Origin of the sequence: Flavobacterium erciyesense, assembly GCF_018069925.1 — a bacterium.
Lineage (GTDB): Bacteria > Bacteroidota > Bacteroidia > Flavobacteriales > Flavobacteriaceae > Flavobacterium > Flavobacterium erciyesense.
This window is the reverse complement of the sequence record NZ_JAGPXB010000002.1, coordinates 1-57,671: the sequence shown is the minus strand read 5'-3', so window position 1 is coordinate 57,671 and position 57,671 is coordinate 1. Positions and strand designations below refer to the sequence as shown.

The 57,671-nt window shown below is 34.0% G+C and carries 49 protein-coding genes and 1 tRNA gene (1 of these 50 running past the window's edge); 17 read left to right on the top strand and 33 right to left on the bottom strand.

Going from position 1 to position 57,671, the window contains the following annotated elements; genetic code table 11:
- From KBJ98_RS03280 to KBJ98_RS03260, 5 genes are all read right to left on the bottom strand, one after another.
- A protein-coding gene (locus tag KBJ98_RS03280; RefSeq protein ID WP_210788260.1) for an RHS repeat-associated core domain-containing protein crosses the window boundary here: on the bottom strand, positions 1-3,135 show its 5' portion. The gene continues 3,375 nt to the left of window position 1, outside the view; the window shows 3,135 of its 6,510 coding nt (coding positions 1-3,135); it begins with the start codon at positions 3,133-3,135; its stop codon lies beyond the left edge, outside the window.
- A gap of 65 nt (positions 3,136-3,200) precedes the next feature.
- Positions 3,201-3,626: a T9SS type A sorting domain-containing protein gene (locus KBJ98_RS03275; protein WP_210788259.1), complete on the bottom strand. Its 426-nt coding sequence runs from the start codon at positions 3,624-3,626 to the stop codon at positions 3,201-3,203.
- 88 nt (positions 3,627-3,714) lie between these two features.
- The gene (locus KBJ98_RS03270; RefSeq protein ID WP_210788258.1) at positions 3,715-4,368 is read right to left on the bottom strand and encodes a response regulator transcription factor; all 654 of its coding nucleotides are present in this window, start codon (positions 4,366-4,368) and stop codon (positions 3,715-3,717) included.
- 491 nt (positions 4,369-4,859) lie between these two features.
- Positions 4,860-6,077 (bottom strand): tyrosine-type recombinase/integrase, encoded by a 1,218-nt coding sequence (locus tag KBJ98_RS03265; protein ID WP_210788257.1) that lies wholly within the window; start codon positions 6,075-6,077, stop codon positions 4,860-4,862.
- A 65-nt stretch (positions 6,078-6,142) separates the two neighbouring features.
- Positions 6,143-6,216 (bottom strand) — tRNA-Met (locus KBJ98_RS03260).
- Between the two features lie 153 nt (positions 6,217-6,369).
- Between KBJ98_RS03260 and KBJ98_RS03255 the strand changes: the two genes are divergently transcribed.
- Both KBJ98_RS03255 and KBJ98_RS03250 read left to right on the top strand, forming a co-directional pair.
- A complete protein-coding gene (locus KBJ98_RS03255) occupies positions 6,370-6,762 on the top strand; it encodes an START-like domain-containing protein (protein ID WP_166138427.1) in 393 nt (130 codons plus the stop codon).
- Positions 6,763-6,816: 54 nt separating this feature from the next.
- On the top strand, positions 6,817-7,656 hold the full coding sequence (locus tag KBJ98_RS03250; protein WP_210788256.1) for an aminotransferase class IV: 840 nt from the start codon (positions 6,817-6,819) through the stop codon (positions 7,654-7,656).
- Here KBJ98_RS03250 and KBJ98_RS03245 read toward each other — a convergent pair.
- The 5 genes from KBJ98_RS03245 to KBJ98_RS03225 all read right to left on the bottom strand — a co-directional run bounded on the left by KBJ98_RS03245 (position 7,653) and on the right by KBJ98_RS03225 (position 12,236).
- Positions 7,653-8,213, bottom strand: coding sequence for a YqgE/AlgH family protein (locus tag KBJ98_RS03245; protein WP_210788255.1), 561 nt, complete (start codon positions 8,211-8,213; stop codon positions 7,653-7,655). The two genes, KBJ98_RS03250 and KBJ98_RS03245, sit on opposite strands and share 4 nt — an antisense overlap.
- Before the next feature lie 118 nt (positions 8,214-8,331).
- The gene (locus KBJ98_RS03240) at positions 8,332-8,604 is read right to left on the bottom strand and encodes an HU family DNA-binding protein (protein WP_166138418.1); all 273 of its coding nucleotides are present in this window, start codon (positions 8,602-8,604) and stop codon (positions 8,332-8,334) included.
- Between the two features lie 168 nt (positions 8,605-8,772).
- Positions 8,773-9,720: a methionyl-tRNA formyltransferase gene (gene fmt / locus KBJ98_RS03235; RefSeq protein ID WP_210788254.1), complete on the bottom strand. Its 948-nt coding sequence runs from the start codon at positions 9,718-9,720 to the stop codon at positions 8,773-8,775.
- Entirely contained in the window at positions 9,720-11,615 is a 1,896-nt protein-coding gene (locus KBJ98_RS03230) for a RecQ family ATP-dependent DNA helicase (protein ID WP_210788253.1), read from the bottom strand. Before KBJ98_RS03230 ends, fmt begins: the two co-directional genes overlap by 1 nt.
- Before the next feature lie 87 nt (positions 11,616-11,702).
- Positions 11,703-12,236, bottom strand: coding sequence for an AAA family ATPase (locus KBJ98_RS03225; RefSeq protein ID WP_210788252.1), 534 nt, complete (start codon positions 12,234-12,236; stop codon positions 11,703-11,705).
- Positions 12,237-12,385: 149 nt separating this feature from the next.
- Here KBJ98_RS03225 and KBJ98_RS03220 point away from each other — a divergent pair, with 149 nt between their 5' ends.
- The 4 genes from KBJ98_RS03220 to KBJ98_RS03205 all read left to right on the top strand — a co-directional run bounded on the left by KBJ98_RS03220 (position 12,386) and on the right by KBJ98_RS03205 (position 15,845).
- A complete protein-coding gene (locus KBJ98_RS03220; RefSeq protein ID WP_210788251.1) occupies positions 12,386-12,670 on the top strand; it encodes a DUF493 family protein in 285 nt (94 codons plus the stop codon).
- Between the two features lie 88 nt (positions 12,671-12,758).
- Positions 12,759-13,484, top strand: a complete 726-nt coding sequence (locus tag KBJ98_RS03215) for a DUF4290 domain-containing protein (RefSeq protein ID WP_210788250.1) — start codon at positions 12,759-12,761, stop codon at positions 13,482-13,484.
- 95 nt (positions 13,485-13,579) lie between these two features.
- Positions 13,580-14,890: a UDP-N-acetylglucosamine 1-carboxyvinyltransferase gene (murA, locus tag KBJ98_RS03210; RefSeq protein ID WP_166138400.1), complete on the top strand. Its 1,311-nt coding sequence runs from the start codon at positions 13,580-13,582 to the stop codon at positions 14,888-14,890.
- 88 nt (positions 14,891-14,978) lie between these two features.
- On the top strand, positions 14,979-15,845 hold the full coding sequence (locus KBJ98_RS03205) for a cation diffusion facilitator family transporter (protein ID WP_210788249.1): 867 nt from the start codon (positions 14,979-14,981) through the stop codon (positions 15,843-15,845).
- 63 nt (positions 15,846-15,908) lie between these two features.
- Here KBJ98_RS03205 and KBJ98_RS03200 read toward each other — a convergent pair whose 3' ends face one another.
- The 3 genes from KBJ98_RS03200 to KBJ98_RS03190 all read right to left on the bottom strand — a co-directional run bounded on the left by KBJ98_RS03200 (position 15,909) and on the right by KBJ98_RS03190 (position 19,541).
- Positions 15,909-18,395, bottom strand: coding sequence for a DUF5686 and carboxypeptidase regulatory-like domain-containing protein (locus KBJ98_RS03200; protein WP_210788248.1), 2,487 nt, complete (start codon positions 18,393-18,395; stop codon positions 15,909-15,911).
- An 89-nt stretch (positions 18,396-18,484) separates the two neighbouring features.
- On the bottom strand, positions 18,485-18,898 hold the full coding sequence (aroQ, locus tag KBJ98_RS03195) for a type II 3-dehydroquinate dehydratase (RefSeq protein WP_210788247.1): 414 nt from the start codon (positions 18,896-18,898) through the stop codon (positions 18,485-18,487).
- A 79-nt stretch (positions 18,899-18,977) separates the two neighbouring features.
- Positions 18,978-19,541 carry a porin family protein gene (locus KBJ98_RS03190; RefSeq protein WP_210788246.1) on the bottom strand — a complete coding sequence of 188 codons (564 nt, stop codon included), beginning with the start codon at positions 19,539-19,541 and terminating at the stop codon, positions 18,978-18,980.
- 256 nt (positions 19,542-19,797) lie between these two features.
- Here KBJ98_RS03190 and xerD point away from each other — a divergent pair, with 256 nt between their 5' ends.
- Both xerD and KBJ98_RS03180 read left to right on the top strand, forming a co-directional pair.
- Positions 19,798-20,697: a site-specific tyrosine recombinase XerD gene (gene xerD / locus KBJ98_RS03185; protein WP_210788245.1), complete on the top strand. Its 900-nt coding sequence runs from the start codon at positions 19,798-19,800 to the stop codon at positions 20,695-20,697.
- Positions 20,698-20,868: 171 nt separating this feature from the next.
- Entirely contained in the window at positions 20,869-22,383 is a 1,515-nt protein-coding gene (locus tag KBJ98_RS03180; protein ID WP_210788244.1) for a sensor histidine kinase, read from the top strand.
- Positions 22,384-22,498: 115 nt separating this feature from the next.
- Here the strand turns inward: KBJ98_RS03180 and rny are convergent, their stop codons facing one another.
- The 3 genes from rny to KBJ98_RS03165 all read right to left on the bottom strand — a co-directional run bounded on the left by rny (position 22,499) and on the right by KBJ98_RS03165 (position 24,865).
- Complete coding sequence (rny, locus tag KBJ98_RS03175; RefSeq protein ID WP_210788243.1) at positions 22,499-24,064, bottom strand: ribonuclease Y; 1,566 nt, start codon at positions 24,062-24,064, stop codon at positions 22,499-22,501.
- 209 nt (positions 24,065-24,273) lie between these two features.
- Positions 24,274-24,567: a cell division protein ZapA gene (locus tag KBJ98_RS03170; protein ID WP_210788242.1), complete on the bottom strand. Its 294-nt coding sequence runs from the start codon at positions 24,565-24,567 to the stop codon at positions 24,274-24,276.
- Positions 24,568-24,574: 7 nt separating this feature from the next.
- Positions 24,575-24,865, bottom strand: a complete 291-nt coding sequence (locus KBJ98_RS03165; protein ID WP_210788241.1) for a hypothetical protein — start codon at positions 24,863-24,865, stop codon at positions 24,575-24,577.
- Positions 24,866-25,039: 174 nt separating this feature from the next.
- On the opposite strand from KBJ98_RS03165, the gene KBJ98_RS03160 reads away from it, so the two are divergent.
- The 3 genes from KBJ98_RS03160 to KBJ98_RS03150 all read left to right on the top strand — a co-directional run bounded on the left by KBJ98_RS03160 (position 25,040) and on the right by KBJ98_RS03150 (position 30,046).
- Positions 25,040-26,737 (top strand): M23 family metallopeptidase, encoded by a 1,698-nt coding sequence (locus tag KBJ98_RS03160; RefSeq protein ID WP_210788240.1) that lies wholly within the window; start codon positions 25,040-25,042, stop codon positions 26,735-26,737.
- 11 nt (positions 26,738-26,748) lie between these two features.
- Positions 26,749-29,217 (top strand): TonB-dependent receptor, encoded by a 2,469-nt coding sequence (locus tag KBJ98_RS03155; RefSeq protein ID WP_210788239.1) that lies wholly within the window; start codon positions 26,749-26,751, stop codon positions 29,215-29,217.
- Between the two features lie 106 nt (positions 29,218-29,323).
- The gene (locus KBJ98_RS03150; protein ID WP_210788238.1) at positions 29,324-30,046 is read left to right on the top strand and encodes a hypothetical protein; all 723 of its coding nucleotides are present in this window, start codon (positions 29,324-29,326) and stop codon (positions 30,044-30,046) included.
- Between the two features lie 9 nt (positions 30,047-30,055).
- Here KBJ98_RS03150 and KBJ98_RS03145 read toward each other — a convergent pair whose 3' ends face one another.
- The 6 genes from KBJ98_RS03145 to KBJ98_RS03120 all read right to left on the bottom strand — a co-directional run bounded on the left by KBJ98_RS03145 (position 30,056) and on the right by KBJ98_RS03120 (position 36,895).
- On the bottom strand, positions 30,056-30,757 hold the full coding sequence (locus tag KBJ98_RS03145) for a hypothetical protein (RefSeq protein WP_210788237.1): 702 nt from the start codon (positions 30,755-30,757) through the stop codon (positions 30,056-30,058).
- Between the two features lie 194 nt (positions 30,758-30,951).
- Positions 30,952-31,599, bottom strand: a complete 648-nt coding sequence (locus tag KBJ98_RS03140; RefSeq protein ID WP_210788236.1) for a DUF2306 domain-containing protein — start codon at positions 31,597-31,599, stop codon at positions 30,952-30,954.
- A gap of 110 nt (positions 31,600-31,709) precedes the next feature.
- On the bottom strand, positions 31,710-33,539 hold the full coding sequence (locus KBJ98_RS03135; protein WP_210788235.1) for an ABC transporter ATP-binding protein: 1,830 nt from the start codon (positions 33,537-33,539) through the stop codon (positions 31,710-31,712).
- The gene (locus KBJ98_RS03130; protein ID WP_210788234.1) at positions 33,539-35,266 is read right to left on the bottom strand and encodes a phospho-sugar mutase; all 1,728 of its coding nucleotides are present in this window, start codon (positions 35,264-35,266) and stop codon (positions 33,539-33,541) included. Before KBJ98_RS03130 ends, KBJ98_RS03135 begins: the two co-directional genes overlap by 1 nt.
- Before the next feature lie 135 nt (positions 35,267-35,401).
- Positions 35,402-36,358 carry a glycosyltransferase family 2 protein gene (locus tag KBJ98_RS03125; protein ID WP_210788233.1) on the bottom strand — a complete coding sequence of 319 codons (957 nt, stop codon included), beginning with the start codon at positions 36,356-36,358 and terminating at the stop codon, positions 35,402-35,404.
- A gap of 6 nt (positions 36,359-36,364) precedes the next feature.
- The gene (locus KBJ98_RS03120; protein ID WP_210788232.1) at positions 36,365-36,895 is read right to left on the bottom strand and encodes a DUF4199 domain-containing protein; all 531 of its coding nucleotides are present in this window, start codon (positions 36,893-36,895) and stop codon (positions 36,365-36,367) included.
- 242 nt (positions 36,896-37,137) lie between these two features.
- On the opposite strand from KBJ98_RS03120, the gene KBJ98_RS03115 reads away from it, so the two are divergent.
- From KBJ98_RS03115 to KBJ98_RS03105, 3 genes are all read left to right on the top strand, one after another.
- Positions 37,138-37,389 (top strand): type B 50S ribosomal protein L31, encoded by a 252-nt coding sequence (locus tag KBJ98_RS03115; protein WP_166138340.1) that lies wholly within the window; start codon positions 37,138-37,140, stop codon positions 37,387-37,389.
- A 240-nt stretch (positions 37,390-37,629) separates the two neighbouring features.
- Positions 37,630-38,805 (top strand): GlmU family protein, encoded by a 1,176-nt coding sequence (locus KBJ98_RS03110; RefSeq protein WP_210788231.1) that lies wholly within the window; start codon positions 37,630-37,632, stop codon positions 38,803-38,805.
- Positions 38,806-39,012: 207 nt separating this feature from the next.
- Positions 39,013-40,647 carry an ABC-F family ATP-binding cassette domain-containing protein gene (locus tag KBJ98_RS03105; RefSeq protein WP_210788230.1) on the top strand — a complete coding sequence of 545 codons (1,635 nt, stop codon included), beginning with the start codon at positions 39,013-39,015 and terminating at the stop codon, positions 40,645-40,647.
- Between the two features lie 56 nt (positions 40,648-40,703).
- On the opposite strand, the gene KBJ98_RS03100 is transcribed toward KBJ98_RS03105, so the two are convergent.
- Positions 40,704-40,988 carry a GNAT family N-acetyltransferase gene (locus KBJ98_RS03100; RefSeq protein WP_210788229.1) on the bottom strand — a complete coding sequence of 95 codons (285 nt, stop codon included), beginning with the start codon at positions 40,986-40,988 and terminating at the stop codon, positions 40,704-40,706.
- 12 nt (positions 40,989-41,000) lie between these two features.
- On the bottom strand, positions 41,001-41,720 hold the full coding sequence (locus KBJ98_RS03095) for a pirin family protein (protein ID WP_210788228.1): 720 nt from the start codon (positions 41,718-41,720) through the stop codon (positions 41,001-41,003).
- A gap of 114 nt (positions 41,721-41,834) precedes the next feature.
- Between KBJ98_RS03095 and KBJ98_RS03090 the strand changes: the two genes are divergently transcribed.
- Positions 41,835-42,509: a lipase family protein gene (locus KBJ98_RS03090; protein ID WP_210788227.1), complete on the top strand. Its 675-nt coding sequence runs from the start codon at positions 41,835-41,837 to the stop codon at positions 42,507-42,509.
- 53 nt (positions 42,510-42,562) lie between these two features.
- Here KBJ98_RS03090 and KBJ98_RS03085 read toward each other — a convergent pair whose 3' ends face one another.
- Positions 42,563-43,078 carry a DUF2892 domain-containing protein gene (locus KBJ98_RS03085; protein WP_210788226.1) on the bottom strand — a complete coding sequence of 172 codons (516 nt, stop codon included), beginning with the start codon at positions 43,076-43,078 and terminating at the stop codon, positions 42,563-42,565.
- A 164-nt stretch (positions 43,079-43,242) separates the two neighbouring features.
- Here KBJ98_RS03085 and rpmH point away from each other — a divergent pair, with 164 nt between their 5' ends.
- Positions 43,243-43,404, top strand: a complete 162-nt coding sequence (gene rpmH, locus KBJ98_RS03080; protein ID WP_008464848.1) for a 50S ribosomal protein L34 — start codon at positions 43,243-43,245, stop codon at positions 43,402-43,404.
- A gap of 146 nt (positions 43,405-43,550) precedes the next feature.
- Positions 43,551-46,403 carry a carbamoyl-phosphate synthase large subunit gene (gene carB, locus KBJ98_RS03075; protein ID WP_210788225.1) on the top strand — a complete coding sequence of 951 codons (2,853 nt, stop codon included), beginning with the start codon at positions 43,551-43,553 and terminating at the stop codon, positions 46,401-46,403.
- Positions 46,404-46,462: 59 nt separating this feature from the next.
- Here carB and KBJ98_RS03070 read toward each other — a convergent pair whose 3' ends face one another.
- The 8 genes from KBJ98_RS03070 to KBJ98_RS03035 all read right to left on the bottom strand — a co-directional run bounded on the left by KBJ98_RS03070 (position 46,463) and on the right by KBJ98_RS03035 (position 57,135).
- Positions 46,463-48,850 carry an AIPR family protein gene (locus KBJ98_RS03070; RefSeq protein ID WP_210788224.1) on the bottom strand — a complete coding sequence of 796 codons (2,388 nt, stop codon included), beginning with the start codon at positions 48,848-48,850 and terminating at the stop codon, positions 46,463-46,465.
- Complete coding sequence (locus KBJ98_RS03065; RefSeq protein WP_210788223.1) at positions 48,850-49,821, bottom strand: PD-(D/E)XK motif protein; 972 nt, start codon at positions 49,819-49,821, stop codon at positions 48,850-48,852. Before KBJ98_RS03065 ends, KBJ98_RS03070 begins: the two co-directional genes overlap by 1 nt.
- Positions 49,822-49,823: 2 nt before the next feature.
- Complete coding sequence (locus KBJ98_RS03060; protein ID WP_210788222.1) at positions 49,824-52,661, bottom strand: Z1 domain-containing protein; 2,838 nt, start codon at positions 52,659-52,661, stop codon at positions 49,824-49,826.
- Positions 52,658-54,127 carry an ATP-binding protein gene (locus tag KBJ98_RS03055; RefSeq protein WP_210788221.1) on the bottom strand — a complete coding sequence of 490 codons (1,470 nt, stop codon included), beginning with the start codon at positions 54,125-54,127 and terminating at the stop codon, positions 52,658-52,660. The genes KBJ98_RS03060 and KBJ98_RS03055 overlap by 4 nt, the downstream gene beginning before the upstream one ends.
- A 100-nt stretch (positions 54,128-54,227) precedes the next feature.
- Positions 54,228-55,457 (bottom strand): DNA cytosine methyltransferase, encoded by a 1,230-nt coding sequence (locus KBJ98_RS03050; protein ID WP_210788220.1) that lies wholly within the window; start codon positions 55,455-55,457, stop codon positions 54,228-54,230.
- An 18-nt stretch (positions 55,458-55,475) separates the two neighbouring features.
- Positions 55,476-55,751 (bottom strand): helix-turn-helix transcriptional regulator, encoded by a 276-nt coding sequence (locus KBJ98_RS03045; protein ID WP_210788219.1) that lies wholly within the window; start codon positions 55,749-55,751, stop codon positions 55,476-55,478.
- Positions 55,741-55,980 carry a hypothetical protein gene (locus KBJ98_RS03040; RefSeq protein WP_210788218.1) on the bottom strand — a complete coding sequence of 80 codons (240 nt, stop codon included), beginning with the start codon at positions 55,978-55,980 and terminating at the stop codon, positions 55,741-55,743. Before KBJ98_RS03040 ends, KBJ98_RS03045 begins: the two co-directional genes overlap by 11 nt.
- 261 nt (positions 55,981-56,241) lie before the next feature.
- Positions 56,242-57,135 carry a dienelactone hydrolase family protein gene (locus KBJ98_RS03035; protein WP_210788217.1) on the bottom strand — a complete coding sequence of 298 codons (894 nt, stop codon included), beginning with the start codon at positions 57,133-57,135 and terminating at the stop codon, positions 56,242-56,244.
- Positions 57,136-57,671 lie beyond the last annotated feature (536 nt).

Here is a 57,671-nt window from a genome sequence, read left to right as displayed (position 1 = left end):
TGTATTATGACCTGTTTTTTCAGATTTGGACAAATTTGTTCCAGAGTAGGTATACGTTTCATTAAAAGTTCTCGTATCACCTGTTGAAATAGATGTTGAAGTAGCAACTGTTTTAGGACGTCCTATATAATAATTTAACCCTGTACCGAAAGGATTATTTTCATAGGTTGTGGTAGTTGTTGCTGTTCCCTGTATCGCAGAACCGATACTTTTTTTAGAAACTCGTTGTGTTTCTAATCCATAATATGAATTAGAAGACACTGAGCCATCATAAGTAAAAGTATCCTCGGTTGTTACACCAGTTAAATTGTCAACTGTAATTTGTTTGTTTAATAAGACATTATAAACTTTTGTGATAGGATGAGTATACGTATCAAAAATGTTCGTTTTCGAACTTAATAAATCTGTAGGAACTGCATCAAAAACAGTATTTGCATTTGTACTTGACCATGAAAGAGTAGTAGCTCCTTTTAGTGCTATATCATTGTGTTGGGTAGACCAAATTTTTATATCTGAATCCGTCCTGTACCAACTGCTTCTGGTAGAACGAATAAAACCTACGGTACCGTATTCATAATTAGACACATATCCTCTATATCTAAAATCTTGGTATTTGGACATTCCATTAATAGTAGCAGTTAGTTTAGAAACTAGAAAACTAGTGGGGTTGCGAATAATTTCAATGTTAGGATAACTTACTGTACCGGTTGAGGAATAAAAATCGGTTGATGAGTTGCCGTAACTTGAATTACTTGCCTCCATTGGTTTGTAATCAATAGTTTGTTTGATATTTCCACTAGATTCAGTTACAGATATAAGTCTATTTTCAGTTTCAACATTTTTGTTGAACTGGTAATACTCAATTTTGTTATAGTGTCCCCTTATCAATACTAGTTCCGTATTGGCTCCGTTATATTTATAGTTTGACGCCAGAGGAATTGGGATGTCAGGTGAATCTGAATTAAAATGCTGAGGACCAAATATTGGGCTTATATTTTCGTTATCTGAATTGTAACTTAGAGGAAATGTTGTTCCGCTCAACGTGCTCCCTATATTATTTGTAAATGCCGTAATCCACCACTGAGTATTGTGATCGTTTATCGTCCATTTTGGTTTGTAATATTTTCTCCAAACACGCACAATATCTGATTTACCATCTTTATTAACATCTATGGCATAGTAAGTACTGAAATGAGTTTGCGTATTATATGTTGAACCTGTATTAGGCCAATATTCAACAATATTGTGACTTTCTTTTGTAAAAAAATCACCACCAGATGTTTTTGGATTACTGTAGTAAATATGCCATAATGTATTTCCACTTCCTCCTTCAGTATCTGGAAGCATGATATCCGTTTTGCCATCTCCATTATAATCTCCAAAAAGGATTTGTTTTGTTTCTGAAAACTTGTCAATTGAACCAGATCCAAGGATTTCCAACTCAATCCAAGGTGCAGTATTGAGCTGTTTAAAACCTATAATTTTGTATGTTTTATTGTTGTTAATTATCAAAATATCCGATTTACCATCCGAATTAAAATCCATAACAAACCTTCTATAACCTTCTAATAAGTTCCCATTAGGGATGACTGCAAAATCTTTCTGTCCAAGCGTTGTGTTTGCGTTAGGGTCAATATTTACTAAATAAAACTCTTTTCCATCAGATGCAGTCTGATCAATACAATAATAACTAACCGTTCCATCTTGATAATAATCTTCAAAAAATCCACTGAAACTTTGTGTATTTGTAAATGTTTCAATCAAAAATTCACTAATACCATCACCATTAAAATCACCTTCGAGATACATGTTCTCTTGAATTTTATTTGGAATTGTATAACCGCCACAATTTGGATCATCTAAACTAGGGTTATACGTAATTAAATTATTAAAATTAATAACTTTAGTATTTATCAATGAAACTGAATTGGCAATTAAATTATATGTTTTAAATTCAATTGTATTATAGGTTTCTTGTACATAAATTAAAGACTGAAACTGATTTATCTTATTATTTGTTAAAGTTGTACCTGAAAAAAGCCTACCATTATTAGTTGGTAAATTGATTGGTACGTTTCCTGAATCTGCTTTAAAAAGGTTTGTATACACTTTATCTTTAGCAACAAAATCTAAACGACCATCTCCATCAAAATCTCCTGTTAAATCTGTTTTATCAAAAGCTAAATTATTAGTATATGCCTTTTCTTTACGTACAGGGGTTGTTGGGCTTTGCTCATATTGAAACTCAACAGGATTAGATTCTTCATTTAGTGCGTTAATTTCTTTAATATTGGTTACTCTTTCATAGCCCAGAGAAGGATCTACACTATGAGACAATTGGTATTTTCTAAAAAGAGTGTTGTTTGTTCGTACTTCAATATTATCTAATATCTTAGAAGCATAAGACGAGTTTCCACCGATAAAATCGCGCTCCACACGTTTTGAATTTTTAAAATTGAAAACAATTGAATTTTGAAATGCAATTCCTGCAGTGGGATTCCCGCTAAATGAAATACTGCTAATGTATAATTGGTTAGTGTTATTGTATGCAGTATTAGTATAATTGTAATCTATTCTATTCCCATTCACATCTTCGTAACGAACAATATGCCATGCAGTTGCTGATTTGGCGTTCTGGCTGCCATCTGGTGTGCTTCCATACCATGACCTAGATCCATCAGGAGCCGTTACAATAAAGTAAATTATACTACCCTGATTTACACATTCAATTTTTGTATTGCTTTTGTATTCTGTTTCATAGCTCGAACCATTTGCCCAGTAAGTACCTGTTTTAATTAGTAATCGTTGTCCATCAAGAGCAAGTTTGTCATCAGCGTCAAAATCAACACCATCCACAAATCCATCAATATCTCGTCTTGTAGCAATTCTAGCAATAGATGATATGGTATTAATGCTCCATCCTTGTCCAGCAATCCCGCCGCGTAGCCCACTTGAATATGTAAGGTTGATTACAGGCGCCACGTTCATGATACTTGGAGGTACAGCTATTGGCAAATTATAAGAAGCAGTTCCTGAGCTACTAATTTGCAATTCTCCTTTTGTATCTGTAAAGTTTTGCGCAATGATTATTTGAAAAAATGAAAATAAAAATAATGATAAGTATATTTTTTTCATATCTTAGTGTGTAATGGTTTTATGAAAGATTTTCTATTGGTGTAAGATTAAAGTAATGCTGATGTTTACTTTTTAACAATTTTAATTGTTTTAGACTCTCCATTGTTGTAGTTTAGAATCACAAAATAAATACCGCTGGGATAACTTGAAAAACCAATACTTATTTGATCAGATTTAGGAAAGTATGCTTGTAATGACTTACCACTAATTGTAAAAACCTCGATTTTCTGTACTGTTTTTTCTGGAGTTAATTTCCATGACAAGAATAGTTCCTCAATAACTGGATTAGGATAATATGAAATTTGATCTATTTCAAGTAAATCTTCTTTTTTTAATTCTTTGATGGATTTAGAAGATGTTCTAGCAGAACAATTGATGCAGATTTCACGTAATGTTTGATTACCTGCATTGTCATATCTAAATAGTATTTTGTCTTGTGCAGAAGAGAAAAGTGAGAATATAAAAAATAGTAGTGTGTAGTATTTTGTCATGTGTTTTATTTTTTTTCAAAATTAAAACTACTTCAAAATAAAAAAGGGTAGTAAAACTACCCTAAATGTTAAATCTATTTTTCTATATTTATAGGAATCCTTTTTTTCTTGCTTCTTTAATTATCGCTTCATCAGATCCATTATCAATATTTAAAACCGCTTTGATTTTGGCTTTTCTTTTATGAACTCCACTTAAAGATAGTGGTAGATAATTGGGTAAATTCTTAGTTGTTATTCCTTGAGATATTAATTCAATGATCTTCAAATTTACAGCATCCAAAAAATGATATTTTGCTTTATTTTCATCGATCGTTTTATGAACTCGTTGACTATAAAATACCTCGCCGCCAATTACTTTTTTTAAAATCATAGATAAATCGCTAAAATCAATATCTGATTTTTCAACAATACCTTCAGGATTGACGTTTTTCAAAAGACTTTCTAGCTCGAAACTTGATAGGATTGCTGAAATGAAAATAATTTTAGTCTCTGGAAATTTTGCACGTATTATATTAGCGATGTCCTCGCCATTCTTCAAATTATTTAACTGACAAGGAGGCATACTGTAATCTAATATGGCTAATTGGAGTTCTTTTAAATCAGAATCTATTATTTTTTTGTACGCCTCATTCAAAGAATAGGAAACGACTATTTCGCCTTCAAAGGATATAGATCTGAGTGCTCTGATATATGCTTCGGTAACATATTTATGGTCTTCAAGAAGAAAAATAGGTGAGTACATGTGACTGAAATAATTAGGTGACTTAATTAAAATCAAACATTATAGGTCGGTTAAGTATGAAAAACCAATGTCGCAAACTTAGAAAAATGAAATCAAATAGGTGAGAGATTTAACAAAAAGATGCTCTTTATTTTTTTATAGATATTATTAGTTAAAAGCCTTGATGTAAAATTTTTAAAATTTAAAGAAAAAATCGTTTGCTTACATATTTACTTCATCTAAAGGCCCGGAAATACGTATTCTAAAAATAAATTGTTTCTTATATAATATTAAGGGTATACCTATAATATCAAAGTAATTACTTTTTCAAAAGTTCTATTTTATGTCGTGGAATTTAAGTTCGCGAAAAATTATCCTCTTACAGTTTAAAATATTCGATACATATGTTATTAAAGCAATTAATAAATTGTTTTGTATGAACCAGAAAATGGTTTAACATTAAGCTTAATTTATTTTCATACAATTCTGATTCGATCTTATAAGCTTATAAATTATCTTATATACTTTGAGTAATCATCCGGGATATAAGCATTTATCTCCCTTAAGTATTTTCTAAGAGCCGTTTTACTGGTGTGACCAGTGATAGACATTATATTTGATTCGGCTTCATCTGGCGTCATTTCTTTTATGAAGGTATTGTAAAGTTTAGTTATGAAAGTATGTCTAAAACTATACAATCCGTAATTTTTATCAAAACCAAATTTCTTTTTGACTTCTAAAAAATAATCCGAAAAATCATTTCTTCTACTATTTTCTGAGGCCTTCCAGTATTGGCCAAAATCTTTTCTTCCAAATAAATACGCATCACTTTTATAAAGGGAGAGATCAGGAATTTCATCAATAAGTAGTTGTGGGATCCTCTTTACCTTGAATCCTGTTTTAGTTTTAATTTTTAAAATTTTATCATTTAAATCAATGTCACCAATTTTAATACGATTCACTTCTACTGGTCTTAAAAAGTTAAATGAAATGAATTTAACATACAGTGATAGTAACTTATTGTTTTCGTTTAAATATTTGAAAATTTCAGTTTCTTGCTCACTAGTAAAAGATTTATTTTTCTCGGGAGTACTTTTTAAAACTGGAATTTTATGAATAAAGTTGTCAGGAATAATCTCATTATCTGCTAAAATAGTAAACATAGAACTGATGTCAGTACGCGTGTTATTTCTGTTTTTAGCCGATGTAGCAATTAAAATTTCGTTTAAGTAGGAGGTGACCACTTTCTTGTTTACGGATGTAATTAGGCTGTTTTTAAACCCATTTTCATTTAGCCATTTTTCAAATCGCAGCATTCTGCCCTCTAATCCCTGATAAGACGTACCTGCTAAGGTGCTTTTTTTAATATTCAAAGCAAATTCAAAAGCTTCTCTTACAGAATGGCTTAAACTTTCTTCACTTTCAAATTCAAAGTTGTTATTTGGGTCATAGGGATTGAAGCCGTCCTTTAAAAGTATCGATAAGTTACGTTGGATACTTTTTAACCATTGAACTCTCCCTTTTTTATCAAGATGTTGCGGAGCATAAATGTTACTAGGAAATCTAATTAGGGATAGATCAGCAGTTTTTCTAAAAGAAAAATAAACATACCAACGTTTTGACAAATCACCGTCTGCATCGTAGATCTTAGGTTCGGAGTATTTCTTCTTTTCTTTCAAATCGTGTTCAAAATCGTGTTCAGATTGTAAATATCGTAATAAATTCGACATAAAAAAGCGGTATTAAATTGCTTTAATACCGCTTAAAATCTAGACTTTGTGATTTTTAAAACTTGTAGCGAGACCGAGATTTGAACTCGGGACCTCAGGGTTATGAATCCTGCGCTCTAACCAACTGAGCTATCTCGCCATGGTCAGGTGGTTAACTATTCCTGATTGCGGGTGCAAAGATAGTAACTATTTTAGACCTTGCAAGCATAAAGTGAAGAAAAAAAAATATTTTTAAAAATGCTTTTTTGTTGTAGTTATATTCTATATATTTCCAAAAAATTAAATGTAGCTCATGGATCAAAAAGTACGTTACGAAATCGAATTCCCTATCAATTCATCACCTCAATTGCTGTATCAGTACATTTCTACGCCATCTGGATTGTCAGAATGGTTTGCAGATAATGTTAATTCACGAGGCGAGTTTTTTACTTTTATTTGGAACGATTCGCAAGAAAAAGCACGTTTGGCATCTAAAAAAACAGGTGAGAAAGTTAAATTCAAGTGGGTTGATGATAGTAACAAGGATTCAGAGTATTTTTTTGAACTACATATTTTAGTTGATGAATTAACAAAAGATGTTTCGTTGATGGTAGTTGATTTTGCCGAAAAAGGAGAAATTGATGAGGCGAAACTACTGTGGGAAAATCAGATTTCTGATTTAAAACATCTTATTGGTTCTGTATAAAAAATCATATTTTAAAACTTATCTTTGCCCTAAATCTAATTTAGGGCTTTTTTTATGATTAATTTTAACGGAACACTACTACCACAAGACAATACAGAACTTACTCAAAATAGAGGCTTATTATACGGAGATGCTGTTTTTGAAACGCTTAAAATAAGTAACGGAAAAATCCTTTTTCTAGAAGATCATTATTTTAGGCTAATGGCTGCTATGCGTGTGATTCGTATGGATATTCCTATGAATTTTACAATGGAATTTCTAGAAGAGCAGGTTTTGTCAGTGGTTAAAGAGCAAAATATTCTTGCCTCTGCTCGAGCACGTATTACTGTGTATCGCAACGACGGAGGATTTTATTTGCCAACTACAAATACAATATCGTATTTAATTCATGCTGCGCCTCTTGAAAATGCTACCTATGTTTTTCAAAATTCTGTTTACGAGGTTGACTTGTTTAAAGATTTTTACATAGCCAAACAGTTGCTTTCGTCTATTAAAACAACAAACAGGTTAGTTAATATTACAGGAAGTATATTTGCGTCAGAAAATGGTTTGGATAATTGCTTGTTACTTAATGATACAAAAAATGTGGTCGAGGCTTTGCAAGGAAATTTATTTATGCTTGTAGGCAGCAAATTAACTACGCCGCCATTAACTGAAGGTTGCTTAAACGGAATCATGCGTAAGCAAATTTTTCAACTTGCCAAAAAGATTGATGGACTTGAAGTTGTTGAAGAGGTTATTTCACCATTTGACTTACAAAAGGCAGATGAGTTATTTTTAACAAATGTTATTCAAGGAATTCGTCCCATCACACAATACCGAAAAAAGAAATTTACAACACAAATATCAGAACAATTGAACGGTAAGTTAAACGAATTGATTGCTAATGTTTAATTAAGATATGGGTTTTCTGGAGCATTAGACCAAATAATATAATCGCCACCTAACTCAATGAGTTGTTCTTTCCAAAAGTGGGTGGCTGATTTTCCAATGATTTTGTTTTCGTAAGTATTCGCTGTAATGATCCAAGAGTTATTTTCCATTTCGCTCTCCAACTGTTTTTCATGCCAGCCAGTATAGCCAAGAAAAAAGCGAATGTTCTCGTTGCTTATAGCGCCTTGGTTGATAAGTTCTTTAGTAAATTCAAAATCGCCTCCCCAATAAATGCCGTTAGAAATTTCGATACTATTAGGGATTAGGTCTGGAATGTTATGAATAAAATACAAGTTATCCTGCTCCACAGGACCGCCATTATAGATTTTGAAGCGCGCGTGAATTTCTGGAATCAAGTCGTTAATCGTATACTTTAGTGGCTTATTAATTATAAAACCAATGGAGCCCTCCTCGTTATAATCAGCTAATAAAATCACCGATCTGTTGAACGATACATCTCCAATTATCGAAGGTTCTGCAATGAGCAGGGATCCTTTTTTTAATTTATCTGTAGTCATACGATTTGATTTTTTATTAAAATTAAGGTTTTTATTATAATAATGCCAAATTTTTTTGAATAAATATATAAAAAAACCCTCCAAAAGGAAGGTTTTAATTATATATTGCTAATTACGATTAGTTTACAGCGCCTTCTAATTCAGCTCCGGCTTTAAATTTTACCACATTTTTAGCAGCAATCTGGATTGTTTTTCCTGTTTGAGGATTTCTTCCATCTCTAGCAGCTCTTGAAGAAACAGACCAAGATCCGAATCCTACTAAAGATACTCTTCCACCTTTTTTCAAAGTTTCACCTACGTTTCCTAAAAACGACTCTAAAGCTAGTTTTGCAGCAGCTTTTGTAATTCCTGCATCCGCAGCGATAGCATCGATTAATTCTGATTTGTTCATAATAAATAGTTATTAATTGTTGGTTAAATAAATTGTTAATACACAAATTTAGGAGGATTTCCGTTCCTTGCAAGTCTTTTGTGTTAATTTAGATGGTTTTGTTAATAACTTGATTTTTTTGTTCATAAATAACTTGTGAAAACTCTAAAACCCTTGTTTTTACGGGGTTTATTGTACTTTTGCGCCATCCGAAAACGAAACACCATTTAAGAATTCTGCAGTGTTCATTCTTTTTTTACCAGGGAATTGTAAGTTTAATATTTGCACGAAGCCATCCTTAACCGCAATTTTCATTTCTTTTTTGGTACAGATAATTTGTCCAATCTCAAATTGATGCTGCTCAATCTGGGATGTTGCTTGATAAATTTTTACATTCCACTCGTTTTCTTGATCTACAAAATAACTCCAAGCTGCAGGGTAAGGAGATAGCCCGCGAATTAAATCGTGAATCTCCACGGCAGATTTTGACCAGTCTATTTTGCAGTTTTCTTTATTTAGTTTGTAGGCTGTTTTGATGTTGCTGTCTTCAACTTGAGTCGTAGTAGTGGCATCATTGTTTGCTATTTTCTCTAAGGTCTCTAAAACCGTCTCGCTTCCTAATTGCATCAATCGGTCATGAAGTGTCCCTGCATCTTCATTTGAATCTATGTTGGTTTCACGTTTCAGGATCATAGCGCCAGTGTCAATCTTATCATCAATAAAAAAAGTGGTAACACCGGTGGTTTTTTCACCGTTGATGATAGCCCAGTTAATAGGTGCTGCTCCGCGATAGTTAGGTAGGAGTGAAGCGTGTAAGTTAAAAGTGCCTAAACTTGGCATTTCCCAAACTACTTTTGGTAACATTCTAAAAGCGACCACAATTTGTAAATTGGCATTTAACTCTTTTAAAGACGTGATGAAATCAGCGTCTTTCAGGTTTGTTGGTTGTAATAAGTGAAGGTCATTGGCTAGTGCATACTCTTTTACTGCAGAATATTTTATTTTTTGACCACGTCCAGCAGGTTTGTCAGCAGCTGTTATGACGCCTACAATTTCAAACCCATTTTTTTTGATACTATCTAGAATTCCCACAGCAAAGTCGGGCGTTCCCATGAATACGATTCGTAATTTTTCCATTATTTGACTAAGGTATATTTGTTATTTGGTAAAATCTTAATTTGATAGCTCTCTAGTAATTCTTGTAAAATTGGTATAAGTTGTTCGGCTCTGTTTTGTGTCATAAATTGTAATTCACGCGAGCTTTTGTCGCCCTCTTCCAGTAATTGCAGTATTTTTGTATCAAGCGCATCACTTTTTCTTGTTGGCTTTTTTTGGGTAATGCAATACGAGCAAATACCACAATTTGTCTTGTTTTCTTCGCCAAAATAGGCTAAAATTGAATTGCTTTTACAACTAGTGGTACTGCTAACATACTTTACTACAGCTTTTAATTGCTCTTTTTTTAGTTCGTTTTGCTTTTCAAGATATTTGGCTACCTTACTAATTGTTCTATCGTCTTCTCTTATTTCATTAAAAATTAAAGTCGCGTCGTTGTTTTTGGCGTGGTACGAAATGATCTCTTTTTCTTTTAATTTTTGAAGAACAGTTTGTACTTGAGCTTCGGTATGTTTTGATTTTTTTGCGATGAGTGCCAAGTTAAACGCAGTTGGCATTTCATAAATACCTGGATAAGTTCTCAAAATGGCTAAGATAATTTCTTCGTCATTTGGGTTCAGGCTGGTGTATCGAATTACCTCTTTGGATGGAATCAAAAATTGTAAATTTATTTTTTCTGAAAATTCCTGAGACAGACTAATTACTCCTTGACGATCTAAAAACTGAAGTGCTTGATAGGTACGAACCGGAGGAAAGTTATAGCGCAAGCAAAAATGATTTAGGTTAAAAAGGAAAGTTTCGTGTATTCCTTCACCGTAAGCAATTTGAAAATAATTACACAATTTAACGTACATGGTTTTCAAAAAAGCCTTGTCAGGTAAGCCAGCTATAAATTGGCCTTGAGCCTGATCAATGTCAGATGGGCTTGTGAGTAAAACAGCAAACGCTTTGTCTCCATTTCTACCGGCTCTTCCTGCTTCTTGATAATAGTTTTCCATGTTTTCAGGAAGTTGAATATGAATAACCGTTTTTACGTTAGCCTTATCAATTCCCATCCCGAATGCGTTAGTAGCTACCATAACTTGCACTTTTTCGGTCATCCATGCCTGCATGTTTTTGTCTTTTTGTTTTGCGTGAAGTCCTCCGTGATAGTAGGTAGCTTTAAATCCTCGTGAATTGAGTTGGGCTGCAATATCCAGACACGATTTTCTGTTGCGAACATAAATTATTGCTGTTTGCGGATTTTTTGTCAAAATTTGCTCAACTCGAAAAAATTTATCAGCAACTTCAAACACCATGTAGGCAATATTAGCTCGCGCAAATGATTGCTCAAAAACAGTGGGTTGCTGTAGTCCTAATTGGTTGATTATATCTTCTTTTACCCTTGCGGTAGCCGTAGCAGTAAGTGCGATAAAAGGCGTATTGGGGAAATACGTTTTTAGAATATTTATTTTTAAATAGGCAGGTCTAAAGTCATGACCCCACTGTGATACGCAGTGTGCCTCGTCAATTGCAATTAAATTTATTGGCAGCCCTTTGATCCGATCTAAAATCCAATCAGATTGTAAACGCTCGGGCGAAAGGTATAAAAATTTGTAGTTGCCATATTGACAATTATCCAATAAATCGATAATTTCATCAGATCGAATAGCACCTGTCAAGGCAATAGCTTTAATATTGCGATCGGCTAAATTGGCAACTTGATCTTTCATCAAAGCCACTAATGGCGAAATGACTAAGCATATCCCTTCTTGTGCTAAAGCTGGAATTTGAAAGCAAACCGACTTGCCACCACCAGTTGGCAATAACGCAAAAGTATCTTTTCCGCTTAAGACAGATTGAATAATTTCGCTTTGTAGCGGCCTAAATGTATCGTGTTTCCAATATTTTTGAAGAATAGCAACTGCTTCTTGCATACAGGGCAAATTTCATTGGTACCAACTTATTGGTGTTTAATTGGAGTAAAAGATACGTAATTTTAAATGAGAAACAAAAAATCAGTATTATATGCGCTCTAAAATGTATTGAATCCTATTCTCAACGGTGTCTTTAGGCACTTCAATCAAATTGTAACCGTATTTTTGGTACGTGTCTACCAAATGGTTGTAAATAATTTGAGCTTGTTCAAAGTTTTCATAACGAGCCTCGTCGCTTGTATAAATTTCTTCCCAAGGTGGCAAAAGGAAAATTTTAGAATAAAGGTGCTCTTTGCAAGCTGCGTCAAAACTGTCAGGATAGGTGTCGCCTATGTAATGCATGTACGCTAATACATCTGGAATTCCGCGGTCTATAAATACAACTTTATGTGGCTCTTTTGAAGCATTTTCAAATTGTTTTTTACGTCCTTCCAATAGCATTTCGCTAAAAAGTAAAGGTTTTTCAAGAAAAAGTTGGTCTATTCCTTGTTTTTTGGCTTCAAGTGTTACCTCCCGAGAAATCTCAGGGTAACAACAATGTCCTTTTTCTACTAAACCGTCTATTAATGTAGACTTTCCTGTTCCTGGACCGCCAATGATAACTATGATTTCTTTTTGCACTTTTAAAAAATAAGGCGCAAATTTACTTAAACTTATTGGGATTTGAAAAATTCAAGTCATTTAAAATGCAAGCTTTCAAAAATTCACAGTTCAATATTCATATTTTACGTTTGAAACCGTATCTTTGCTTTTTATTTTTTATACCGAAAATGGACAAAAAGACGGAAGAATTTTATGATCGTTTAAAAGGCGAATTAGAGTCGAGTACTACTTGGCCTTCAGCTTATTTATTCAAATTTATTGTACCCACAACCCCTACTAATGTTGAGTTTGTGCACAAGTCCTTTGATGGTTTAGGAGCTGTCATTAAAACCACTGCATCCAAAACAGGTAAGTTTACAAGCGTTTCTATTGATGTGATGATGACGGATGCACAACAAGTTATAAATAAATACCAAGAAGTTTCTGTGATCGAAGGTATCGTATCGCTTTAAAAATAAACATTATAATTTTTTTGAAGGCTATTTCGAAAGATGTTATTTTCGAAAAAAGCTAACCAATAAAAAATTGATACATTCGAATATGAATCCAAAATATATCAAAGAAAACGCCAACGATGTGGTACATCATTTGGAGTACAATGCTGAACGAACTCACTTGATTATTCCAGAGTATGGCAGGCATTTACAAAAACTAATTGATCAAGCTACCGTAATCAAAGATGATGTAGAGCGTAATAAAGCGGCTAAATACATTATCCAGGTTATGGGAAGTTTAAATCCGCATTTAAGAGATGTGCCTGATTTTCAGCATAAACTTTGGGATCAGCTTTTCATTATGTCTGATTTTAGATTGGTGGCCGATTCTCCTTATCCAATTCCATCGCGTGAAGTTTTGCAATTGAAACCAGATGTGTTGCAATACCCACAAAACTTTCCAAAATATCGTTTTTATGGTAATAATATCAAGTACATGATTGATGTGGCCAACAAGTGGGAAGAGGGCGAAATGAAAAGTGCTTTGGTTAAAGTAATTGCCAATCATATGAAGAAATCATACTTAAGTTGGAATAAAGACACCGTTAAAGATGAGGTTATATTTGAGCATTTGTATGAGCTATCTGATGGTAAATTAAATTTGATACAAAGTTCAGAAGAGTTGCTTAATACTACTGATTTACTGAGAACCAACAAGCGGATGTCGAACAAAATTACGCCTCCAGGTCAGCCAAAAATTATGGGTAACAAAAACCAAAAGTCAGGAAAATTAAATCCTACACATAAAAATCAAAATAGAAAACCTCAATAATTTCAAGAGGTTTGAGCATGATTGTTTTTAAAAACAAGAAAGCTTTGCAAGAGAAACGAAATAAGAATTAATATTTAACTCATAACTGTAAAAAAATGGGAATTTTCAAAATAGAAGGAGGCATTAGTCTAAAAGGTGAAATCACGCCACAAGGAGCAAAAAACGAAGCGTTACAAATTTTGTGCGCCGTTCTTTTAACCCCTGAAAAAGTGACGATTAATAATATTCCAGATATTATTGATATCAACAAACTAATCACTCTACTAGGAAATTTAGGAGTTAAAATTCAAAAAATTGGTTCTGGATCGTATACATTTCAAGCTGATGAGGTAAATGTACAATACCTAGAAACTGAAGCTTTCAAAAAAGAAGGTGGTTCATTGCGTGGATCAATCATGATTGTAGGTCCACTTTTAGCTCGTTTTGGTAAAGGTTACATTCCAAAACCAGGTGGAGATAAAATTGGTCGTCGTAGATTAGATACCCATTTTGAAGGTTTTATCAATCTAGGTGCCAAATTCCGTTATAATAGAGAAGATCATTTTTACGGTGTAGAAGCAGCTGATGGACTTACAGGAACGAACATGTTGCTTGATGAAGCATCAGTAACAGGAACTGCTAACATTGTAATGGCAGCAGTTTTGGCAAAAGGAATTACAACTGTTTACAATGCTGCTTGCGAACCTTATTTGCAACAATTATGTAAAATGTTGAATTCTATGGGTGCCAAAATTACTGGTGTTGGTTCTAATTTACTTACTATTGAAGGGGTAGAAAGTTTAGGTGGTTGTGAGCACAGAATTTTACCTGACATGATCGAAATTGGTAGTTGGATTGGATTAGCAGCAATGACAAAATCAGAAATTACTATTAAAAATGTAAGCTGGGATAACCTCGGACTTATTCCAAACACCTTCCGTAAACTAGGAATTACATTAGAGCGTCAAGGAGATGATATTTATATTCCTGCTCACGTAAACGGATATGAAGTAAAAACAGATATTGATGGCTCTATCTTGACAATTGCCGATGCACCTTGGCCAGGATTTACTCCTGATTTATTGAGTATCGTTTTAGTAGTAGCTACTCAAGCAAAAGGCGATGTGTTAATTCACCAAAAAATGTTCGAAAGCCGTTTGTTTTTCGTAGATAAATTGATTGATATGGGTGCCAAAATTATGTTGTGTGATCCACACCGTGCTGTAGTAATGGGACATGATTTTCAGTCTCAATTGAAAGCAACAACCATGTCATCACCAGATATTCGTGCGGGAATTTCATTGTTGATCGCTGCGCTTTCAGCAAAAGGTACGAGTACGATTCAAAATATTGAGCAAATTGATCGCGGATACGAGCGTATTGACGAGCGTTTAAGAGCGATTGGTGCAAATATTGTACGCGCATAAATACTAGTTTTATCACAATTTTCGTTTAAGTAAATAGCAATTAATACAAGTGATCTGCATTTACTTAAACGATTTTTATTTTTAATATATGTCAAGGGAGCAAACGGCTATCAAAGCAACTTATTTCAGCATCATAGGCAACACCACCTTGGCATTAATCAAGGGTATTGCTGGTTTTTTTGGCAATTCGTATGCGCTTATTGCAGATGCTATTGAATCAACAACTGATATATTTGCTTCGTTTTTGGTTTTGTTCGGAATCAAATATGCCAATAAACCTGCAGATGACAATCATCCCTATGGTCACGGCCGAGCCGAACCCTTAATTACGTTTTTAGTAGTTGGTTTTTTAATTACATCTGCAACTATAATTGCATACGAAAGTATTGTTAATATCAGAATACCACATGATTTGCCTAAACCTTGGACGTTAATAGTATTAGGTGCTATTATTTTATGGAAAGAATATTCGTTTCGGGTTGTTATGAAACGCAGTATTCAAACCAACAGTTCATCCTTAAAAGCTGATGCTTGGCACCATAGATCTGATGCTATTACTAGTGTAGCTGCTTTTATTGGAATCTCGATTGCTTTGTTTTTAGGTAAAGGATACGAATCTGCTGATGATTGGGCGGCTCTTTTCGCCTCTTTTTTTATTTTGTACAATAGTTATTTGATTTTCAGACCTGCTTTAGGTGAAATAATGGATGAGCATTTGTATGATGATTTGATTGATCAAATACGGGAAGTAGCGCAGCAAGTTGATGGAATTATTGATACTGAAAAATGTTTTATTCGAAAAGCAGGCATGCAATACCATGTTGATTTGCACGCTATTGTCGATTCGACTATTTCTGTAAAAGAAGGTCACGATTTGGCACATCAATTAAAAGATACCTTGCGAGAGCGCATTCCAGAGCTAGGTCATGTTTTAATTCATGTTGAACCCAATTAAATAGATATAAAAAAACACCCAACTGGGTGTTTTTTTTTTGAAACTATTAAAGATATTTTAGATTTATTCCAGAACATTTAAAATTTTCAAACCAAAAACCACTCCGTCTTTGGAGACTCCATTTTGAAAAGATCGCACATAATCAACACGAAACAATTTTAATTTTCCAAAACCAAGGTTGTCTAAACCAACACTAAGTTCTGAATAGGATTTTGCCGAAGGCGTTGACAGTTGGTGCGCTCCCAAAATCAAAGTCGATTTTAATTTATTCAAAAGTGGAATTTTATTCATCAAGTATCCGTTGTCATTGTACTCTGTGTGCGCTTCAAAGTAGCGATCATTCGTACTTTGTGAATAGTACGGTAACAATTTAAAAGTGTTTAAATAACGAGCCGTTTGTCCAATATTGGTTTGATTACCATTAAAATGTTTGTAATCTGTAAATGCGATGTTTTTTGCATTGGTAAACAAACCTGCTTTCAGATTGATACCCAATAGGCCTTTGTTGCCTAACTTTAAATCATAAAAAGCGCTCGTATTCCAGTGTTCAAATTCATATTTTTTATCAGATGCTGCCCAAGCTTTTTCTAGACCAAAGTACAAAGTGGGGTAATCACTGTTGCGAATGTTGAATTTTCCGTCAGGACGCGTAGCATATTTATTTCCAAAATTGATACGTAAAAGTAAATTACTTTTCACTAAATGATGTGTTTCAAATGGTGCCGATAACTCATTTGTTGGATCTAGTGGATTATTCGAACTGTAGAAATCTTCTTTTTTAAAGTAAGAGAAATCAGTTGTGTTGAACAAAGGTTTGCGTTTTTCATAGCTGGTTCGCACGCCTAAATTGAGTCCGTTGGCAATATTCTGATTATAGCCCATTGCAACCGATTCTAGTTGGTATAGCTTCATAAAATTGTTTTTAAAGAACAATGAACTGATGCTATTCATGAATTTGCTTATGGGTTCACTAGCATTAAATTGTTTTACTTCGCTTCCACCAGTTGCATAAATTGTTGCATAGTTTTGGTTGTTAAAACGATGCGTAAATTGACCTGTTGCGCGTAATCTATCTTCGGCAAATCCGTAATTAAATTTGGTGCCAATTGAGGTATATTGGCCTTTGGTTTCTTGATTTTTACGTGAAGTAAATCTAAAACCAGTATCAAAATTATAACCTTGAACGGTATTAAAACTTAGTGAACCCAAATTCAATAAGCCATCATAACTAAAATTTTGTTTTTTAACGCTGTTAGTGTACGTATAGCCGGTCAGGATTTTAAGAAATCTGAATTTATTATTCTTGGCATCAATAGAGTCAAGATAGCGGGGCGAATTACGTGTTTTGTAAATACTATCTTTTCGGATATAATCTAAATTCTCTTCACTTGTAAGCGGAATCGGTCGATTACTATTCCAAAAAGTACTGTCTTTTTTATTAGCGTTTATTTCAATTCGTGTAATTTCATTTGTAAATGTTTTAGGTGCAAAGGCAGATATAAAATCGTAATTATTATAAACGTAGTTGTACTTTCCTTTAAATTTAACGCTAAAGGCACCAGCTACAAGTTCCAAACTTTGTGTATTTTTTGCCCAAATAGCAGCTGCTTTGTTAAAACTAAAGTTCTGTTTTAAAGTCATGATGTCTACAAATTCTTCTTTCATTCGATATCCTTTTATATCAAGGTCGACTGCATAAATGGCCCAAGAATCCTCAACAATGTAAATATGTCCTTCAAAAACAGGTTCGCTATCTCGCTTTGCTGAAACTAAAATTTTATTAATTTGATTGTTGTTTTCGTCAAAAAAAGTTCCTTCTAGTTTGTAGTTGTAATAGTTAAACGCACTACTAGCTATGGGTGAAATCATGGGGACACCAAAATCAATAGTGTTATCATAAAAATCGTAAAATGACGATCGAGCAGTATTGTAGCTGTAGCCGTTGTTACTACCGCTGACTTTAGATGCAGTTACTACTTCTTTTAATTTGTTGGGTTTCTCGAAGGAAATTTTAGAAAATGTTTCTGATAAGGAAATAATTCCTGTTCCGGTAGAGTCGAGTGCGCCATCTAAATCACCGATTTTTTGACCTAATATTTTCTTTGGAGCATTTTCTAATTTGAAAATACCGCGGGAGTAAAAATCGGCGGTAAATCGGTTGGTTTTTTCCGTATTTCGTTTTCGTGCGGCAATTGCTTTTTTAATAATAGCCAACGCGGGATTTACATTTCTACTAATAACTACTTCGTTCAACGAAAAAGTTTCCTCGATCATTTTAACTACAATAGAGTACGGTAGTTTGGCAGTTTCAATCGTAACTTTTTGTGTTTTAAAACCAAGAAACTGAAAAATGAGTACGGGTTTTTCGCTTTTTTTCAGAGTGAATTCAAAATTACCTTGGTCATTGCTGGTTGTTCCGTAAAAAGAATCCTCTTGTAAGATAGTAACGTAGGGTAGTGGTTTGCCTTGTTCATCAACAATAGTTCCTTTAATTTGTGCATGACTCCAAATAGAAAGGAGCAGCAAAAAGATAGCGTAGTGTTTTTTCATGAAAGTTTTTTCTTTCTCAAAAATAACAGAACTTTATCAAGAAGCTATTAATAATTTGTTAAACGTTTCGTTTTGAGTTTTTTGAAAAATTACAAAAAAGAAAGTAAGGCTAACTCATAACTTTTCAGTCCAAATCCTACGATAACTCCTTTGGCATTTCCTGACAAGTAGGATTGATGCCTGAAACTTTCGCGAGCATAGGTATTTGAAATGTGTACTTCAATAACTGGTGTGGTAATGGCTTTAATGGCATCACCCAGACCGATAGAAGTATGTGTATAAGCACCAGCATTCAAGATAATACCGTCAAATGAAAAACCAACATCCTGAATTTTACCAATCAATTCTCCTTCAATATTACTCTGGAAATATTCGAACTCGACTGTCATGTATTTCTTTTGTAACTTATCAAAATAGTCTTCAAAAGTTTCGCTACCATAAACTTCAGGCTCACGTTTTCCAAGTAAGTTAAGATTGGGTCCGTTGATAATACAAATTTTCATGTTTTTTTCAGTTTTGGTAAAAATAAAAAAACCGTTCCAATTGAAGGAACGGTTTAGAGATTTAATTTTTTTAAATGGTTTAAAATTTGAAACCAGCAGATACTTGCACTACTGAATTTTTAATTTCAGCATTTCTAGAAGCTTCTGTAAGTCCCGCTACATAGCGCCCTTGTAAAAATATACTTTTTGTAAGGTTTACTGTTAAACCAGCTGCTGCACCAAATTCGAATGTTTCAGATTTCTTAAAATCTACATTTTCTCTTTCGCTTAATAAAAATGATGCTTGCGGACCTAAGTCAAGACTTAATGCATTGCTTAATTTAAATTTTGCAAGCACGGGAATAGACAAGTAGCCCAATTCATTTTTAAACTCTTCAGTTGCATTTTTGTATGTAGCTCCTTGTGTTGAGTACAAAAGCTCTGGTTGTATTGCAAAACCTTCTGTAATGTTGATTTCAGCAATTAAACCCGCGTGGTAGCTTGTAATAGCTTCCTTATCAAAGTTATCGCTATTTACAGTAATGCCACTCCCAGATTGGTTGGCGTAGTTAATACCCGCTTTTAGACCAAATTTAATACTTTGTGCATTCATACTCATTGTGGTTCCGCATAGAACGATGGCAGCTAAAATCAGTTTTTTCATTTTTTTCTATTTAAAAGTTAGTATTTAATAAGTGACAATAAGTAAAACAGAATAGTAGTGTAAATATTGTCTTTGTTATTTTAATCAATTAGTTTCAAAAATTAGTCCAAAAATAGATTGTTTACTCATTTTTTGTGCTTTTTATTTGTTTTTTTGTTTAACTCATGGATTGTTACATTGGTAGAGTTACTGTTTTCTTGTGCCAATCTTTGTAGTTTTTCTTTTTTAATGCTAAAATAAACATTTACTTTGGCGTATGAATTGGAGCACGTTTATCAAAGAATACCAGTCGTATTTAAAGATTGAAAGAGGTTTGTCAGAAAATACAATTCTCAATTATACCTTTGATATTGAGCGATTGTGCCTATTTCTTGAAAAAAATAACCTTTCTGTGTCACCTGTTTCAATTACTGAGGAAACACTGCAGGCATTTATTTACGATGTCGCAAAAGAAGTAAATGCGCGATCACAAGCCCGTATAATTTCTGGTCTTAAAAGTTTTTTTAATTATTTAATTTTTGAGGAATACCGCAAAGACGATCCTTTACAATTAATTGACACTCCAAAAACGGGGCGTAAACTTCCAGATACTTTATCAGTAACTGAAATAGATGCTTTGATTGAAGCTATTGATTTAAGTACGAACGAAGGCGAGCGCAATCGGGCTATGCTAGAAACCCTTTATGGTTGCGGTTTACGTGTTTCTGAATTAGTAGCTCTAAAAATTTCGGACCTGTTTTTTGAAGATGGTTTTATAAAAATTACAGGGAAAGGCAACAAACAACGTTTTGTACCCATTAGCGAATTGACCCAAAAATATATCAATATTTATAAGGATCACGTTAGGCCAAACCTAAATATTCAAAAAGGTTTTGATGACACCTTGTTTTTAAATCGAAGAGGAAGGCAATTAACGCGTGCCATGATTTTCACGATTATTAAGAATTTGGCGTTATCCATCGGACTTCATAAAACAATTAGTCCACACACATTACGTCACTCTTTTGCTACGCATTTGTTAGAAAATGGAGCCGATTTGCGCGCGATTCAATTAATGCTCGGCCACGAATCTATTACTACTACTGAAATTTACGTGCATTTAGATCGCAGTTTTCTCACCGAAGTGTTGCATACTTTTCATCCAAGAAAAAAATAAATAAGATAAACGATCTTTTTTAATTACTTCTAAAGAAAGAAAAAGTTTATAGTTGCTATTGTTTTTGTTTTAATCTTCAAAAAAATAGACTTAATCCCATTTTCTTCATCTTTTATTTTATAAATTGTCGACTTATTAATGAAATAAAGTTCGAATAATTAATACGAGCATATGGTTTTTGATTTTTTCCAAAATGAATCTTATCAAGAGGTAAATGATTTTTACAATAAATTATTTAATGAAATTCCTGATTTAATTTTTGAATTTGTAATTGCTCCTGATAATACCTACCTCTTCCCTTTGGTAAGTAGGTCGGCTAATAATTTTTTCGAACTGTCGGCTACACATTTCTTAGATAGTGACAAAACATTAATTTATGAACGCATTGTTGAGGCAGATCGTGTTCCCTTTTTTGAATCTTTGCTACAAGCAAAACGAAATTTAACTAGTTGGGAATTTGAGTTTAGAGTTCAGTTGCCTCTGAAAGGGTTGCGATGGTTAAAAATTGCTGCAAAACCAGAGTTGTACCCTGATGGTAGTATTGCTTTTTATGGTCGTATTTCTGATTGTACAACACTAAAAGACAATGAGAATCGATTAAAAGTAAGTGAGGAACGTTTTAAATTTGCCCTTGAGGCATCTACTGCTGGCGTTTGGGATTGGAATGTTGCCACTGATGAAGTATTTTATTCTGCACAATCCATGAAGATCTTAAATGAAGATGTTGCAGATGTTTTTGATTCCCCAAAACGTTGGGACAAAATCGTGCATCCAGATGATTTAAATCGCTATTTTTCAGATATCCAAGATCATTTTGATGATCGTACGCCCTTTTACGAAAATCACCATCGCGTTCTTACTAGTCAAGGAAAATACAAATGGATTTTAGATCGTGGGAAAGTTATCGAACGCGATTTATATGGAAAACCTTTACGAGTAATTGGTACCCATACCGATATCTCTTCGCAAAAAGAAAAAGAATTAGAACTAGAGCAGGCTATTGACTTGGTACAAAAGCAAAATAGTAGACTTTTGAATTTTTCCCATATTGTTTCGCATAATTTGAACACACAGGCAGGCAATATTAAATCTATCTTAGATTTGATTGATGCCGATTCTGAAGAAAGCACTATTCACGAAATGCTTCCGTATTTACGAACAGTTTCAAACGATCTCAACGAAACGATCCGAAATTTAGTGCAATTGGTGTCCATACAAAATAATACCAATATCCCTGTTAGTGCTCTCAATTTAAAAAAATATTTAGAAAAAACCTTAGATCTTGTTCATTCGGCTCAAGCCCAAATTCCATTTCAAATTCACAATCTAGTACCTGAGAATGTGGAGGTAGATTTTAATCCTGCTTATTTAGAAAGTGTATTACTCAACTTTACTACAAACGCAATCAAATATGCTGATCCGAAACGACCTTTAGAAATTACTTATAAATTAGAAATTGAAAACAACCAAAAAGTATTGTCAATTTCAGACAATGGGCTAGGAATTAATCTAATGAAATATGGAGCATCATTGTTTGGATTGTATAAAACTTTTCATCAGCATGCAGATGCTCGTGGTTTAGGTTTGTATATAACCAAAAATCAAATTGAATCCATGAAAGGTACTGTTTCTGTAGTAAGTGAAGAAGGTGTTGGGTCTACGTTCAAAATTCATTTTTTTAGCTAAAGCTAATTTGGTAAAGCGATGCTATCATAGCTTCCTCTAATCAAATCCCAAATTGATACATATAAAAAAAGCTTCCGTTACTGGAAGCTTTTTTTATATCATTATATGACATTATCTATTTGGCAATATTTACGGCGCGAGTTTCGCGGATTACCGTAACTTTCACTTGTCCTGGATAAGTCATTTCTGTTTGAATTTTTTGAGAAATGTCGAATGATAAACTAGCCGCATTATCATCGGAAACTTTTTCGCTTTCTACAATAACACGTAATTCTCTACCTGCTTGAATAGCATATGCGTTTTTTACACCACTAAATCCGTAAGCTACTTCTTCAAGGTCTTTCAAACGCTGGATATAAGAATCTAAAACTTGTCTTCTTGCTCCTGGTCTTGCACCTGATATAGCATCACAAACCTGAATAATTGGAGACAATAAAGATTTCATTTCGATCTCATCGTGATGCGCTCCAATGGCGTTGCAAACTTCTTCTTTTTCACCGTATTTTTCAGCCCACTGCATTCCTAATAATGCGTGTGGCAAATCGCTTTCAGCATCTGGTACTTTTCCTATATCATGCAATAAACCTGCTCTTTTGGCCAGTTTTACGTTCAATCCTAATTCAGCAGCCATGATTCCACATAGTTTAGAAACTTCACGTGAGTGCTGTAATAGGTTTTGTCCGTATGAAGAACGGTACTTCATTCTACCTACCACTTTAATTAATTCTGGGTGTAAGCCGTGAATTCCTAAGTCAATTACAGTTCGCTTACCAACTTCAATGATTTCGTCATCAATTTGTTTGGTAGTTTTTGCTACTACTTCTTCAATACGAGCAGGGTGAATTCTACCATCTGTTACCAATTTGTGCAATGCCAAACGAGCAATTTCTCTTCGAACTGGATCAAAGCAAGAAAGAATAATAGCCTCTGGAGTATCATCTACAATGATTTCTACACCTGTTGCAGCCTCTAGCGCACGGATATTTCTACCTTCACGACCAATGATTCTACCTTTTACGTCATCTGATTCAATGTTGAAAACGGAAACGCAATTTTCAACTGCTTCTTCAGTTCCTACACGTTGAATAGTGTTGATGATGATCTTTTTTGCTTCTTGTTGTGCAGTAAGTTTTGCCTCTTCAATAGTGTCTTGAATGTGTGACATTGCTTTGCTTTTGGCTTCTGCTTTTAATCCTTCTACCAATTGATTTTTTGCTTCTTCGGCAGATAATCCAGAAATCAATTCCAATTGTTGCAACTGGCTTTTGTGTAATCGATCTACTTCAGCTTGCTTTTTGTCTAAATTTTCAATTTTAGACTTGAATTCAGCAGATTTCGCCTCGAATTCGTCATTTACTTTTTTAGCTTTTGATAGTTCGTTTGAAACTTGCGATTCTTTGTCACGAACTCTTTTTTCAATTTCGGCTACTTTTTTGTCGCGTGCCAAAATTACTTGCTCATGCTCTGCTTTAAGTTCAATGAATTTTTCTTTTGCTTGAAGAATTTTATCTTTCTTGATGTTTTCAGCCTCTAAGTTGGCATCCTTTAAAATCGATGCTGCTTCTTTTTTGGAGTTCTTAATGAGATTAGAAATATTGCTTTTCTCAATTAATTTTGCAATAGCAAATCCTGCTGCAATTCCCAGTATTCCTGAGGTGATAATCGTTATTATGTTGTCCATGTTTATTAAAATTTATGTATAAAAAAAGCCTACATTAGTGGGATTGTATAAACTCGAAAAGACAAGTTTTGAGCTAACTCACTGTTCAAGTTTCCTCGCCGGAGCGTGGCATGCTATAGTAGTGACGATTCGCTCATCCTAAATTGTTAGTGTTGAGTTTACCAAATAAGAACTAATGTAGGCAGTATCTTAGTTTTCGTAAAGAACGTTTATTTGTCGAGATATTGATCGAGTTTAGCATTGATTTTTTTTAATCTCTCAATCGTTGCTTCACCATCAATGGCATTATCAATTTGTTTTTGTTCAGTTTGTGAGGCAAATTGCAGGGCACACATGGCCAAAACATCTTGCTTATCTCTCACGGCATAATTTTCTTCAAATTGCTTAATCATAGCATCAATTTTTTTGGAGGCGCTTCTCAAGCCTTCTTCCTGCGCCATATCTACATTTAGTGGATATACACGGTCTGCAATTGATATTTTTATTTTAAGCTTTTCGTCCATATTTTCTTTAATCTGATAGTTGTGCTATACAGTAATCAATTTCTCGAATTAATGAATTTATTTTAAGCTTTGTATCTCTTTTATTTTCGTCACTGCCTAATAATGAATGCGCCATTTTGAGTGTTTCATATTGTTTTTTCAAGGTTTCAATTTCTTGCGCTTGATTTTCAATAAGAGTAGCAGCTTTTACTAAATCATTTTTTAATTCCTGATTATTTTGTTCTAAACTTTTCGTTTTAGCAAAAAGTTTTTCAACTTTATATTCAAGAATATCAATAATTTCTGCAATTACACTCATTATAGATTTAATTCATTACATAATCATACAAAGTTAGTATTCCTTTTTAATTTTCCAATATTTTATTTTTATTTTTCAGTAAAATTGAGTAACTGTCTTTTCATCAACAGTTTAGGATTTTATAGGTTATGAGTGTTTTAAAATGTTTTTTTTACCTTAGCAAAAATTGCCGTTATGAAATTTATTTTAGTTTTTTTCTTGTGTTCGTGCTCTCTTTTGGCACAAACTGATTATCCAAAAGATTATTTTAGATCACCACTTGACATTCCGTTACAGTTATCAGGTAATTTTGGTGAATTGAGGCCCAATCATTTTCATGCAGGTTTTGATATGAAAACCCAGCAGCGTGAGGGCTTGAAAGTATATGCTGTAGCAGATGGGTATGTATCACGGATTAAAATTTCAACTTTTGGAAACGGAAAAACCATTTATATCAACCATCCGAATGGATATACTTCTGTGTATGGACACTTGCAAAATGCAGTAGGTTCCATTCAGGATATTATCACCAAAGCGCAGTACAAGGAACAATCTTTTGAAATTGAACTTTTCTTTAAGCCTGATGAAGTACTTGTAAAAAAGGGTGATGTAATTGCTTTATCAGGAAACACAGGAGCATCCGAAGGGCCGCACTTACATTTCGAATTTCGAGATACCGCTAGCGAATTTGTAATTAATCCGCTTTTGTTCGGATTTGATTCTTTACTGAAAGATACTAAAAAACCAACAATCTCTAGTTTATATGTCTATCCTCTTGATGGGAGCACAACGGTTAATTATTCTAAACGCCAGTTGCTTTTAAATGTTTCGTTGCAAAAAGATGGTTCTTATCTTGCTGATAAAGTGATTGCAAATGGTGTAATTGGCTTTGGAATCACTGCGAATGATACCGACGACGTTTCATTTAATAATAATGGAGTATATAAAGTACAGTCGTTTTTGAACGGAAAGCCTAATTTTGGCTATGAATTTAACACCTATTCTTTCGAAGATATGCGTTACATCAATGCTTTGATCGATTATCCTAGGTACAAAACAACGCAGCAGCGAGTTCAAAAACTATTTATGAAAACGCCATACAATTTGCGTTTTATTCAAACAGATGAAACCAAGGGAGTCTTGAATGTTTCGCCCAACCTTTCTTTGTTGTATCGAATTGAGGTAGCTGATTTTTTTGGTAATAAAAAGATGATTAACGTTCCTATTCAATACGATTTAACATCTATTAGAATTGCTAAAGAGGAAGTTAGCGGTCCATATCGAGTTAAAGCCGCCAAGGATAGTAATTTTGAAATGGAAAATGCTTCGGTTTTTTTTCCAGCAGGTACATTTTACGATGATTTTAATTTGAATTTCAAGGTAAAAAACAACACGGTTACTGTTCATGATGATACTGTGCCGGCACATTCCAATTTTACAATAACTATCAAGGATTCTACTTTTACGGCAGCACAGCGCGAAAAAATGTTTATTGGTCGTGTCGATGGAAAAAAAATAAGTTATAATGCAACTTATCGTAAAGATGATATTTTTCAAACTAAGGTAAAAGTATTAGGAACTTACGCTTTAGTTTCAGATACCGTAGCGCCTCGAATTAGTATAGCAATCCCTATTGAAGGCAAATGGATCAGCCAACAAAAATCAGTACAGCTCACGATTGCTGATGATTTGTCGGGCATTAAATCGTACAACGGTTACCTTAACGGGAAATGGGTTTTGTTTGAATACGATAATAAAACGCGCAAAATAACCCATTTTTTCACCGAAGGATTGGTTGCTGATGGTACCAATGAATTAAAAGTGGTTGTGGTGGATAATATGGGGAATTCAACTACCTTTGAAACGCGTTTTTTTAGAAACTCTAAACCTTAAAAGCATATCATTTGAACTCAATCAAACAGCTAATTGTCCTGTTTTTGGTCTTGCTGACTACATCAATAGCGGCACAAACTGCCCGAATTAGAGGTGTTGTTTTAAATGCCAACCAAAAAGTGGTACCTAATGTAAATATCAGTTTTTTAGACAAAAGTACAGCTACAAATTCCAATGGTTTTTACGAACTGAAGGTTCCTGCCAATCAAAATGTGACTTTGGTTTTTACACACGTTTCTTTAAAAAAAATTACTGTTACTTTTTTTCTTGAAGCCAATGACCAGCGGGAGTTTAATCCAGTAATGAATGATCGTGAGGAGCAAATGACTGCCGTAGTAGTTAAGGCTAACAATAGAAAAGCAGTGCAGGGAATTACAAGTTTAGAGCCCGAAATGTTACGAAAAATTCCTGGAGCGAATGCAGGTGTTGAAAACATTTTAAAATCGTTGCCTGGAGTGAATTCTAACAACGAATTAAGTACGCAATATTCTGTTCGTGGTGGAAATTTCGATGAAAATTTAGTGTACGTAAACGAAATCGAAGTTTACCGACCATTCTTGATTCGCTCAGGACAGCAAGAAGGATTGAGTTTTATTAATTCAGATTTGGTACAAAATATTGATTTTTCGGCGGGTGGTTTTCAAGCTAAATTTGGAGACAAACTTTCTTCTGTTTTAGATATAACGTATCGCAAACCAGTGGCATTTGGTGCAAGTATGGAGGCGAGTTTCCTTGGCGGAAGCCTTTCATTTGATGCTGTTTCTAAAAATAAAAAATGGTCGGCAGTAACAGGTCTTCGATACCGAAACAACAGTCTTTTGGTCAATAGTCAAGAAACGCAAACCAATTTTACGCCTTCGTTTGCCGATATTCAAACTAATATCAATTACCAAGCTTCCGCAAAATGGCAATGGAGTTTTTTAGGAACTATTTCGCAAAATAAATACAATTACCAACCACTCACACGTCAGACCAATTTTGGAACAATTGACAATCCGATAGCGCTTACGGTGTTTTACGAAGGGCAAGAAAAAGACAAATACGATACCTATTTTGGTGCTATGAAATCAGTTTTTAATGTTTCGGACAATTTTACCTTAAAATTTATTGGATCGGTTTTTCATACGATAGAGCAGGAGTACTTTGATATTTTTGCACAATATCGCTTAGGCGAAGTAGATACGAATATAGGTTCTGAAACACTCGGTGAGGTTACTTTTTCGCGTGGTGTGGGTTCGCAGTTGAATCATGCTCGAAATGATTTAGATGCTTTAATCGTAAATACAGAAATTAAAGGTTTTTTAGATTGGAAAAAAAGCCAAATTGAATGGGGTGTAAAATATACACGCGAATCTATTCGAGATCGTATTGTTGAATGGGAAGTGATTGATTCAGCTGGTTTTTCTCTGAATCCACCAAGAATTGATTTGCCCAAAAATGATCAACCGTACACTTCGTATACTGGACCTTTGGTTCCTTTTCAAGAAGTTCGTGCTTTAAATTTTAACTCGATTAATCGTTTTTCTGGTTATGCACAATGGAGCTTAAAATCGAATATCGGAGCACATACGGTTTGGTACAATGCCGGAGTGCGTGCCCATCAATGGCAGGTGCAAGGTGCTGCAACGGAGGGGAAATCACAATTTACTGTGAGTCCGAGAGCGCAAATAGCACTCAAACCCAACTGGGATGCCGATGTAGTTTTTCGATTTTCGGGTGGTTTGTATCATCAGCCACCTTTTTACAGAGAATTAAGAGCTGCAAATGGAGCGGTACAGCCTAATGTGAAAGCACAGCAATCAGTTCATTTGGTATTAGCTAATGACTATAGTTTTAGCATGTGGAATAGACCTTTTAAAATGGTTTCTGAATTGTATTATAAATCGTTGACAGATGTGAATACGTATACGATAGATAATGTTCGAATTCGATATGCAGCTAACAACAATGCAGTGGCTTACGCTCAAGGTGTAGATGTGCGTTTGAATGGTGAGTTTGTACCGGGAACCGAATCGTGGATTAGTTTTGGATATCTAAAAACCGAAGAAAATAGCAATGACCGTGGATTTATTGCAAGGCCAACAGATCAACGCTTAAAGTTTGCGATGCTTTTTCAAGATTATATGCCCAATATTCCGAGTGTGAAATTGTATTTGAATTTGGTGTACAATACCGGATTACCTGGTGGTTCACCCTCGTATGCGGATCCTTATTTGTACCAAAATAGATTGAATGACTACCGCAGAGCAGATATTGGTTTTTCTAAAGTTTTTATAGATGAGACCAATGCTGGAAAGGTAAAAGGCTTATTTAAAGATTGTAAAGAATTAGCTCTAGGATTAGAAATTTTTAATCTTTTTAATAACCAAAACGCTATCACAAATACTTGGGTGAGAGACGTGTACTCTAAAAATCAATACGGGATTCCAAATTATATGACTACACGTGTTTTTAACATAAAGTTGACAGCGAAGTTATAAGAGACAATGGACATAATAATGAATTCTATTTAATCGTTAAATCCGCTATTGAATGCACTTGCTATTTTTAAAAATGATTACATTTGAGTTTTAATACCATCAGCACATGAAAAAAATACAGATCACCTGTTTAGGAATTGCATTGCTATTTTTAGCAAGTTGTAAAGAGGATGCAGCAACACCAAAAGTAACTTACGATGCAGCTAATAAAGCAAAGTCGGTTGTAAGGGCAGACTCAACCCAAATAGAAATAGCTGATTTACCTTGGCAAATGGAAGGGACTGATTATTTAATTCATCCTATTGCTGATTTGAGTATTCGTGATCGCGGCGTAAAATCACGTTATGGCTCATCAAGTGTGAATGATTTGAGTTTTACGATTTCAAATTATGGCGAATATGAAATTACAGGTTTTTTACAAAATATTAAATTCCAGAAAATCGATTCAGACTCCATAACCAAATTAACGGATAAACCAGTTTTGATACAAACAGCAACGTATTTAAAAACGGTTGCTGATAGAACCAAAAATCAAATCATGGTGTACACTATGGTTGATATGGATACCAATAAAGATGGTAAATTAGAAACTAGCGACATTAAATCCTTGCATTTAAGTACAATCAGCGGGGAGCGTTTTACTAAAATTTCGCCTGACTTTGAGGAATTAATAGATTGGAAACTTCTGGCTTCGCGCAATCGGTTGTATTTTAGAACGGTTGAGGATACCAATAAAAACGGTCAATTTGATAAAAATGATTTGGTTCATTATTATTATATCGATTTGACTGCCAAAGAGTGGAAGATTACTGCTTACGAGCCAGTTTAGTTTTTTAATTTAAATCAAAATGTCACTTTCTAAATCCGATTTTTCAATGGTAATAGCATAACCTAGTTGTTTTACTAATTGAATGACTAGGTTTTTGTACCAGTTTTCAGATTTTGGGTGAATGTATATTTTTTCAATCAGAGTAGTAACTTCAACATTTATTTTAAGTCCTTCGTTTAATTTGTTTTCACTTTCGCCAATATCAGTAATGATACGTACTTCGCGCTCGTACTGAAAACTTTTTCTTTTGAACAAAAACGGGAAAAACGAATCATCAAACGGAATGTGTTCTTTTTTGTAATCGATATAGTTTACTTCACCAATGAATTGCTTGTGGTCGTTTTCTAAATGCAGCGCCTTTTGCAAACGACCCAAAGTAGATTGAATGGCAAGTCCTTCGGTGTTTTGCGTGAATATTTGCCACATTGCAAACGATTCGTATTCATTAATATGCCAACTGCTTATGGCTACTTTTTCGCGATGCTTTTTGTAGTAATTTAAAAAATCAGGATTGTCTTGAGATAATTTTTTGATTTCCTCAAAAGTAGGTTCGCTAAAGGTGCCTTCGTATTGATCCTCAAACTTATCAGAGCGCGACATGAATAACTTTTGCGAAAGCAATAAATCCAGAAATTTAGATAAGTCGAGGTATTTCCAAACGACTGTGTTCGGATCTTGAGGAAGTTTAATAGAGGTGTTGTTAACGTACATAGCTACAATTTATAGGAAGTGCTTTTGTGTAAAGTTCACCAATTTTTTTTACTTATGATTTAAGAACTTGTTTTTTCAACGTTATTTTTTTGCTATTTGCTAAGATTAGTTGAATCTATCTATTATTGTGATGTGAACATAATTTGAAAATGAAATATTCAAGAAAAGTATTGCTGTTAAAATTCTTTCCAAAACTAGATATTTTTTGTGCTTGATTTTAATTTTTGAATCGATCTTGAAATAAAAAAACCGCCTATAATTCCGGGTAAACTCCAAGCTATAACATCTGGTAAAAAAGTATTGTTGACCACGATAAAAGCTGTAAAAGCTGCGATATAAGCGCCTGTCATGCGGCCAATATGATTTTTTAAACCGTATAAAGCATCAGTAACTTTGCCAGTATAGGCTTTGTATTCAGTATAACACAATCGTAAACTAGCAGTTCCAAATAATAGAAATACAATACCAAAAACTTGTTTAGCTAGTATATAACGAATTCCAATGTAATAGAAAATGACTGAGCAGATTAACATGGCAATTGTTAACAACGCATCACCAAGTTGCGGTTTCTGACCCAAATGGGCTTTTTTTAATTGTATCATTCTAAAGCCCGAAATGGTCAAGTAAATTGTAAAAACACCTACGATGAATAGAAATAAATTAGGATGTACGTACGATAAGTAAAAAGCACACAATCCGGTGCTGACCATAGCTATTGTAAAAATCAAGCCAATTTTTTTATGAAGTCGGTCGCCTTTTTTGCGAATTAAAACAACGGTACCAAGTAGTAAACCTGTAAATCCAGAAAGAATGTGAAGTATTAAAACAGTTTTGAATAGCATAACAGATTGTTTTAAATTAAAAAGGTTACGTAAATATATTGCTATCTTACGTAACCTTTAAAAAATATATACTGAAATGTCTTACTTCATTGCTGAGTTGTCAATTTTAATTACTCAAGCGATTGCAAACTCACCAGTTTATTGTAAACGCCTTGCAGTGCAATCAATTCTTCGTGGTTTCCTTGCTCGACAATTTTTCCTTTTTGCATCACGACAATGACATCTGCTTTTTGAATGGTGGATAATCTGTGCGCAATAACAATTGAAGTTCTGTTTTGCATCATGTTCTCGAGCGCTACTTGCACAAATTTTTCGCTTTCGGTATCTAATGCTGAGGTTGCTTCATCCAAAATCATGATCGGTGGATTTTTCAAAACCGCACGAGCGATAGACAAACGTTGTTTTTGTCCTCCAGATAATTTATTTCCGCTGTCGCCAATGTTCGTGTGAATTCCTTTTGGTAAGTCTTGTACAAACTCAAAGGCATTGGCAATTTTCAAGGCTTCAATGATTTCTTCATCGGTAGCATTTGGTTTTCCCAATGAAATATTTGCTTTGATGGTATCATTAAATAAAATACTGTCTTGGGTTACCAATCCCATTAAACCACGAAGTGATTGCAAATCGAGATCTTTGATATCTACTCCATCAATTGAAATCGTGCCTTCGTTTACATCATAAAAACGAGTTAGTAAATTGGCAATAGTACTTTTACCACTTCCAGATTGTCCTACGAGTGCTACTGTTTGTCCTTTTTTTACTTGCAACGAAAAGTTCTTTAACACTTTTTCGTCTTCGTATTTAAAGTTGATGTTTGAAATGGTGATATCCGATTCAAATGCGTCTTTTTGAACAGCATTTACTTTTGAAGTGATTTCGTTTTCTACATCTAAAACCTCAAAAACACGTTCAGCAGCAGCCAATCCGTTTTTAACAGAATAAGTTGCTTTTGAAATGGCTTTTGCAGGAGTTAAAATATTGAAAGCTAATGTTAAATACACAATAAACGAAGCGCCGTCAAGCGTTTTGTCATTCAAAACTAAAATTCCTCCGTAAAAAAGTAAAATAGCAATCGTCGTTACTCCAAGAAATTCGCTCAATGGTGTAGCCAAGTTGTTACGACTTCCGATGCTGTTGGTTAAGTTCAATAATCTTGTTACAGACGCGTTAAAGGTACCTTTAAATGAAGGTTCAGCATTATAACTTTTAATGACTTTTAAACCGCCTAAAGTTTCTTCAACTACAGAAATTAAAGAGCCGCTTTCTTTTTGTGCTTCTCTGGATTGGCTTCTTAAATTTTTAGCCAATTTAGAAATGATATAACCCGAAATAGGCATGAAAATAAGCACAAATAATGTCAATTTGGTACTTATGGCAAACATCATTCCTAATGCAAATACAATAGTCAAAGGTTCTTTTACTACCAATTCTAAAATGGAGAAAAAAGAGTTTTGAACTTCGTTTACATCACCTAGCATGCGCGCCATCATATCGCCTTTTCTTTTTTCAGAATAATAGGAGATAGGTAATTCAATGATTTTGGCATACATCGATCTTCTTAAATCCTTCAATACACCGTTTTTTAAGTGCATGATGTGATAAGAAGCCAAGTAGTTGAATAAGTTTTTAATGAAAAATGTAGTGATGACCATGGCTACCACAAACAATAGTACTACTTCAGTACTTTCATTATCTGATAAAGAAGAAATTTTAAAGTTAATGTATTCTGTTACAAAATCTTTCAAGTTGCCTATTCCAGTGTAAACGGGCTCTTTGTAAACTTTCTCAGTTTTTCCAAAAAGCACCTGTAAAACAGGAAACAAAGTCAACATAGATATTGTACTAAACAAAGCATACAAAATGTTGTATACAATATTCCATACAATATGTGATTGATAAGGTTTTGTAAAGGGTATTAATTTTTTTATGTTTTGATCCATTAGTTCAATTGCATTGCAGTAATAATGTTGGCGATTTTTTGGTCCAGAATTGCTTCTACTTCCTCAAAATCTTCAATAGCCTCGAGTGTAGTATTTACACTGATATAAAATTTAATCTTTGGTTCGGTACCACTTGGGCGAGCACATATTTTAGAACCGTCTTCGGTATAGTAAATCAATACATTCGATTTTGGAATCGTCATGGCTGATTCAGTGCCATCCAACAAGTTTTTAGCCGTACTTGATTGGTAATCTTCCACCATAATCACTCTTTCGCCATTGATTTCTTTCAAAGGATTTTCACGTAAGTCAATCATCATTTGTGTGATTTCTTGCAAACCTTCCATTCCTTTTTTAGTAATTGATACCAAGTGTTCTTTATAAAAACCGTTGTCTACATATAATTTAACTAGTTCTTGGTACACAGTACTTCCAAGGGCTTTGGCTTGAGCTGCCATTTCGCAAACCAAAAGTGTTGCTGCAACTGCGTCTTTATCGCGTACAGCATCGCCCACCATGTAACCAAAACTTTCTTCGCCACCACCAATAAACTCTTGTTCTGGGAAGTCTTTGATCATTTTGGCAATCCATTTAAAACCAGTCAAACCAACTTTGCATTCTATGCCATAATTAGTAGCCAGTTCCATCATCATAGGAGTTGATACAATCGTAGAGCCAATAAATTGTTTGTCGTTAATTTTGCCAGCTTTTTTCCATTGCTCAAGCAAGAACGCGGTCATCAAAACCATTGTTTGATTTCCGTTCAACAACACCATTTTACCCTCGTTATTGCGCACTGCAACTCCCAATCTGTCACAATCTGGATCAGTACCCACAACAATATCGGCATTAGTTTTATCTGCCAAAGCAAGTGCCATCGTCAAAGCTTCAGGCTCTTCAGGATTTGGCGATTTTACTGTTGGGAAATCACCATTTGGCACGCGTTGCTCCTCTACAATATGTACTTGTGTGTAACCCGCTTGCGCTAAGGTATCAGGAACAAGTTTTATCGAAGTACCGTGTAAAGAAGTAAATACAATATTCAAGCCTTTTTTGGCCTCAGCCGAAGTACCAAAACTAGCATTCTCAATAGTTGATTTTATAAAAGCAGCATCAATTTCAGTATCTACGTAATGAATCAAAGCTTCATCTGCTGTAAATTTGATTTGATTGTAAGTCAAGTTTTCAATTACCTCAATAATTCCTTTGTCTTCTGGTGGTACAATTTGTCCACCATCTTGCCAATACACTTTATACCCGTTGTATTCAGGTGGGTTGTGCGATGCAGTAAGTACAATTCCACATTGGCATCCCAAATGCTTCACTGCAAAAGATAATTCTGGTGTTGGGCGTAATTCAGAAAACAAGTACACTTCAATACTATTAGCCGAAAAAACATCAGCAACAACTTTTGCCAGCGTATCACTGTCATGACGGCAATCATAAGCAATAACCGCTTTTAATGGTTGGTTCGGGAAAGCAGTTTTCAAGTAATCAGATAATCCTTGCGTGCTTTTTCCTAACGTATATTTATTGATTCGGTTGTTTCCCACGCCCATGATACCGCGCATTCCGCCAGTTCCAAATTCTAAATTCTTATAGAAACTTTCCTCTAAATCCTTTGGTGATGAGGTCATCAATTCTGTAATTGCCTCTTGCGTGGCTTGATCAAACGTTGGTGTCAACCATTCATTGACCGCATCTAAAATGTTTTGTTTAATTTCCATTTGATGTGTTTTTTATTTTTTCTAGGAGCTATTTCCTGCTATTCGTTGCAATCTTTTATTCGCCGCGGCACATAAAAGGATTTCCACTGCTATCAGGGCTAGGGTTTGTCCCGCTGTATATCGTTTTTTTTTAAACTACAAGTTTACACTACTAGCAATCTTATAACGTTCTTCATTATTTTTTGTTCTCAAAATGATTTCACCAAGAAATCCGGCTAGAAATAATTGTGTTCCCAAAACCATCGTAGTCAAAGCAATATAAAACCAAGGATTGTTGGTCACCAAGCTATAACGCATGTCGTTATACATGTAATATAATTTCGAAAACCCAATATATCCTACAAGCATAAACCCTATGATAAACATCAAAGATCCCATCGCGCCAAAAAGGTGCATGGGTCTTTTGCCAAAGCGAGACAAAAACCAAATGGTAATTAAATCTAAGAATCCGTTAATAAAACGTTCCATCCCAAATTTGGTTTCACCATATTTTCGGGCTTGATGTTGTACTACTTTTTCACCAATTTTACCAAAACCAGCATTCTTAGCCAATACCGGGATATAACGGTGCATTTCGCCAGAAACTTCGATATTCTTAACAACAATATTTTTGTACGCTTTCAAGCCGCAATTGAAATCATTTAATTCAACTCCAGATGTTTTTCGAGCCGCCCAATTAAATAGTTTCGAAGGTAAATTCTTAGCCACAACAGAGTCATAGCGTTTCTTTTTCCAACCCGAAACCAAATCGTATTTCCCATTGGTAATCATGTCATATAATCCCGGAATTTCCTCAGGGCTGTCTTGTAAATCAGCATCCATGGTAATAATAACGTCTCCTTGTGCTTTTGCAAATCCGGCGTGCAAGGCCTGCGATTTTCCAAAGTTTTTCATAAAACGAACACCTTTTACATGAGGGTTTTCTTTTGAAAAGCCTTCAATTAATCCCCAAGAATTATCGGTACTTCCATCATCTAAAAAAATGATTTCATACGAATAATTATGAGATTGAACCACTTTGATAATCCAAGTGTAGAGTTCGTGCAGGGATTCCTCTTCGTTTAAAAGCGGAATTAGTATAGATAAATTCATTAATTTTTATTCTTGTGTAGATTTGCTTTTGAAAATAGCGGCTAATAATAAACCAAATAGTGAGCTAAAACCAATACTGAAAAGGGATCCCTTCAATAATTCAATAGGCGAGTACGGATCGTTTTCTCTCATTTTAGCAATAGCTTCATTAATTGCTGATGCTGGAGCACCAAATTTTTGCATCATATTCATCGTGTATTTAATGATCAATTCATTAACGGCCTCCTTAGCAGATGGATCAATTACATTAAATAACAGGATATTAAATAGGACAGATATTAAAATTCCAACTACGATGGCAATAAAATAAGTCGTAAAGGCTTGCTTAAAAGTAAAAACGCCATTTAATTCTTTTTTTGTTCGAACCAACAAAACAATTCCTAAAACTAAATATGTTAAAATGCTGAGTACTCCTATCCACCATTCGGTAAACAAATTCAAGTCAATAGCATAGATTAGTGCAGTAATTAATGAAGAAACAATTCCAATTGCAACTCCAAATGTAATTCCGTTCTTTTTAACAATTTCGTTAGTCATTTTTGCTAGTTTTAAAATTAATCCACAAAGATAACAATTCCCAATACATACAGCGCTAAAAAACGTTTTTTGGAATTGCGTAAAAAAAGTGAATCAAAGATTTGTTTATTGAAAATTAATTGTAAATTTGCACACTCAAAATAATAGTGTTAAACAAAAAGTTAGTTGGCGTTTATACCTTTTTTGTATTTAAAAAAGCTGCAAAACAAGGACTAACCAATCAATAAAAAAAGATTTACAAGATGAAAAAAGGAATTCACCCAGAAAATTACAGATTAGTTGCATTTAAAGACATGTCAAATGACGAAGTTTTTATCACTAAATCTACTGCAGATGCAAAAGAAACAATTACAGTTGACGGTGTTGAATACCCAGTTGTAAAAATGGAGATCTCTAGAACTTCTCACCCTTTTTACACAGGTAAATCTAAACTTATCGATACTGCAGGACGTATTGACAAGTTCAAAACTAAATACGCGAAACACGTTAAATAATTTTAACTGTTTACATCATACAAAAGCCTCGCAATTTGCGGGGCTTTTTATTTGATATCAAGTTCGCGTTATAAATTAGTGCTTAATACTTTTATTTTTTTAAAAGCTAAATTACCTTAATATCTTAATGGTTTAAATAATATTACCAGTTTACAGACAATTCCTTCGTTGACCTTTTATTTTTATTGCTATTTAAAACTTTGTAACTTTGAGCCTTCATAACATCTGAAACGCTACACCATGAATTACATACTTTTTGACGGACCTGCCAGAAATGCACTTTTGCCTTTTACATTTACACGCCCTGTTGCTGATATTTTAATCGGAATTTTGACTATTCGTCAAAAATGGGAACTTTACCTAGGTTCAACCACAACTACTTTAACAGAAGAATATCTGTCGGAGAAATTTCCAATGGTTGAATTAGAAGAGAATGTAATGATCAACGCCTCGTTTCTTCCTAATCCGGTTTTGGCGGAAATAGTGAGTAATTTAGAGCCGAATCAAGCTGTTTTTAAAGGCGATGAAGTAATTGCTTTTTATACCAATGACGAGCAAGAAGAAGTAGATTTTGACTCTTACGAAATTATCGATTACAATGATGACTGCTTAACAGTACAACATACTTGGGATATTTTTGCTAAAAATGATGCTGCAATTCGTGCTGATTTTGAATTACTTACAGAAGACAGAACGTCACAACCTATTCCTAAAAGTGTAAATGTGATTGCACCTGAAAACATTTTTATAGAAGAAGGCGCTAAACTCGAATATGTTACTTTAAATGCTGCTACGGGACCTATATATATTGGAAAAGATGCTGAGATTATGGAAGGTTCCGTGATCAGAGGTCCTTTTGCCTTGTGCGATCATGCGCAAGTAAAATTAGCTACCAAAATTTATGGTGCAACCACCGTTGGTCCGCATTCCCGTGTGGGTGGGGAGGTAAATAATTCGGTTTTGTTCGGGTATTCAAACAAAGGTCATGATGGGTTTTTGGGAAATTCAGTTCTTGGCGAATGGTGTAATATTGGTGCAGATAGTAACAATTCGAATCTTAAAAACAACTACGAAGAGGTAAAATTATGGAGTTATGAAACCGAAGGATTTGCTAAAACTGGACTGCAATTTTGTGGTTTGATGATGGGCGATCACAGTAAATGCGGTATCAATACGATGTTCAATACAGGAACAGTAGTGGGAGTGAGCGCTAATATCTTTGGAAGCGGTTTTCCTCGCAATTTTGTGCCAAGTTTTTCTTGGGGTGGAGCGTCTGGTTTTACAACTTATATCACTAAAAAAGCTTTCGAAACAGCACGATTGGTAATGAGTCGCCGTAATATGGAGTTTGACGAGCGTGAAGCAGCTATTTTAGAACACGTTTTTGAGGAAACTAAAAAGTGGAGAAAAGAATAAATGCTTCTTGTTTAAAAAAATAAAAAGCCATTAAAAAACCGCTAATTCGCAAATTTTAAATTCGTGAATTAGCGGTTTTTAGTTTTTGGTATAAAAAATTAATAATTGCTCAATTCCTTATTTAATCTATCTTTGCACCTTCAAAAAACGGTTTCATAAAATATGGAATCCTTTACACTTTTGAACATAAAACTTTAAACTCAAATAATGATTACAGTAAACGATATTTCAGTGCAATTTGGTGGTACAACGCTTTTTAGTGATGTTTCTTTTGCCATTAATGAAAATGACAAAATCGCCCTTATGGGTAAAAATGGCGCAGGTAAATCTACCTTACTTAAAATTATTGCAGGGCAAAGTAAACCTTCAACAGGAAATATCTCCGCGCCAAAAGAAGCTGTCGTGGCTTATTTGCCGCAGCATTTGCTAACAACTGATGGTGCTACTGTGGTTGAAGAAGCTTCAAAAGCTTTTGGGGAAGTTTTTGCCATGAAAGCTGAAATTGACGAAATCAACGAACAATTAACCATTCGAACGGATTATGAAAGTGATGCGTACATGAAGTTAATTGAACGCGTTTCTGATTTGAGTGAGAAATTTTATGCTATCGAAGAGATAAATTATGAAGCTGAAGTAGAAAAAATTCTAACTGGTTTAGGGTTTGAGCGTACTGATTTTACTCGTCAAACTTCTGAGTTTTCAGGAGGTTGGAGAATGCGTATCGAGTTGGCTAAAATTCTTTTGAGAAAACCCGATTTAATTTTACTAGATGAGCCTACCAACCACATGGATATCGAAAGTATTCAATGGTTAGAAGACTTTTTGATTAATTCAGCCAAAGCAGTTGTGGTAATTTCGCACGATAGAGCTTTTGTAGATAATATTACCAACCGTACTATTGAAGTAACAATGGGGCGTATTTATGATTATAAAGCAAAGTACACTCATTACTTAGAGTTGCGCAAAGACCGTCGTATTCACCAGCAAAAAGCATACGATGAGCAACAACGTTTTATTGCAGATAATCAAGCTTTTATTGATAGATTCCGTGGTACTTTCTCGAAGACAGATGCCGTTCAATCGCGAGTTAAAATGTTAGAAAAATTAGTTCTTGTAGAGGTTGACGAAGTGGATACTTCTGCCTTACGTTTGAAATTTCCGCCTGCAGCTCGTTCGGGACAATATCCTGTGATTGTAAAAGAAATGTCGAAATCCTATGGCGATCATGTGGTTTTTAAAGATGCTAATTTGGTAATCGAAAGAGGTCAAAAAGTAGCCTTTGTAGGTAAAAACGGTGAAGGTAAATCGACCATGATCAAAGCCATCATGAAGGAAATTGGTATTGATTCAGGTAGTGTAGAAATTGGGCACAACGCACAAATTGGTTATTTTGCTCAAAACCAAGCGGCTTTATTAGATGAAAACGCTACTATCTTTGAAACAATTGACGGCATTGCAGTAGGTGACGTACGAACTCAAATTAAAAATATTTTGGGTGCGTTCATGTTTCATGGTGATGATGTTACCAAAAAAGTAAAAGTACTTTCTGGTGGTGAGAAAACGCGTTTGGCGATGATTAAATTGTTGCTTGAGCCAGTGAATTTATTAATTCTGGATGAGCCTTCGAATCACTTAGACATGAAAACCAAAGACATTATCAAAGATGCCTTGCGTGATTTTGATGGTACTTTGATTTTAGTGTCGCACGATCGTGATTTCCTTGACGGATTGGCGACTAAAGTGTTTGAATTTGGAAACAAACGTGTGGTAGAGCACTTTGAAGATATTACTGGTTTCTTAGCGAATAAGAAAATGGAAAATATGCGCGAAATTGAAAAGTAAGATTTTTGATCTAAAATAAAAAAGCGACTGCAGGAATAATGCAGTCGCTTTTTTGTTTATAGTCTAATTCCGGGAGGAAGTAATTCTTTGTATTGTGGGAATTTTTTAAAAAACTGCACAATTCGCGGTAAAATAGGAACTACTTTCCACTTTTGCTCGATGGCATTTTCTAAAATACTTTTTAAAAAATCATTCAAAAAATCTTCATCATCAAATCCTTCTGGTTTGTGAATTTTGGTGAGAAAGATTTTCTTTTCCTGAAAAGAATACTCAACAGCGAGTAAACCTTGTGGGCTATTGGTTTCAAATTGTCTCGAAAATGTATTGTCTTTAATTTCCATAAAAAATAAGGATTACTGCTGCATTGGTACTTCAATCAACAGTATTTTAGCTGTACTATTAATTTTAATATCAATTGCAGTTGTCGCGGTTATTCCGATTGCATCTCTTGCAGTCAGAATTTGGTTGTTGATTTCAATTTCACCTTCTATTAAAAACAAATAAACGCCGTTGTTAGGAATCTGAATCGGGTAGTTTATCGTTCTGTTTTCGTCAAAAATACCTAAGTTGAAAAACGTTTTTTGGTGCACCCAAAGCGCGTTGCCATCGTTATGATTCTTTGGTGAAACTACGTTTACGAAAGTGTTTTTGTGTTGTTCTAGGTCAAATGATTTTTGGTCGTAGCGTGGCGTTACTTCTTCTGTATCTGGAAAAACCCATAGCTGTAGCGTTTTAGCACGTTCGGTTTTACTGGCATTCATTTCAGAATGTTCCACTCCGCTACCGGCACTCATTACTTGTACTTCGCCAAAGCGAATAACGCCTTCGTTACCCATGCTGTCTTTGTGCATCAATCCACCTTCGAGCGGAATCGTGATGATTTCCATATTGGCGTGACCGTGCGTGCCAAAACCAGCTCCAGCTGCAATGGTGTCGTCATTTAGTACGCGTAACATTCCAAATTGCACACGTTCTGGATTGAAATAGTTACCAAACGAAAAAGAAAAATTAGCCTGAAGCCAGCCAAAATCGGCAGTACCTCTTGTATTTGCTTTATATAGTTGCGAAGTCATAATTTAATGGTAATATGTAATTGTAAAGAAGTGCTTTTTCTGAAAAAAGAATTATTTTTAAACAAATTTCGGGATTATATATCCGAATGATGTTATAAAATAGTTAAAACAATTATGGATAAAATTCCAGTTTATTTCATGCCTGGTTTAGCAGCAAGTACTGCTATTTTTGAACGTATTTCTTTGCCTGAATCGCAGTTTGAAATGCATTTATTAGAATGGGAAATACCATTAACCAATGAGTCTCTACAGCAGTATGCGTCCCGAATGGCTGCTAAAATTACACACGCAAATCCGGTACTTATCGGGGTTTCTTTTGGAGGAATCTTGGTTCAAGAAATGGCACAGTTTATTACAACTCGCAAAGTAATCATTATATCAAGTGTTCGCTGCAATAATCAGTTTCCGAGGCGATTAAAAATAGCCAAGGCAACCAAGGCTTATAAGTTGTTGCCCATGCGATTGATCGCTAATGTAGATGCCTTAGCGCGGTTTTCGTTTGGTCATAAAATTAACGAACGCTTGCATTTGTACAAGAAATTTTTATCCGTTCGTGATGTGGGATATTTAACTTGGGCTGTAGAACAAGTTGTGTTGTGGGATCGAGTAGCAATTGACGAAAAAGTAATTCACATTCATGGCGATCAAGATGACGTTTTTCCGATTCAATACATTAATAAATGTATTGTTGTAAAAGGCGGAACACACATCATGATTTTAAACAAATACAAATGGCTCAATGAGCATTTACCTGCATTAATTTTAGGAACATCTGAATTGAAAGCATAAAAAAAAGGGTCAAAAATAAATTTGACCCTTTCTGTTTTATGAAATTGAAGCAATTAAATTTTTTTCATTTGTTCTTTCATCATTGCAATTTGCTCTTTCAGCATGTTTTGCTTGTCTAATTTTTTAGCTTCGTTTAATAGAGCAGTAGCTTCTAATTTACGACGACGTGTCATCGCTACACCTGCCAGATTCAATTTGGCAACAGCCAAATCCATATCCATTGATAAACCTAATTCAATGGCTTTTTTGAAATATTTTTCGGCTTGATTGATGTTGGTTTGCGCCAGCATGATTCCGTGTAGGTAATTAAAATATCCTTGTTGTTTTTGAATCAAAGCAGTTTCAGGGTTTTTAATATGCGACAACCATTTTTTGGCTCCTTCAAAATCCTGTTTTCTCAGTTTTAAGAAAGCAAGTAAAATAAATTCATTTCTAAAGTATAAAAATATTGGAATGGCACTTAATACTAAAAGGAAAATTCCGTTACCGATGTTACTCTCAGTAAATTGCCAAATGCCAGCAGCAATAATAAGTCCGGCAATAATAAATTTGATATTTTTGTGAAACATAGCGTGTTTAATTTAAGAGCACAAATATAGTAAAAGGAATTGAAAATATTTTTACAAAACTACTTGTGAGGAAAAAAAGTCTTTGTATATTTGCACTCGGTTTTCGAACAACCACTATTGAGAATTAAATAGACATATAAATAAGTTTTTAAAGATACAAAGCAATGAGCAAAAGAACGTTTCAACCATCGAAAAGAAAAAGAAGAAATAAGCACGGATTTATGGACAGAATGGCTTCTGCTAATGGAAGAAAAGTTCTTGCGCGTAGAAGAGCTAAAGGAAGACATAAATTGACTGTTTCTAGCGAACCAAGACACAAAAAATAATGTTTGAATAAACATATTTAAGGCGTTACTTTTTTTAGTATCGCCTTTTTTTATACCTTTTCGGTAAAAAAATCACTGTAAATCGACCTAAAAGTCATCCTTTCAGTACCTTTACATTTACACATAACTACACAACACACTACAACATGCCTAAAGACACATCAATAAAATCGGTTTTAATAATAGGTTCAGGTCCTATTGTAATTGGTCAAGCTTGCGAATTTGATTACGCAGGTTCTCAATCAGCACGCTCTATTCGTGAGGAAGGAATTGAGGTAATCTTGATCAACTCTAATCCGGCTACCATAATGACCGATCCTTCTATGGCCGATCATATTTACCTAAAACCGCTGACTACCAAATCGATTATAGAAATCCTAAAAGCGCATCCGCAAATTGATGCTGTTTTACCAACGATGGGCGGACAAACGGCTTTGAACTTGTGTTTGGAAGCTGAAGAGAAAGGAATTTGGAAGGATTTTGATGTGAAATTAATTGGTGTTGACGTTAATGCCATCAACATTACCGAAGACAGAGATCAATTTAAAGCATTACTTAAAAAAATAAATGTACCAACTGCTCCTGCCGAAATTTGTACTTCGTACCTACGTGGTAAAGAGATTGCGCAGGAATTTGGTTTTCCGCTGGTAATTCGTCCTTCGTTTACATTAGGAGGAACAGGAGCTGCAATTGTGTACAAAAAAGAAGATTTTGACGAACTCTTAACTCGCGGTTTAGAGGCGTCTCCAATTCATGAGGTACTTATCGATAAAGCCTTGATGGGTTGGAAAGAATATGAATTAGAATTACTGAGAGACAAAAATGACAACGTAGTTATTATTTGTTCTATCGAAAATATGGATCCAATGGGGATTCACACAGGAGATTCGATTACGGTAGCGCCAGCAATGACCTTGTCGGATACGACTTTCCAAAAAATGCGTGACTACGCCATTTTGATGATGCGTTCTATTGGTAACTTCGCCGGAGGTTGTAACGTTCAGTTTGCCGTTTCTCCAGATGAAAAAGAAGATATCGTGGCCATCGAGATCAATCCTCGTGTGTCGCGCTCTTCAGCATTAGCATCAAAAGCAACAGGTTATCCAATTGCAAAAATTGCTTCGAAATTAGCTTTGGGTTACAATTTAGATGAGTTGCAAAATCAAATTACCAAGTCAACTTCGGCTTTGTTCGAACCGACTTTGGATTATGTGATTGTTAAAATTCCGCGTTGGAACTTTGATAAATTTGAAGGAGCTGATAGAACTTTAGGTCTTCAAATGAAATCAGTAGGTGAGGTTATGGGAATTGGGCGCTCGTTTCAAGAGGCCTTACACAAAGCTACACAATCATTAGAAATTAAAAGAAACGGATTGGGTGCCGACGGAAAAGGCTACACTAATTACGAACAAATTATAGAGAAATTAACCTACGCCAGTTGGGATCGTGTGTTTGTTATTTACGATGCCATTGCGCTTGGAATTCCGTTGAGTAGAATTCACGAAATCACCAAAATTGACATGTGGTTCCTGAAACAATACGAGGAATTGTTTACACTCGAGAAAGAAATTGCCAAATATACCATCGCTACTTTGCCAAGAGAGTTGTTGCTTGAAGCCAAACAAAAAGGCTTTGCCGACAGACAAATTGCGCACATGATGGGTTGCTTAGAAAGCGAAGTACACAGCCTACGTACCGAGCAAAACATCAATCGTGTGTTTAAATTGGTAGACACTTGTGCGGCCGAATTTAAAGCAAAAACACCGTATTACTATTCTACTTTTGAAGCGGAAATCGAAAAAGCAGATGGTACACGCTACGTAGACAACGAAAGTATTGTTACCGACAAAAAGAAAATTATTGTGTTGGGCTCTGGGCCAAATAGAATTGGTCAAGGAATCGAATTTGATTACTCTTGCGTGCACGGAGTTTTGGCTGCCAAAGAATGTGGCTACGAGACAATCATGATCAATTGTAATCCTGAAACGGTTTCGACTGACTTTGATACTGCCGATAAGTTGTACTTTGAGCCAGTATTTTGGGAGCATATTTACGACATCATCCAACACGAAAAACCAGAAGGTGTAATTGTGCAGTTGGGCGGACAAACTGCTTTGAAACTGGCTGAAAAGTTATCTAAATACGGAGTTAAAATTATAGGAACTAGTTTTGATGCATTGGATTTAGCCGAAGACCGCGGTCGTTTTTCTGATTTGTTGACCGAATTAGAAATTCCGTTCCCGCAGTTTGGTATTGCCGAAACAGCTGATGAAGCGGCTGCCTTGGCTGATCAATTGGATTTCCCATTGTTAATTCGTCCTTCGTATGTGTTGGGTGGTCAGGGAATGAAAATTGTAATCAACAAACAAGAGTTAGAGGAGCACGTAATCAATTTATTAAAAACCATTCCGGGTAATAAATTGCTTTTAGACCACTATTTAGATGGTGCTATCGAAGCCGAAGCCGATGCAATTTGCGATGGCGAAAACGTATACATCATCGGGATCATGGAGCACATTGAGCCTTGTGGCGTGCACTCCGGCGATAGTAATGCGACCTTGCCTCCATTTAACTTGGGTGAGTTTGTAATGCAACAAATAAAAGACCATACTAAAAAAATTGCCTTGGCACTCAAAACAGTTGGTTTGATTAACATTCAGTTTGCTATCAAGAACGATATCGTGTACATCATTGAGGCCAACCCACGTGCGTCACGTACAGTGCCGTTTATTGCCAAAGCTTATGGCGAACCGTATGTAAACTACGCTACCAAAGTAATGCTAGGACACAATAAAGTAACTGATTTCGACTTTAACCCACAATTAAAAGGATTTGCCATCAAGCAGCCAGTATTCTCGTTCAGTAAGTTTCATAATGTAAACAAAGCCTTAGGACCTGAAATGAAATCAACTGGTGAAAGCATCTTGTTTATTGATGACCTAAAAGACGATCAGTTCTACGAATTGTACTCTCGCAGAAAAATGTACTTAAGTAAATAAAACGTAACATAATTGTATCGAAAAAGCCCCGTTTGGGGCTTTTTTTGTTGAGGTTGTGTTTAGAAGTCAATCTTGTATTTTTTCAATTTTTTTAACGACTCAAAGGCCTTTATCAAATTTATTTCTTTGATAGTTTCATTTTTTAAGATTGATTTTTGAACGGACTTTATATTTAGTAGCTCTAAATTATCAAAAACTTTTGTTTGTTCTCCTAGTGCAAGAATTTTGGACCAATCATTTTTAGATATTAGATTCAATCTGTCGAAGATAATTTTGACATTAATTATTTCAATTTCAAGTTCATTTGATTGTGATTTAATTGATTCTATATTTGAGTTATGTTCTTCTATGTATGATAAAATTTTACTTGCAATTGAAATATCTCTACTATTTAAATTCTTTGATCTTTTTATTTTGTTTGCTATTTCCCAACAGTCAATTGATAAATCTTTAATTTCATCAATTAATAGTACCCATTTTGAAGCACCATCCCAAAATCTATTACCAAAACCCAAAATTTTGTTAGTAATAATTAAATTGTTTTCGGATTTATTTTCAATTTCAACAGTTTCTATTTCCCTTAGTACTTGTTGCTCTTTATCGATAAAGCAATTTAAACAATTCTCAAAAGTTAGTTGATATGTTTGTTCTTTTAACAATTTCCAACTAGACTCTCTTTTGGCATACTCAGAAATCAAAGTGTTATTTGACGACTTAACCAATTGATCATATACGAAGACTATTAATTTTTGTAATTCAATTAAAACATTTGAGTCAACTCTTTGTTCTTCATAAATTTTCCATAAGTCAACCTTGTTTTCGGTTAGATGGTGGAAGTAAGATAAAGTGTATGCTACTGTAAATGATTTTAAGTTAGTATCTCCGATTGCATCAATATTTTTTCTACCAAAAAGTTTGTCCACAGCTTTAAAAAGAATAGCATTAGCAATTAATTTTTTATAAAAATTTTCTCCAGGTAGTTTGTTTTTCTTTACTAATTCATTAATTTTTTTTGTGTAATGAATGAAGTTTTTTTGTGCTCCTTGTGAAACAAAGTGAGGCTCTAGTTCCCATATATTAATGTACTTAGCAACGTCAGATTTAACAAATTTTTGATTAGTTGGGCTTTGCTCTTTAAACTTTCTCTGTTGAACAGATGTCGTTAGTTTATTAAGAGATTCTTTGTACTGACCATTGACACGTTCGAAATACCATAAGGTTGACATATTTCTATTTTCTGGATCAATTACATATTTTTTACGTGATAATGCTTCAATTTGAACAAAATATGGATTATTTGAGGATAGATCTAATTCGGACACTTTATTTTGACTATTTGCAAATCTTGCTATATTTGGTACTTCGACGTTTTTTTGATTAACATCTTTAATTACTGTTAACTTCATCTGCACAAAAACTTTGCTCAAGTCTGCGTCTTTAAACTTTTTTTGAGTGTGAAATAATGATGCAGTTGTTTGACCTCCATTTACTATTTGAAAATCTAATAATTTGGTCAGATATAATTGATTATCGATAAGTTGGGTTTCAACATTTTCAGCTGTTGCCGTAATACCATTATTATAGGGCAGAAACATTTGCGGTTTTTCTCTTATTGTATCTCTAATTCCCTTATTAAATTTACCTGTTTGGCCCAAGAATGCTCTAACATTACTTTCTAGTAGTTCATTAGAGAACTCTTTGTAAAGTTTGGATAAAATTTCCCCAGGTAAAATTGCCAAATAACATTCGTACAATTCGTTAATGTTTGGCATTTTTAAACATTGAATACCATGTTGATTCGATGCTGACAATTCTTTGAACTCAATTTCAATAGGTTCTCGATTACTTGATGATTCACTTAATTTATAAAATCTTGGGATATCCCAAACGTGAACAAAAACATCTAAGTTTTCGAACCCTTTAATTATAATTTTCTCTAAATCGTGATTAGAGTTGCCGTTGATTAGAAAAAATATATTTATTCTATCAAAAGTTGATTTCTGTTTAAGTATAATTTTTAAAAGTTGATTAAGTTCTGTTTGTGCAGGGTCAATGTAATCAATATGCCCTTTTAAAGCAGCATTTAAAAACTTTTTAATTTGATTAATACTTTTAGTAAACTCATCTTTTTGGATGTTATAATCATAGGAAGTTTTGTTGAAATGTGTAATGAAAAGGTCTAATGTTTCAAAGTGTACCTTATTAGTATCATCTTTGAATTCGTCTTTTAAACAATAGCCATTGATTTTCCAATCAATTCTACCCAGCGAATCTGGATTTATGTAAGACAAAACTCGGGCTCCTTCTGATTTACCTATATTGTCTAAAATTTCTATACAATGTTCTGTAAATTTATCTTCAAAACTAGCTCCTTCACCATCGGAATATACTAGTGCAGCTACGTCTGATTGTATAGCCTCTATATAATTTTTTAATCCTCTTTCCATTATTTTATTAATTCAAGAATTGATTCATTACTTACTAAAAATTGTTCTATTGCTGATAATTCAATGTTGTATTTTGTGTCAAACAAACCAATAGGTAAATCTGACGTTACCAATCTTGGGAAATCACTACTAACGTTATAAAAATTTCTTTTTCTAGAAGCATACTGACGGTTGTAATTTTCAAAATCTTCATCAAAATATCCTGCTAGTAAAAGTCTTTCGTTGAAAAACTTTAAAGCATTTTGATCATAATTAATTTTAGTTCTGATTTGCTCGATAATAGAATTTAGTGAAAATCCTTTATCCTTAACTTCTTCTACCACATATAACACTAAATATAACTTTGTTAGATTTTCATTATCTAACTGCCTTTCACTTGAAATCTTAACTTTTGGAACTTTTGATGAAGTTAACTTTACTTCAAAGCCAAATGAACCAAAACGAAAGTCTTTATCATTAAAATCTGGGCCAGTCCAACTTTCTAATAAAGCATCAATTGAATATTTTTCATCCAACAACGAATTGAATAATAAAAGTTCTCCAATTAATCCTTTTTGTCTTTCAATTGTAAGCCCTTGAAAATTTATTTTATCAAATAATTTCTTCCATTTTAAAACAACATTAGCAGTCTCAACTAAAGCTTCATTTTCGGTTACACTTTTTGAAATTTCTTCAACAATATTTTCAATGAACAAACTAAAGATGTCTTTTAATTGATTGTCTAAAAGATAAATATGTAACTCTTTTGTCTCTTCAAATTCAAATGTTTCAATGAATAAACCTTTAAATTTAAAATTTTTAAACTCTGGAAACTTAGCATTTCTAGATGTTTCAAATATGTATAAATGATTACCAGTTATATGATTTGTTGCCGCAAAACACTTGAACGGCTTTACATGTTCAAGTTGCGTTTTTATAATGATATCATCAGTTGGTACATGACTTTCCCAAATAGATTTAATACTTACCATAATTATTCGTCTTCGTTAATTAAATCATCATCTTCTTGATTTTCTTCATCAAAACCGTTATTTATTGTAGCAGTATAAGATACTTTTTGTTCATTATCAATTTTAGGAAAATGAAGACTATAACCAATAATTGGTTTGTCATTTTTTACATTTGGTGTGCCACGTTCATCTAAAGCATAAATTAATAATAATCCTTTCTTTTCTTTAGACCTTTGATCTTTGATATCTTTGTTATTGGTGAGGTTTTTTACTGATAAATCTACTTGTCTATCTTTTAAGTCATCAATTTGATTTTTCGCAATCAAGTAGAATTCGCTACCTTTCGTGTTTTTTGGTTGATTACGAACACTACACCCAAGAGTGATTGATTCCTCGTTAAATTCTAATTTATAAGTCATTAAATCGTCTTTCGGAATTTTAGAATTATCTGGATTTTTTTCGTAACGATTAATAAATACTTTTTCGTCGGTGTTTGAAACAATACATACACTCCATTCTTTTATCTCACTATTTTTCTCTTGTTTTTTTATATATTCACTTAAAGTAGAGTTCTTTATGCTTGGTTGTTGAATTTTATACATATCTATGAAGTCACAAACTGCACTTACATTTTGATTAGGATAAAATAAATATCTAATTTTCCCTTTAGTTGTTTCAATTCGATTGTTTTTTTGTGGAAAACCTATGGATGAAATTAATGATTGTAATGAATTAAAATTATTTTCAATAGCTGATTTAGTTTTTAATAATTGATAAGTTTGTGGATTAGTGCCTGAAAATGAAATTTCAATTTTATCTGAGTGATACAGTTTTGCCAAACTCGTTATTGTCATCAAACCATTATGATTTCTAACTTTGAGTCTGAAATCTTTTGGTTTTTGCAAGGCCGCTGTCATCTCATCAAAATCATCTCGCATTTCTTCTGTCGCCATTGTGATATGATTGAACCACTCAAAGATTTGTTCCGTTGTATAAAGGCGACATAAATCTACATAACCTGGGCGGTAACCAAACCAACGCCCCATTTGCATTAATGAATCATACATTTTTGTAGTTCTTAAATAATAACTCACAGACAATCCTTCCAATGTTATTCCTCTAGACAACCTACTTCCTCCAACAGCTATAACGGAAAGTCCATTTTCCTTACGTCTTTCATAATCAATTTCTTCAATGTTATGATATTCCAGATTGGTTGTAGAACGGGTTCCATGCACAGAACGAACTTCAATTTTTGAAGCAGCTTTTTTCAACTCTTTTTTTACTTCTTCCCAAGAATGTTTTTTAATTCTTATATCTGTATAATCTAAATTTTCTAAAACATTTTCTGTTGTTGGTAAAAAGTCGGACTCATATAAATGTTTTAAATCATTCATTAATGTTTCATCATTACCATCGATTGCATTTCTGTATTCCCGCATTTTATCATTAACCAAATATGCGACTTTATCAATCCATTTTACCAATAAAGCAACATGAATTAGCATTGAATTGTGTTTCTTTTCGTGACCTCGAACTCTTCTGATTGCACATGTTAGAATGAAAGATTTTATGGCTGTTTCTAAACTTTTTGGCAAATATTCTGGTAAATCTTCTTTATTGGATTTATTGATTGTTCTGAAAAATGGTGGGTCAAAATCATCAATAGCACGAAAAATATCTAAAGGTTCATTTTCTATTCCATTTGGATTTTCAAAGCCAAATATTTTTGCTGCACCAATGTAATTTGTAGGTGCTTTAATATTAATGATAAAATCTCTCGGAAATAAATCTTCTCCAATTTTATATTCTTTATTTTTAACAAAAGTGGTTAATTCATCATTGTGTTCCTGTGAAATAAATAAATTAGCATAAGGAGTTGCGGTGTAGCCTATAAATGTATTTTGATTGAAAATATTTAATAAAGTTCTAATTAACTTATTGATTGTCTTTATATCATTAATATTTTTTGTAGTATTCACAGAGGCTGCATCTGCTTCATCATCAATGATCAAAGCTGGAACATCAAATAATTTAGGAGTTCCATCTATACTTTTAATATTTTCATTTTTTGAAAACCAATCTATTAAATTTTCGAGAATACTTTTATTTTTTTTAATTACAAAAACAACAGGGTTTTTTCCGATGGGAATATTTAATCTATTCGCAACGGATTGACTAAAATCGCCCTCGTCACCACTTTTGTAATAGGAAGAAGTAAGAGAGTAAATATCGGTTTTTACATTTGTTTTTCCTACACCAATAAGCCTATTTTCATTTTCTCGTATAAAAGCTGAACTACTTCTACCAATAAATCCAGCATCAATCCTTTCTTGAGTTTGTCTCCTTAAAGAACTTATAGTACCTGCAATAACAATAATTACTTTATATCCAGCATCAGTTGCTTTGTTTATTAATCCAACATAGTTAGATGTTTTTCCTGATTGAACATGGCCTACTACCATACCACGTCTGTCCCAAGAATTTTTATCTTTAGGATTTACACATTTGTCTAAGATTTTATCAGTGAAATCATCTAAATCATTCACGGGAAATGAGGGGTCATTTTGAGACATAAATAACCTATAACGATTCCATAATTCAAAGTTGATATTGCTTTTTTCTTCACTTAACCAAGGGTCAATATCATCAGACATTATTGTTATTTCTCCTTTCCCAATACCGCTTTCTGATTTAATTATATCAAATAAATTTTCTAAATCAACTTCCTTAAATTCAGGAGCTGACCCAATTTTTTCATTTATTATGTTAATTATAACATCATCAGTTCTATCTTCCTTAGATATCATATTTAGGAAAGCATAACAAATTAATTTTGCTGTTTGATTTATATCGTTCATCTTAAGTAATCATTAATTAATGGAAAAAGATTAAATGGTGTAGAGTTCATAATTTGCTGTTTTGCCAAATTTTCAGGTATTCCTTGAGTAATATAAATTTTAAATAATTCTACTGCTAACTGAATTAAATCATCACTAGGGATTTCAGGAATGCTTTCTAACTCATGAAAAGATGGATTCTCATTTTGATTGTACAAAATCAATTCCAAAGGAATATTCTCTTCAATAAGTTTCAAAGCTTTTGAAAAAAGTTTATTTTCTTTTTCTGCAGTAAGTAATTGTTTTATTACAGGATGCGCTTTATTTATTTTGTACTTTTTTATACCTTCTCTGTTTGTTTCATCTTTCCATAAACTCTCAAAAGATTGACTACCATATTCTGAAGAAACCGTTTTTTGACCTCTCCAATTATATATTTTTGCTGATTTCATTACAGCCATCCTTGCTATCCTAGATAATTCTTTTCGTATTTCTATTGGCGGTGTTGCAGTTGATTTTTTTATGTCAAGGTTCCAATCAAAATCATTTGCATTGGGAAAGTTAATTGCAATCCTGGCTAGTTTTGAATACTCTCTCTTTTTTTCAATTCCTAGCCAATCACCAGACACAAGTAATCTGTCACCACGATATATATAAAAACCTTGCTGTTGATGCCATCCTAAAGGGCCACCTGATTTTTCATAATCTTCATTGCTAATTTTTGACATGTGTGGCAAAACAAAATATGTTACTTCAACATTGTTGATTAACACTTCTAATTGTCCCATTTCAGGCTTTGGAGTAAGGTTTAGAAGGAAAGGATTCCATGCTTCTATCTCATAAGTATTTGTAAAAAGTTTAATTTTTTTACTTTCTATAAAACGATGAAAAACTAAACTTAAATGCTCATTTACAGTACTCATTTCCTGATAGAAAGCATTTTTAACAGCCTCATTTTCAATATTAGCATCTCCAACAATTCTATCCAATAATTCCCAAACAATAAAAGTTCCGCTTTTTAATTTATCAACTTTATCTAAATAAGATTCATCAGAGACATAATCTAATAAAGTCCATTCTTCTTCATTGTTTATAAAATCAATATCCCAACAACGTTTAATAGTTGCAAACCCCTCTTTTTTTGTAATAACGGTAAGTCTTTTGCATTGGGAAAAAGAAGCTGTTTTTAGTCCCATACCAAACCTACCTAAGTCTTTTTCATCTCTGGTATCTTCGGGATCTTTGCTGCCTGGAGTCATAGCGATAATTAATTCCTCTAAATTCATTCCCTTCCCATTGTCTAATATGGAAATAACGGAATCTCTACCTTTCCATAAAAAATCAATATCAATAGTAGTAGCGTTTGCAGAAATACTATTGTCAATTATGTCAGCTATTGCAGTTGAAAGATTATAACCAAAACTACGATATGAGTTTATTGTTGATTTTGGATTTGGCTTGGCATTTTCGGCTTTGTATTGTTGCATAGTTCTTCATTAAGAATGCATTTACAAATACATTCTTTTAATTATTTATTTGAAATCATTTTTTGTGGTATTTAAAAATGTAACTCTATGTGGCGGACGTTTATAATAACTCCTTGATTTTTTTTGCAATGCCTTCGGCCATCAAAACTGGCACTGCATTACCAATTTGTTTGAAAGCGGCTGTTCTGCTTTTTTCAAAGAAATAGTCATCAGGAAACGATTGTATTCTAGCGGCTTCTCTGACGGTAATTGATCGATTTTGTTTAATATCAGGATGGATATAGTAATGTCCATCTGCGCAGATATGTGCTACAACTGTATGTGAAACTCCATTGTGCTTCACTACTTGAAAGCGATTAGAAAATGATTTAATGTTATTATGTTTGATTAACCTTTGCGGTAATTCAGCATAATTGAGTCTTTTATTTTCATGTACTAATTTTTCAACAGCAATTCGATATATTTCCAGATCGTTTTCATTGTTCATTCGGGCAATATGCTGCGTGGTAAAATCGACTCCATTCCGTATTCCACTAGCTTCTAAATATTTATTTGTTCTCTTAGCGTATTTTGTAGCACCCCATTTTCCTTCTCCAGCCTGAATTATTGGTAAATCTGAGAACAAATCTTTTAAAATTTCATATTGTGGTTCGTTTTCTTCAAATAATGGATATTTAAATTTTAGATTTTTTTTCCAGCCAATAATTATGACACGTTTTCTATCTTGAAGTACGCCAAAATGTTTAGCGTTTAAAACTTTTTTCTCTAGTTGATATCCTGCTTCACGAACAGCAGAAAATATTAAATCAAGATAGCCGCCATTATTCGCGGATAAAATTCCCGGTACATTTTCGAAAACAAACATTTTAGGTTTGTATCTCTTAAGAAATTCAACATAATATTTGTAGAGATGATTTCTAGGGTCATCCGACATTCCTTTTGGATCTCTTGCTCTTCCTGCAACCGAATACGCTTGACAGGGCGGTCCTCCAATAACTAGGTCAACTTTCTGAGCGCCTAACTCTTGATCAATTTTTTCAAAAATAAATGGGAGTGTGTTGGCAGATATTTCGGTGTTAATCACTGAATTTATTAAGTTGGAAGGAACTTTTGCCCATAATTCATCCCTAGATATTTTTTCGCGCAAATAATCATAATATTCTTCAAGTCTGCTATTTTCCCTCAAATAATGAAAAGCAGTCCTTGTTTTTAAAGTTTCACACGCATCTTTATTCATTTCGACATGTGCAACTGGATCAAAGCCTGCTCTGATAAATCCTTCGGATAGTCCTCCGGCTCCAGCAAACAGATCTATATATTTTAACGACATTTTGTTGAAAATTTATTTTTAATTATTGTTTTTCGATACTTTAATATCAAATCCTAGATGCCATGAAAATTTTGATAAATAATCCATACTACAATTAAACTTACCAGTTTCAATTTTTGAGATAGTTGTTCTACTTACCTTCATAATTTTAGCTAGTTGCTCTTGATTGTATCCTTTTCTTTCCCTCATCTCACGTATGGTTTCTCCCATTTTGATACGCTCATTAGTTAGATGTGCTGTCATTGCATATTCTTCTTCATTTTTTTCTGCTCTCATACTTATTTCATGCTTCATGTATTTGTCGCATCATAATTTCTTTTCCTTCTTCTTTGCTAAGAATATTGTCAAATTCTCTCAATGAATCTTCATCTTTGTAAACGCCATTTTGGTCGTTCCAGCTAAGCCACTCGATAATTTCTGCTCTTGACCATGAATCTAATTCCTTTTCAAGTTCGTTTCCTTTTAATTCCATTACTTGATAGTATGGATGTCTTAATTTTTGTTCTTCTGCTAAAGTTTTCATCTTAAAAGTTTTTTAAATTACAAAAATGTGTCTCTCACAAAAGTAGGTCGTTTGATTTAAATGTGCAATATATTGAACAATACAAATTGTGTTTAATAATATTTTTTCTTTCTTTTGAATTTAAGGAAATTTAATTCTTAGCATTGAAGCAATATTACAAAATCCAATCTTCAAAACTATACGGAAATCCACAAATTAGGAAATTTAACATAAAAAAAGTGGAAACTTTCATTTCCACTTTCTTAACATTTTGCAATGCGCTTATTTCTTTTTGAGTTCTTGTTTAAAAAAAGCGATCGTGCGTTCCCAGGATAGGGTAGCGGCTTTTTCATCGTAACGCGGTGTGGTGTTGTTGTGGAAACCATGGTTCACACCTTCGTAAAAATGTGCTGTGTGCGGTACCTTGTTTTTTTGTAAAATAGCTTCGTAGGCAGACCAACCCTCGTTAACACGCGTGTCTAAGCTCGCGTATTGTGCGAGAATAGGAGTTTTAATTAGTTCTGCTTCGGCAGCGGTTGGTTGACCACCATAATACGGCACGGCAGCTTGCAAAGTTGGGATTTTTACCGCCATCATATTAGCAATCCAGCCTCCAAAACAAAAACCAACTACGCCTATGTGTCCGTTACAGTCCTTATGGTTTTTTAGGTAGTTGTAGGCTGCAATAAAATCTTCGAGCATTTCATCGCGAGTGCGTTTTTTTTGTAATTCGCGACCCGCATCATCGTTGCCGGGATAACCGCCTAATGGCGACAAGGCATCTGGCGCCAAGGTGATAAAACCATCTAGCGCAGCTCGGCGGCCCACATCTTCAATATAAGGATTGAGGCCACGATTTTCGTGAACTACGATAATTCCCGGAAGTTTCTTTTTGCTAGCCACAGGTTGCGATAGCAAACCTTTAATGGCGCCACCACCTTTGGGCGAATCGTAGGTGATAAAACCCGTTTTCAGTCGCGGATCGTTGGGTGAAACTAGTAAAGTGTCGACATAATTGGGTGACATAAAACTCAGTAACGAGGGTAGGGTTAAGGTTCCCACCGCAAATAGGGATAGTTTTTCAACAAAGCCGCGACGGTCAATTTTATTGTGTGCGTAATCGTCATAAAGGTCAAAAACCTCTTGGCTGATGTCTTCTTTGGTTATTTTGGTCATGTTTTTTTGAATTAGTTGGTACTAAGATAAGTAATAGTTTTGAGAGTTCTTTACTGATACGCTTTACTATTTTTTTGCCCGTATTTTGTCATGCTGAGGAACGAAGCATCTCCTTTTATTGAGCAACTTGTTTAGATTCCTCCTACGTCGGAATGACAAATTTGGATGTTTGGGGTTTCTCTATTCGAGTGTTTTTTCTGCGTTTATTTTGTCATGCTGAGGAACGAAGCATCTTTTATCTGTGAGCTACTTGTTTGGATTCCTCCGTTGTCGGAATGACAAATTTGGATGTTTAGGGTTTGTCTATGCGATTGTTTTTTCTGCGTTTCTTTTGTCATGCTGAGGAACGAAGCATCTCCTTTTTGTGAGCAACTTGATTGGATTCCTCCTTCGTCGGAATGACAAATTTGGGTGTTTGGGGTTTCTCTATTCGAGTGTTTTTTCTGCGTTTATTTTGTCATGCTGAGTAATGCAGCATCTTTTATCGGTGAGCTACTTGTTTGGATTCCTCCTTCGTCGGAATGACAAATTTGGGT

Coding starts and splice junctions, on each gene's coding strand:
- rpmH (WP_008464848.1), top strand. CDS start 43,243: ATGAGCAAAAGAACGTTTCAACCATCGAAAAGAAAAAGAAGAAATAAG.
- KBJ98_RS03110 (WP_210788231.1), top strand. CDS start 37,630: ATGAATTACATACTTTTTGACGGACCTGCCAGAAATGCACTTTTGCCT.
- KBJ98_RS03150 (WP_210788238.1), top strand. CDS start 29,324: ATGAAAAAAATACAGATCACCTGTTTAGGAATTGCATTGCTATTTTTA.
- KBJ98_RS03130 (WP_210788234.1), bottom strand. CDS start 35,266: ATGGAAATTAAACAAAACATTTTAGATGCGGTCAATGAATGGTTGACA.
- fmt (WP_210788254.1), bottom strand. CDS start 9,720: ATGGAAAAATTACGAATCGTATTCATGGGAACGCCCGACTTTGCTGTG.
- KBJ98_RS03095 (WP_210788228.1), bottom strand. CDS start 41,720: ATGACTTCGCAACTATATAAAGCAAATACAAGAGGTACTGCCGATTTT.
- KBJ98_RS03085 (WP_210788226.1), bottom strand. CDS start 43,078: ATGTTTCACAAAAATATCAAATTTATTATTGCCGGACTTATTATTGCT.
- KBJ98_RS03055 (WP_210788221.1), bottom strand. CDS start 54,127: ATGCAACAATACAAAGCCGAAAATGCCAAGCCAAATCCAAAATCAACA.
- KBJ98_RS03190 (WP_210788246.1), bottom strand. CDS start 19,541: ATGAAAAAACTGATTTTAGCTGCCATCGTTCTATGCGGAACCACAATG.
- KBJ98_RS03060 (WP_210788222.1), bottom strand. CDS start 52,661: ATGAACGATATAAATCAAACAGCAAAATTAATTTGTTATGCTTTCCTA.
- KBJ98_RS03125 (WP_210788233.1), bottom strand. CDS start 36,358: ATGAATTTATCTATACTAATTCCGCTTTTAAACGAAGAGGAATCCCTG.
- KBJ98_RS03255 (WP_166138427.1), top strand. CDS start 6,370: ATGGATCAAAAAGTACGTTACGAAATCGAATTCCCTATCAATTCATCA.
- KBJ98_RS03220 (WP_210788251.1), top strand. CDS start 12,386: ATGGACAAAAAGACGGAAGAATTTTATGATCGTTTAAAAGGCGAATTA.
- KBJ98_RS03105 (WP_210788230.1), top strand. CDS start 39,013: ATGATTACAGTAAACGATATTTCAGTGCAATTTGGTGGTACAACGCTT.
- KBJ98_RS03270 (WP_210788258.1), bottom strand. CDS start 4,368: ATGTACTCACCTATTTTTCTTCTTGAAGACCATAAATATGTTACCGAA.
- rny (WP_210788243.1), bottom strand. CDS start 24,064: ATGGACAACATAATAACGATTATCACCTCAGGAATACTGGGAATTGCA.
- KBJ98_RS03230 (WP_210788253.1), bottom strand. CDS start 11,615: ATGCAAGAAGCAGTTGCTATTCTTCAAAAATATTGGAAACACGATACA.
- aroQ (WP_210788247.1), bottom strand. CDS start 18,898: ATGAAAATTTGTATTATCAACGGACCCAATCTTAACTTACTTGGAAAA.
- KBJ98_RS03215 (WP_210788250.1), top strand. CDS start 12,759: ATGAATCCAAAATATATCAAAGAAAACGCCAACGATGTGGTACATCAT.
- KBJ98_RS03040 (WP_210788218.1), bottom strand. CDS start 55,980: ATGAAAACTTTAGCAGAAGAACAAAAATTAAGACATCCATACTATCAA.
- KBJ98_RS03120 (WP_210788232.1), bottom strand. CDS start 36,895: ATGACTAACGAAATTGTTAAAAAGAACGGAATTACATTTGGAGTTGCA.
- KBJ98_RS03240 (WP_166138418.1), bottom strand. CDS start 8,604: ATGAACAAATCAGAATTAATCGATGCTATCGCTGCGGATGCAGGAATT.
- KBJ98_RS03100 (WP_210788229.1), bottom strand. CDS start 40,988: ATGGAAATTAAAGACAATACATTTTCGAGACAATTTGAAACCAATAGC.
- KBJ98_RS03090 (WP_210788227.1), top strand. CDS start 41,835: ATGGATAAAATTCCAGTTTATTTCATGCCTGGTTTAGCAGCAAGTACT.
- KBJ98_RS03065 (WP_210788223.1), bottom strand. CDS start 49,821: ATGGTAAGTATTAAATCTATTTGGGAAAGTCATGTACCAACTGATGAT.
- KBJ98_RS03245 (WP_210788255.1), bottom strand. CDS start 8,213: ATGACTACAGATAAATTAAAAAAAGGATCCCTGCTCATTGCAGAACCT.
- KBJ98_RS03265 (WP_210788257.1), bottom strand. CDS start 6,077: ATGTCGAATTTATTACGATATTTACAATCTGAACACGATTTTGAACAC.
- KBJ98_RS03165 (WP_210788241.1), bottom strand. CDS start 24,865: ATGAGTGTAATTGCAGAAATTATTGATATTCTTGAATATAAAGTTGAA.
- murA (WP_166138400.1), top strand. CDS start 13,580: ATGGGAATTTTCAAAATAGAAGGAGGCATTAGTCTAAAAGGTGAAATC.
- xerD (WP_210788245.1), top strand. CDS start 19,798: ATGAATTGGAGCACGTTTATCAAAGAATACCAGTCGTATTTAAAGATT.
- KBJ98_RS03275 (WP_210788259.1), bottom strand. CDS start 3,626: ATGACAAAATACTACACACTACTATTTTTTATATTCTCACTTTTCTCT.
- KBJ98_RS03145 (WP_210788237.1), bottom strand. CDS start 30,757: ATGTACGTTAACAACACCTCTATTAAACTTCCTCAAGATCCGAACACA.
- KBJ98_RS03170 (WP_210788242.1), bottom strand. CDS start 24,567: ATGGACGAAAAGCTTAAAATAAAAATATCAATTGCAGACCGTGTATAT.
- KBJ98_RS03250 (WP_210788256.1), top strand. CDS start 6,817: ATGATTAATTTTAACGGAACACTACTACCACAAGACAATACAGAACTT.
- carB (WP_210788225.1), top strand. CDS start 43,551: ATGCCTAAAGACACATCAATAAAATCGGTTTTAATAATAGGTTCAGGT.
- KBJ98_RS03200 (WP_210788248.1), bottom strand. CDS start 18,395: ATGAAAAAACACTACGCTATCTTTTTGCTGCTCCTTTCTATTTGGAGT.
- KBJ98_RS03070 (WP_210788224.1), bottom strand. CDS start 48,850: ATGGAAAGAGGATTAAAAAATTATATAGAGGCTATACAATCAGACGTA.
- KBJ98_RS03115 (WP_166138340.1), top strand. CDS start 37,138: ATGAAAAAAGGAATTCACCCAGAAAATTACAGATTAGTTGCATTTAAA.
- KBJ98_RS03045 (WP_210788219.1), bottom strand. CDS start 55,751: ATGAAGCATGAAATAAGTATGAGAGCAGAAAAAAATGAAGAAGAATAT.
- KBJ98_RS03135 (WP_210788235.1), bottom strand. CDS start 33,539: ATGGATCAAAACATAAAAAAATTAATACCCTTTACAAAACCTTATCAA.
- KBJ98_RS03140 (WP_210788236.1), bottom strand. CDS start 31,599: ATGCTATTCAAAACTGTTTTAATACTTCACATTCTTTCTGGATTTACA.
- KBJ98_RS03050 (WP_210788220.1), bottom strand. CDS start 55,457: ATGTCGTTAAAATATATAGATCTGTTTGCTGGAGCCGGAGGACTATCC.
- KBJ98_RS03160 (WP_210788240.1), top strand. CDS start 25,040: ATGAAATTTATTTTAGTTTTTTTCTTGTGTTCGTGCTCTCTTTTGGCA.
- KBJ98_RS03035 (WP_210788217.1), bottom strand. CDS start 57,135: ATGACCAAAATAACCAAAGAAGACATCAGCCAAGAGGTTTTTGACCTT.
- KBJ98_RS03180 (WP_210788244.1), top strand. CDS start 20,869: ATGGTTTTTGATTTTTTCCAAAATGAATCTTATCAAGAGGTAAATGAT.
- KBJ98_RS03205 (WP_210788249.1), top strand. CDS start 14,979: ATGTCAAGGGAGCAAACGGCTATCAAAGCAACTTATTTCAGCATCATA.